This is a genomic window from Rahnella laticis, from assembly GCF_015644585.1.
Lineage (GTDB): Bacteria > Pseudomonadota > Gammaproteobacteria > Enterobacterales > Enterobacteriaceae > Rahnella > Rahnella laticis.
In genome coordinates this window covers 57,672-115,342 of the sequence record NZ_JADOBI010000001.1, presented here as the reverse complement: position 1 = coordinate 115,342, position 57,671 = coordinate 57,672, and the positions used below count along the sequence as shown (strand labels likewise).

The following is a 57,671-nucleotide window of genomic DNA, read 5'->3' as shown; positions in this document are numbered from 1 at the left end:
GTCAAGTGCTTGTAAAATTCCCTGATGCTCGTGCGATTCTGTAATTCTTTCAGAGACATCACTGGCAATTTTAATTATTTCAGTGACTTTGCCTTGTTTATTTTTAACAGGAACATAAGTGGCTTCGAGCCAGATTAATTTTCCACTTTTATGTACTCGTTTAATATTCCCGCTGATGGACTTTCCCTGCCGTAAACCTTCCCAATGCAAGCGATAGGCATCGCTGGCAACGAACTCTGGCGTGCAGAAAATCAGGTGAGGCTGACCAACGACTTCCTGCCTGTTGTAGCCCATGCCCTTAAGGAACAGGTCATTGACCTCAAGCACCACGCCGTCTGGCGTGAAGACAATCATCGGTACAGCGTCCTGAAGTGCTGCGAATTTATCACGCCATGCCGTACTAAACTGATGAGAAAATAATTGCATAGGACAGACACCCTGTGGCTGATAACGTGAATTAATGCGTGGTCGCAATTAATTTAAAAAATACACACGTGCTAATACCTGTGGGTTATTCGTCAAATAACGATAATCCACAGAACATTAGTCTGACCCCTGGGCGGGTTTTAGGCAGGTTTGCTGAAGCTAAACAAAACGCGTTTAAATAAAATCACGCGATAAATCATTATCAGGATAATTAATCAACTTTCTTATAGTGAATTAAGCATAATTTAATCCAATGAAAAAGAAAGGTCAGGCAGGAGTATTTTTTCCAGCCTGTTTGTCGTCAGAATAACAGGCTGGAATAAAGAAGATTACAACGTGATCAGACTGACCAGCGCTTAATCGCCCAACTTTTTTGCTGCGATGGCGTCAGGAAAGTCCAGGCGACGAAGCGGCTGATTTTATTCCCCTGCGTCATCTCGATGGTGCGGATATCCGTCACACCCTCTTCGTTGAGCGCGTCATACAGTAGCGGAAGTGTTGTTTTTTTAGATACCAGCACGGTGTACCAGAAACAGTTCTGTGCTTTACCGGCGCTCTCTTCCGCCATGCGGACAACAAACGCTTCTTCGCCGCCTTCACACCACAGTTCATTGTGCTGACCGCCGAAGTTCAGATCCGCCGTACCGGCACGGCGATCCAGCCCAAGATTCTGACGTTTACGCTGGCTGCCTGACGCCGCATCTGCCGCCGACGCATGGAAAGGCGGGTTGCACAGCACGGCATCATAACGCTCGTCGTGACGGATAATGGTATCGAGAATACGCGGCGGTTTCGCCTGCAAACGGAAACGTACCTGATTGGTCAGTTGCGGGTTGGTCGCGACAATTTTCTTCGCGGCAGCCATCGAAACCGGGTCAATCTCACTGGCGGTGAAACGCCAGCCGTATTCACGCAGGCCGATAATCGGATAAATACAGTTCGCACCCACACCGATATCCAGCACGGAAATGTCTTTACCCTGCGGGATATTGCCGTTGTTGCTGCTGGCCAGCAAATCAGCCAGATGGTGAACATAATCAGCGCGGCCCGGAATTGGCGGGCAAAGATAGTCTGCCGGAATGTCCCAGTTTTCAATCTGATAGCAGTCACGCAGCAAAGCACGGTTCAGCGCTTTTACAGCCTGCGGATTGGCGAAATCGACGGACAGATCGCCCCATTTATTTTCACTGACAAACGGCGCCAGTTCCGGGCTGCTGGCAATCAGGGCCGGGAAATCATAGCGGCTGCGATGACGATTTCGCGGGTGAAGACCGCTTTTTTCCTGAGGGAAGACTTTCTTTTTTTCCACCTGATTGACTCTCCGAAAGGTGTTGCGCGACGCACAAAGCATGCGATGGGGCGTTGATATTCATTAATGGCGCACAAGATAACACAAACCAGGGCGGCCTGCCGCGCGCATCCGGGCACATAAAAACGCTCAGTGCCTGTTTAAAACGGGTAATGTACGAATCAGTGTTTTGATGAATCTTTTAACTGAGGAATATCATGAGCGTTGATGATCGTTATTATTACGAACCTGCAAGCGGTCACGGCCTGCCGCATGACCCGTTAAACGCCATTGTCGGCCCGCGTCCGATTGGCTGGATCTCCTCGCGCAATGCCGCCGGTCAGCGAAATCTGGCGCCTTACAGCTTCTTCAACTGCTTCAATTATCGTCCACCGATCATTGGTTTCGCCAGCAGCGGCTGGAAAGACAGCGTGGCGAATATCGTCGAAACCGGCGAGTTTGTCTGGAATCTGACCACGCGCCCGCTGGCGGTCAAAATGAATGAAAGCTCGGCCACGCTGGAACGCGGCGAAGACGAATTTGCGTTTGCTGGCCTGACGCCGCAGCCGGGCAAGATTGTGGCGGCCGACCGCGTGCTGGAAAGCCCGGTAAACTTTGAATGCAAGCTGACGCAGTGCATTCAGTTAGAAACCGCCGCAGGCGGAAAAATCGATACCTGGCTGGTGCTCGGTGAAGTGGTGGCCGTGCATATCGCGCCGCACCTGCTGGTTGATGGTATTTATCAGACCGCCCTCGCCGAGCCGGTTTTGCGTGCTGGTGGCCCTTCGGCTTACTACGGTATTTCTGAAGATTTTCGGTTCGATTTAATACGCCCCGACGCCCGCCAATAACCGCGATTTAAGCCATCAAAAAACCGCCACCGGTTCAGCACCGGATGGCGGTTTTTTTTACGCTACGACGCGGTTATTTCGAACCGTAATTCTGATCGACAAAATCCGCGAAATCCTGACACATTGCCTCATCGCCGTCGGCGCTGTCAGCCAGGATGCGTTTCCCGTCTACCACACGAATATGCACGTTGAGATCGAAACTGGCTTCCGGCTGTTCACGCTCAGAAGCCTTCTCAATCGTGCGCTGCGCATCTTCCCACGCGGCGTCTACCGTCTGATTACACGCCTGCGCCAGATAATCCGGATTGAAGCCCTCGCCGGTCAGGCTGCGCAAGGTATCGTCGTGGCTGACGCTGTTGCCCGGCGTCCAGTAATGCTTCGCCAGATCCGGGCCAATCGCCGGGTTATCGGTCAGATAGCCGTCACGTTTGAGGAAGAACGCACGCGTTTGTTCGACGGCCATCAGCGCCAGCAGGTAGCCCTGATAAGAACAGGCGGATTCCATCGACAGTAAATGCGGGATCGCCAGCGTCGGACGCGGGCTGCCGGTCACGCCGAGAATATGCGTTTCGACGTCACGCGCCAGCGCAATCATGGCTTCCGGCGTGCGTTTTTCATCCGGCCACTGATAAAGCTGCCATTCGAAATACGGCACCAGCAGAATATGGCGCTCGTTAAAAGAGCGCATTGGCTGGCGGGCTTCGATACTGGCGCGGATCAGTTCATCCGGCACCGGCTCACCCGCCGTATTTTTCGCATAACGTTTCAGCCAGTCCGCGTCTTCCAGCAGGCTGTCGCAGAACATCGACTGCGTTTCGGCGTAAGCCATGGACGTTGGCGGAAATTCCTGCGAGAAGCATGGCGCATTCTGGCGGATATTGGCAAAGTGCGCCGCGTGGCCGCCTTCGTGGAACAACGTATTCAGCCCGCTTGCGCCGCTGCCAATCTGATCCGGCTTTGCCAGGCTGGTGAAGTTGATCACCGCAGGGATCCATTTACCGTTGTCATAAAACGGCGGCACCGGCCCGTGCATAAAACCATTCTCGTATTTGCCTTCACGCACCAGCAAATCCAGCTGCATTTCCGCGCCGTTGAAACCGATGTTCAGGCGCTTAAAGCTGTCAATCCAGCGACGCAGGGAATCGGCAAACGGGAAGTAAGGATCCAGCTGACGGGTCACGTCACCGGCGCTGGCGAAGCGGATATTCCACGGCAACAGCGCGGCGTCACCTTCGCGGGCAACCAGCTCATTCAGGCTGCGCGTGTTGCTCTCACGCGTCTGCTCTTCGAACCGGTCAAGGATGGCGAATAGCTGTTCCGGCGACATGCGCTCGGTTTTATTCACCTTGTAATCGAAGTAATTGCGATAACCCAGCTGACGCGCAAAGCGGTTACGCAGGCTGATCAGCTGCGGCAAGCCGTTATGCAGCAGCCACTCTTCCAGCTCACGTAAGGCGTTTTGCGAACTGCGGCGGTACGCTTCATTTTCGTTATTCGCCTGATTGGTCAGCAGCTCACCCAGCGAGGCATTGACGCGCTCACCTTTGCTGTTGATGTGCGTCATGCGGTACTGCTTACGTTTGCCAAACAGCGCAGATTCCGCCTGAATGATTTCATCGAGCAGCGCCAGCGCTTCAGGGTCTTCGATGACGTTGCAGTCGAAGAAACTCAGCCAGCCGCGAAGGCCGTGCAGCAGCGCATCACGTTCTGCATCCGGCGTTTGTTTTTCGAGACGTGAGATGGCCTCACGCAGCTGCGCGGGACGGGTCGGTTCGGAGATAAAGCGTTTATAAGCCGTTTCGGCAGCGGAGAAAGCACTGGAGACATTTTCATCGCCGGTGCCCATATAGTTTTGCCAGAACAGATTTTCTTTGTTCCGGTGGACTTCGAGGTAGTCGTGATTGAGGGCGTTAAAATAGTCCTGAGCCTGTTTCATGTAATCTTCTCTGCTGAATGTTAAAGAGATTTTACATTGAGTGTATGTTCAGTCAGCGGTTCTGTCGATACGGCAAAACCGCTGAATGCGGGCAGGCTTCAGAATTTGGGATTAGTTTTTCTTAACAAACTCAGATTTGAGTTTCATCTGCCCAAAACCGTCAATTTTGCAGTCGATATTGTGATCGCCTTCGACCAGACGGATGCCTTTCACTTTGGTGCCGATCTTCAGCATGGAAGAACTGCCCTTCACTTTCAGGTCTTTGATTACCGTGACGGAATCACCGTCCGCCAGCAGATTACCGTTAGCATCCACGACCTTCAGCGTATCGTCATCACCCGCCGCATCACCGGCCAGTGCCCAGACATGTCCACATTCAGGGCAATTGAGCATTTCACCGTCCTGCCAGGTGAATTCAGATTTACATGTCGGGCAACTTGGTAACGTTTCCATAACTAAAACCTCAGGTTATGCTTTTAAAAAAGCCATTAAAATCATGAAATAAATTTCACACATGCCCTATTTTAGCTTTTAACCACACATTTGAACAGGGTAAGAGGAGTTTCCGGGTATTAAACCGAATACCCTGTTCGGTTTTTGGCGCTTACAGCAGGCTTTCTAAGAACGAGTAAATTTCGGTTTTTCATGCGCGGAGCTCGCTTAGCTCAGGTCAAAACCTTGGGCTCGCCGCCCAAACTGGCCCAAAGGGTTTTAAACGAAACCCTTTGGAATCCTGCGTTTTTTTTAACTGCGCGCTGCCGCTCGCTGGCTATGTTTCAGGTGCCACAGCTATTGCCGCGAAAACTTGCCGCTGCGCGGTTCCCTTACTCGGTTTCGAGCCATTGGTCTCGAAACACTTCGCTCGGCAAGCTTTCTGAAAGCGGCCACTGGCTATGTAATTCAAAGGCAATTTTGTGAGGTCTTTCAAAATGGTGAGATGGCGCGCTCAAAATCCAGCTGAACGGAGCGGCTTCGAGACCTATGGCTCGAAGACCGAGTGAAGGCAGCACGAAGTGCCTGGATTTGCGCCACATGCTGGAGCAGCTGAACATGTCCATCGTCCCAGCGGCAGCGGCAGCGGCAGCGGCAGCGCGCAGTTTAAGAGCCCAGGATTCTCAAGGGGCGCGGCGATAGGCGTTCCTTGAGGCCAGTTTGGGCGGCTAGCCCAAGGTCTTGCCGGTTTGGGTGGCAACCCAAGGTTTTGACCTGAGCTGAGCGATCACCGCGCATGAAAAACCGAAACTATCTCGTTCTAATTTTAGCACCTGCTGTAAGCCCCTCCCTGCAAGGGAGAAAACCGCCTCTAATCCCCGGTCTGGGATTAAAACACCTGTTCTATGATCATCAGCGCTTCCGCTAAATCCCCCGAAACGCCACTCCCCACCAGACAACACGCGAGCTGAATCAGGATCGCCTGCGGGATATCACGTTCGCCATTCAGGCATCCCTGAATAAAGGCCACTGTCGCTGCGACGTCTTTTGAGGCCGGGATAACGGCATCCGTAAATTCCTGCTTTTCAGCCAGAACGCTTTGCTCGCCACCGGCGATAAAGTGCGTCTGCGGGAAGCGTTGCGGGTTAGCGTACACTTCGCCTTCGGTGCCTTGCGTGAGCAGGCCGCGGCCATCGATCTGGCGGAAAAATGAGGAAACGCGCTGCACGTATTCCGGGTGAGAAACGCTGGATAAACGCAGTGAATCCTGCCCGATAAATGGCGTGATGAGTTTTGCCAGTGTATGGCTGCTGTTTCGAACGCCCATCTGCCAGCGCAGGGCCAGCTGTTTTTCAATGGGCGGACACAAAACGGAAACCGGCACAAATACCGGCGCGTTGCCTGCGTCAAGTTGCTGCTGGGCTTGTTCCTGAGACCGGGCGGCTTCGATACCCAGCGCGCGGAAAATCTCGGCGCTGGTGATACGCGTCGGGTCTTCGCCTACACCGTGAACCAGCACCGGTAAACCCAGACGGCTGAGCAGAATCGCCAGCAGCGGCGTGAGGTTCGCCTGTTTGCGCGCACCGTTATAGGTCGGGATCACCACCGGCAGCGGGCGATTTTTCGGTGCCTGAAGGCGCATCACAAACTCTTCCATCGCGCTGTAAAAACCGAGCATTTCTTCTTCGGCTTCGCCTTTGATACGGAACGCAATCAGCAACGCGCCGAGCTGTAAATCAGGTACGTCACCGGCGAGGATTTCGCGATACAGCGCGTGCGACTGCTCCCGGTCCAGATCGCGGGCATGGTTTTTTCCGCGTCCGACTTCTTTGATGAGTTTGGTGTAATCCATCGTACCGTTACCTTATCAGTTCAACTGCTTATTCAGGGTAAACAAGACTCTGCGAGAAAAATCACCGGCGGCGCGTACGACGACGGGCGGGCTCTTTTTTCGCGGTTTTAAGGAGATCCGGACGTTTTACCGACCCCGGCGCGGGCATTTCAGGTTGCTCAATCGGGAACACCGGCAAAGCCGCCAGCAGGCGCGAACCGTAGCTTTTGGTCAGCAAGCGGCGGTCGTAAATCACGATTTCGCCGGTGCATTCATGGCTGCGGATCAATCGCCCGACCTGCTGGATCAGGTTGAAAGACGCGCTCGGCAGACTTTGCACTTCAAACGGGTAACGCTTCAGCGTTTTCAGCCATTCGCCTTCCGTCAGAATCACCGGGCTGTCCACCGGCGGGAACGCAATTTTATGAATATGCACCTGCGTCAGCAATTCGCCTTTCAGATCCAGCCCTTCGGCGAAGGATTGCAGACCAATCAGCACGCTGGTGGTACCCGCAGAAACACGTTTGCGGTGCTCCTCGACCAGACGATAGCGCGGCTGATCGCCCTGTACCAGCAGCATCAGACGCAGATCCGGCAGCAGTGAGACGAACTGTTGCAGGGCGCGGTTACTGGCGAACAACACCAGCTGACCGGTATGTTTTCCTTTCGCCAGCTCAGTGCGGAAGAAATCTGCCATCTCCTGCAAATGCGCCGCTTCGTTCGCCAGAACCGGCTCAAGCGTCATTTGCGGGATCACCAGTTTACCCTGCGTCACGTGATTAAACGGGGAATCGAGGCTGACAAAACGGTCGCCCGCTTTTTCGTTCAGCCCGCTCATTTCCTGAATGCGCGAGAAACTGTTGAGCGAACGCAGCGTCGCGGACGTCACCACCACGTGCGGCACTTTGCGCCACAGCATTTTTTCCAGCTGTTCGCTGACGCGGATACCCGCGCAGTGAAACACCAGATGCGTCTGGTTATCAAAATATGTACGCGTCACCCACTTGCCGATTGGCGCGTTTGACGCTTTATCCAGCGCCGCCAGCCGCCACAGTTTGCTCATGGTTTCGAGATAACCCTGCATGCGGCTCATGTGCAAAATCGCCCGGTGCAGACGCATGATGTCGTGCTTGCCGGTTTTTTCGCTGAGATCGTTCACCATGAATTCCGCCAGACTGCGCAGCCCGTCGGTCAGCTTAAACAGACGGCTGCATTGCTCCGTCAGTTCAGGCGGCAACGCGCCCAGCTCAAAACGGTACTCGGCTTCCGGCTGGTCCGGCGGCAGATACTGGCTCACCGATTGTTCAATAAGCAACAGCAGCTCGCGCATCTCCGCGCAGTGATTTTGCAGGCGCTCGGGATTGGTCAGCGGTGGCGGATTTTTCGGAGTAAACAGCGCCAGACACTGCTCAATCTGGCGCACAAAATTGTCCAGTTGCAGGTGGTTCCAGACGGCCGTAATTTCGGCGTCCACTTCCAGCGCATCGCGTGCGACTTCCGGCAGATGGTGGCCTTCGTCGAGCACCAGCAGCAAATCTTTGGCCGGCGGAAGCACGGATTCAGATTCCAGCGCCGCCATCACCAGCGCATGGTTGGTGACCACCACATCGGCGCTTTCAATCTCTTTTCGCGCCACAAAATACGGGCATTCGCGAAAATAGTGACAGTTACGGCTCAGGCAGTTGGCTTTGTCGGTGCTTATTTTTATCCACAACGGATCGTCGATGGTTTTCTGGTAGTGATCGCGCAAACCGTCCCACTCGTAGCGTGAGAGCGCAGTTTCCAGCGTTTTTGACAGTTTCTGTTCTTCACCGCTGGAAGGCGCAAGTTCATCGCCGAGAAATAATCCCAGATCGCCTTGCGCGTTTTCATTGCTCATCGCCGCCAGATTGCGCGGGCAAACATAGCGCCCGCGACCGAAAGCGCCGGTAAATTTCAGGTCGGGAATGATTTTTTTCAGCAGCGGTAAATCTTTACTGAAAATCTGATCCTGCAACGCCACGTTGGCCGTGCTGACAATCAGCGGCTTTTCTTCTTCGCGACTGACGGCAATGCCAGGGATGAGATAGGACAGCGTTTTCCCGACGCCGGTCGGCGCCTCGATGGCCAGATGCCGGGCAGAATCACCGGAGAAAACTTTCGCCACCTCCGCAATCATCTCGCGTTGCGGAGCACGGGGAATGAAATCCGGGATCTGCTGTTGCAGGGCTTTATACCACTGGCTTATCTGATTTTTTACTGCGGGGGAAAGCGCCATGCATCTCTTTTTTGTACGTCGGGACAGGAATGTTGGGGTCTATTGTCACACAGACCCGCCTGCGGCGCAGCCCGAAATCACGACCAAATTCGCCTTATAATTCGGCATAAAAAGTGGAGGACTTGTAAAAAAAAGAAAAGTTCATTTCTGATTGTCATAAATTGATCACAAATCTACGGTAAAAAATCCTCGCTAAGAAAATTCCCAGCCAATGCGGAATGAATAGCAAAAATGATGATTAGCGTCTTTCCACAAGACTTCATATAAAGCTTTCCAGAAAAGCTTTTAATAAAAAATGCAGGGTACAAATTCATGAAACGTAATATTCTGGCACTTTTAATTCCTGGTTTACTGATTGCATCAGGAGCTCACGCAGCGGAAGTTTATAATAAAGACGGTAATAAACTGGATCTGTACGGTAAAGTTAAAGGGCTGCATTATTTCTCTGATTCTGCCAGCAATGACGGTGACCAGAGTTACATTCGTTTCGGTTTTAAAGGCCAGACACAAATTAATGATCTGATCACCGGTTACGGCCAGTGGGAATACAACGTGATGGCGAACCACGCTGAATCTGACAGCAAAACGCCAAGCACGACCGGTACCAAAACCCGTCTGGGCTTTGCAGGTTTGAAATTCGGTCAATACGGTTCCATCGACTATGGCCGTAACTACGGCGCACTGTACGATGTTGAAGCCTGGACCGATATGTTCCCTGAGTTCGGCGGCGACGGTTACACCAAAGCTGACCGCTTCATGACTGGCCGCACCAACGGCGTGGCAACCTACCGTAACCGCGGCTTCTTCGGCCTGGTTGATGGTCTGAACGTTGCCGTTCAGTACCAGGGCAAAAACGAAAACGACGGCCGCAGCAGCAGCACCGCAAACGGTGACGGCTATGCCCTGTCGACCACTTACGCACTGGGTGATACCGGCGTGAGCTTCGGTGGCGCTTATGCTTCTTCTGACCGCACAACCGGCCAGAGCAATTCTACTTACGGTAAAGGCGATAAAGCAGACGCCTGGACCGGCGGCATGAAATACGATGCAAACGGTGTTTATTTAGCCGCTATGTATGCTGAAACTCGTAATATGATCGCTATTACCGTGCCTGGCGGTATTGCTGGCGCACCTGCTGGCAGCGGTTTCGCTAATAAAACACAAACTTTCGAAGCTGTTGCACAATATCAGTTTGAAAATGGCCTGCGTCCGTCACTGGGTTATGTTCAGACTAAAGCGAAAGATATTGAAAACATCGGTGATGCAGACCTGGTTAAATATGTTGACGTAGCGGCAACTTATTATTTCAACAAAAACATGTCCGCGTATGTTGATTATAAAATCAACCAACTGTCTGACGACAATAAACTGGCTCTGAATAACGACGACGTGACGGCTGTCGGTCTGGTTTATCAGTTCTGATTTAAGTCAAATATCCTCCCTCATTGTTATTTCTCTGTCTTTGATTTTTTTCGGCCGGACTCACCCTCCGGCTTTTTTCATTTCTGCCATTTTCCGGCACGCCTCGCGTTAATCGTCATAAACTCTTCCACACCCCGCTGAATCTGCTACAGTTTTAACGATTTTCATGAATGCGAATCTTTCTTAACAAGCATAGGGATGACTAATGAATAAAATTTCGCTTTGCACCACCAGTGCGTTGATCATGCTGGCTCTCACCGGCTGCGCGCAGCAAAAGCCGGATGCCCAGCAGAAACTGAACGATCAGTCGGTAATGGCGCTGAACTGGTTCCAGCAATCCGGTGAATATCAGGCGCTGGCTTATCAGGCGTTCAACACCGCAAAAATGGCGTATGACCAGGCCAAGCCACTGGCGGGACAAAAGAAAGCCGTCATCGTCGATCTTGATGAAACTATGCTTGATAACAGCGCTTACAGCGCGTGGCAGGTCAAAGCGAACAAACCGTTCGACAGTAAAACCTGGTCACAATGGACAGCAGCCCGTCAGGCAACCGCCGTTCCGGGCGCTGTTGAATTCGCCAACTACGTGAATACCCACGGCGGCACGATGTTCTATGTATCAAACCGCAAAACCAGCGAATACGCCGCGACCGTCGACAATATGAACCGCCTGGGCTTCACCGGCGCCAACGACAAAACCGTGCTGCTGAGTTCCGATACCTCCAACAAACAGGCTCGTTTTGACGCAGTTAAAGCCGCCGGTTATCACGTTGTCTTATACGTGGGCGATAATCTGAATGACTTCGGATCCGCCACTTATCATCAGAACAACGAACAGCGCCGCGCCTTCGTGAACCAGAACCATCAGCAGTTCGGCACCCAATATATCGTTCTGCCGAACCCGCTGTACGGCGACTGGGAGAGCGGTCTGGCGAAGGATTACAATAAGTTGTCGCCGGAAGCGAAATTATCTGTCAGAGAGCAGAATCTGAAGGCGTGGAGCGGGAAGTGATCGCTTTTAGAAAGCTGGCAAACTTTTCCGGTTCCACCGGAAGCTCAGATCGAAGATAACTTGGTTTATCGCTGACCGAGAAGGTTTCGGTTTCTCACGAGCAGTGATCACTTGAAGCACTGCACCGAAACCGCCAAAGAGGGAGGAAAGCGCCTCCCTCTTTGATCTCCCACGCTTTTTTTCAACAAGCGCTACCGCTCGCTGGCTATGTTTCAGAAAATCCTGCTATTGCCGCAAACGCCGCCGCTACGCGGTCCTTTCGCTTCGGGTTCGAACCTGCTCGGAAAAAGACTCTCGCTGTTTCTCACCTCTCACTCAACGTCGTTTTGAAAGCGGCCAATGACTAAGTAATTCGGGAGATAAATGCTGGTGTTTCTGATTTGCTCCTTCCCCTCTCACGGGGGGGAGGAGCAAACCAATCCACAGTGATAAAGTGAAAAAGCCTCCAGCCGCTTTCAAAAATGACGCCGAAGGAGTGGTGAAAAAACGAGCGTGTTTTTGCGAGGTTTGCAACCCGAACTGAGGGTACCGCGCAGCGGCGGGATTTTGCGGCAATAGATGTGGTACCTGAAACATAGCCAGCGAGCGGTAGCGCGCAGTTAAAGAGCCCGGGATTCTCAAGGGTGGTGGCGAAAGACCACCCTTGAGGCCGGTTTGGGTGGCAACCCAAGGTCTTGACCTGAGTTAAGCGATCACTGCAATTGAAAAACCGAAACCTTCTCGGTCAGAGCCTAAGAGTCTTCGCGGCCAGCGACATACCAAAAATATCCTCAATCCGAGCCCCTCGCTGCAAGCGAGAAAAAAGCCGCTTTTGCAGCGGCCTCCTGCAATCAGAAACTGTAGTCGATAGCCGCAAAGTACCGGCGTCCGTCCTCGTTATAACTGTAGTCATCCCGGTTCAGGTCTTTATCCGTCAGGTTCAGCACCCCGGCCCGCAGTTTCACGGCTTTATTCACCTGATACGAACCGCCGGTGTTCCAGACGGTGTATCCGCCCGGCGTGGCGTTACCGTCGGTGACAGTGCGGCTTTTGCCTTTGTAGTTGGCGGAAACGTAGAAACTCCAGGCATCCCACGGTTTCCAGTCCAGCGTGGCATTGCTGGTGTGGAATGGCAGTTCGGACAACGGTTTATTTCCGCCGTTGCTCAGGTCGCGCGCGTCGTTGTAGGTGTAGTTCAGCTTCAGGTTCAGCACGTCGGTAACCGGCAGGCTGACTTCGGTTTCCAGACCCCGGATGCGGGCTTTATTGACGTTGTAGTAACGGAAGATCGGATTACCGCTGGCATCAAAGCCGACAAAGTTCGCGTAGGTCGGCGCCAGATTGCGGTTGGCGGTGCGGATAACGGTGATCATGTCGTCGATATCGTTCTGGAAAACCGTGGCGCTGGCGCTCACATCTTCCAGCCAGCCTTCCTGACCGGCGTAGTACATGCCGAATTCCACGCTTTCGCTGGTTTCTGCTTTCAGGTCTTTGCTGCCCACCACATTACAACTGCCGCGGCAGGAAGCACTTTGCCAGTCCGGGCTGAGCTGTAACAGGGACGGCGCTTTGAAGGCCGATGCCCAGCCGCCTTTCAGCGTAACGGTGTCGGTGGCGTTGTAGACCAGATACGCACGCGGGCTCCAGTTGACGCCGTAGTTTTCATGGTCGTCCATCCGCACGCCGCCGGTCAGCGCAAGGCTTTCGAAAATACGCCATTCGTCTTCGAGGAACAGCGCGTACTGGTTGGCCTGCGTGCTGCCGCCGCTCTTCATGTTGACGCCATCTTCGAGTTTATCGTTACGGTATTCACCGCCGAACGTCAGGAACTGGTTGTAATCCCCCAGCGGGATCACCACTTTGCCGTCGAGGGAATTATTCTTCGAGGTGATGGTTTCAGCGTTTTTGTTCTCGATATTTTCACCGTAGAAACGCAGTTCAGTATTCGCCAGCCCCCAGCGCCCGTTATGGCCCAGCGAGTAGTTTTCGCGCTCAATGCGGTTTTTATCCAGCGTATCGGAATCTCTGTCCTGACGATCCATACCGTAGCCGAACGTCATATCCTGATCTTCGGTTGGCGTCAGTGAGAATTCCACATTGGCGTTGCGCGACGTGTAGCCTTCGATGCGTGGCTGGCCGGTGCTGCCGCTGGCGGAACTGGCCTGATCTTTCTCACGTTTACCCAGCGCGCCATAGACTTTTACGCCGAGCAGATCGTCAACCAGCGGGCCGCTGGCGAAGAAATTTCCGTTGCCGCTGTCGCCGCGATCGCGGTGTTCCTGAACCGTGGTGTCCGCGCTCAATGTGCCGTGCCACGCGGTGCCGACTTTGCGGGTGATGATGTTCACCACGCCGCCCAGCGCATCGGAACCATAAAGTGAGGACATCGGCCCGCGCACCACTTCGATACGTTCGATTGATTCCGCCGGGATCCAGCTTAAATCGAAATCGTTATGGCGGAATACGGCGTTGCGGGAATTCACGCGTTTGCCGTCAACCAGAATCAGGGTGTAACCGCTGCCCAGCCCGCGAATACTGACGCCCTGACGGTTGTCGCTTTCATTGGTGATTTGCACGCCCGGCACATCTTTCAGAACATCTTTCAGGTTCTGAACCGGTTTTTTTTGCAGGTCTTCGCGGGTGATGACGCTGATACTGGCTGGCGCATCTTTGAGGTTTTGCTGGATGGCGGAAGCCGTCACCACCATCTGGTCTTCTTTTTCTTTCACTTCAGAAACCTCTTCTGCCATCGCAGGACACGCGGCGGCAAACAACTGAGCGAGCAGCCCGGCTTTGATCGCCGGTGTAAATTTGACCTTAACCATTTCTTCTCTCCATGAGATAAAACAACCCCGCCGGTGCGGGACGTTGTAATTAAATTCCGTCAAACCGGTAAACGCGGCGCGAACAAACCCGCCCGGTTTATCAGGATGTTTTTATTAGTTTCAGGCTCACAATGTGAAAGTCGGACGCCGCTGCGTTGGCTGCGTCCGTTTTTATTTCGTCAGAACTTAAATCGAAGGGTCGCTGACCAGTCCGTCGATGAGGATCTGCGGCGTTCCCTGCGAGCAGCGTTCAATTCTCCCGCGCACGCCGTAAACGCGCGCAAGACTTTCCGGGGTGATCACCGCTTCCGGCTCGCCGTCAGCAATCAGATTACCGTCCTTGAGCATCAGCACGCGGTCGCCGTGGCGCAGCGCGATATTGATGTCATGCACCACCACCACGGTCACGATATTGCGTTTTTGCGTTTCCTTGCGCACCAGATCCATCACGTGAAACTGGTAGTTCAGATCGAGCGCGCTGAGCGGTTCATCAAGCAGCAGCAGCGATGGCTGGCGGATCAGCGATTGCGCCAGCCCGACCAGCTGTTTCTGCCCGCCGGAAAGCTGATCCAGATAACTCAGCGCCAGATGTTCAATACCAAGCTGACGCAGCAGCGCCATCACGCTGTCCGTGCCTTCAGAGGCTTTTCCTTTACCGCCGGAAGCACGCTGCGCCACGATAATGGATTCCAGCACATGCAGATGTACACCGGCTGGCAGCGTTTGCGGCAGATACACCACCTGCTCCGCACGGCGGGCAAACGGCATCGGCATTAAGTCGTGACCGTCGAGCAGCAACTGTCCTTCCGCCCGGTTAAGCCCGGCCAGCGAACGCAGCAAGGTGGATTTCCCGCTGCCGTTCGGCCCGAGCAGCACGGTGATTTTCCCACGCGGCAGCATAGGTACGTTCAGGTTGCGGATCACAGGGCGCTTCGGATAACCGGCGTTGAAATCGCGGATTTGCAGCCCCTGCGTGGCGGCATTGAGCAACGTTTGCGGATCGGTTTCGAGCATCGCTGACATCAGACGTTCCCCCTGTGGCGAAGAATAATGCTGAGGAAGAACGGCACGCCGACCAGCGAGGTCACGATACCGACAGGAATAATGACGCCCGGCACCAGATTTTTAGACGCGACCGACGCCATCGACAGCACCAGCGCACCAATCAGCGCGCTCGCCGGCAGATAGAAACGGTGATCTTCACCAAACATCAGGCGCGCAATGTGCGGCGCGACCAGCCCGATAAAACCAATCGGCCCGACAAACGCCACCGCCAGCGCGGAAAGAATACTGATACGCAGCAACGTGCCCAGACGTAAACGGCGCACGTCGATACCAAAACTCACCGCGCGATCTTCACCCAGACGCAGTGCGGTCAGCTTCCACGCGCTCATCATCGACCACGGCAGCAGAATCAGAAACGCCAGCAGCATCACGCCCAGTTTCATCCACGACGCACGCGCCAGGCTGCCCATCGTCCAGAAAACTAAGCCCTGTAAGGTGTCTTCGGTGGCGATGAACTGCATCAGGGAAACCAAGGCGTTGAAGGTAAAGACCAGCGCGATACCAAACAGCACCACGCCGGAGCTGGCGACGCGCGTCCAGCGGGTGATGCCGTCAAGCATCAGCGCGGCGAGCAGCGCAAAGATAAAGGCGTTCGCGGAGATAAACCATTGATCCGGGATCCCCGGAATGCCGATACCCAGCACGATAGCCAGTGCCGCGCCGAACGCCGCCGCAGAAGAAACCCCGAGCGTAAACGGGCTGGCCAGCGGGTTGTTCAGGATGGTTTGCATTTCTGCACCCGCCAGCCCCAGAGACATCCCCACCGCCACTGCCATCAGCGCGTAAGGCATGCGGATATCCCACACAATCACCCGCGTGCCCGGATCTGCCGCTGCCGCATCGAACAGCGTTTTCCACAGCGTACCGAGTGACAACCCCGACGGCCCCATAATGAAATCAATCACCAGTGAGACGATAATCGCCAGCACCAGGACCAGCATGATTAACAGACGGCGGCGGACGATATTCTGGTATCGCCCCATCACGCTGTTGTCGGTAATGGCTTTCACCGCCAGCGCGGGTTCGGTCGTTGTACTCATGATTCGCTTCTGTCTCTTTAACGTAAAAACTGACGGCGGGAATTACTTGCCGCTTTCCGGTTTAACCGCGTCCGTCCAGTAAGTGCCTGTCGGTTCCACGGCAAGGAACTGCTTATAGAGTTGTTTCTGCGTTTCCTGCGGATCCAAATCCGCAAATTTCTCCGGATAAAATGCTTTGGCAAAGACCTGCACGGCCAGCACGTTATACGGCGAATTGTAATAATTGTGCCAGATGCCAAAACTGCGGCCATCTTCCACGGCTTTCAGCGTGCTGATGCCTTTACGCTGCAAGAGCGGCGTCAGGCTGGCACGTGCTTCTTCCGGCGTGGTTTGTGCGCCGAGCACTAACCCGGTTGGCGCCGGATCACCCGCTTTCGCCGGTTTCCCGCCGCCGCTGACCAGATAAACATCCGGCTGCGCCGCAATCACTTTTTCGAGATTGACCAGACCCAGCGGCCCCGGCAGCAACGGTTTGGCAATATTAACCCCACCCGCCTGATCGATGAAATCACCCATGTTGCCTTTACCGGCAGAACGGCAACATTCATCCGCGGTTGAAGCGCGTAATTCGATAAAGACTTTCGGTTTATCCTGCTCAGGAATGTCTTTCGTCACATCCGTGACGCGTTTGATGTTGTCCTGATAAAAGCGGATATAGTCCTGCGCCTGTTTTTCGCGGTTCAGCACTTTGCCCAGCAATTCCATGCTCGGCAGCGTATTTTTCAGCGGCGACGAGCGGAAATCCACAAAGACCACCGGCACACCGGCTTTCTGCAACTGTGTCACCAGCGCACTTTCTTTGCCCGGCCCGTGGCCTGACAAACCAAAAATCGCTAACTGCGGATTCAGCGTCAGCACTTTTTCGGGACTGATGCTGTCGGCGCTGGTGTTACCAATCAGCGGGATTTTGTCGATCTGCGGAAATTTAGCCTGATACATCGCGTACGTTTGCGGATCCAGCTTACGGAAATCGCCCTGCCAGCCCGCAATGCGGTCAAACGGCTTCTGGCCTTCGAGCAGGGAAACGGCAAAGAACAACCGCCCTTCTCCCAGCACTACACGCTGGACGTCATCCGGCACCGTGACCGTTCTTCCGGCAATATCCGTGACCGTCACCGCCTGAGCGCTCAGGCTCAACATGCCAAGGGTGCATCCTAATAATCCGCCAGCAATTCGTTTGCTGAACAGCGTACTGATAAAATTCTGCTGATAATTCATCTTCTTCCGATTCCTTTACGTTTCCCTGAAGTGGGGCTAACAATAAAAGAAATGATAACGATTATCAATGCAGTTTACAGAACCTATCAAGGTTACAGAGAGATCGGGCGCGGGGAAACAGGGGTGAAGTAACAAAGCATTACGGAAAGAAAGGTATTAAAAAAGCGGAGCCTGAGCTCCGCCTTTGCAACAAAATAGCCGTTCCGGTCAGTTATTTCTCAACGTGTTCCGGGAATTCCATTTCGCTGTATTTCACCACTTTGGTGCCTTTGGTCAGCTTGTAGCCAAACCAGATGATCAGGAACAGTGGCAGACCAATGTACGTCGCCGCAACGCCGCCCCAGTCAATGGTATCTTTCAGGAACGCCTGATAGTTCTGGCCCAGCGTGATGATCAGACACAGCACAAAGGCAAAGACCGGGCCGAACGGGAAGAAACCGGACAGATAAGGCAGTTTCTTCAGGTCAAGACCTTGTGAAACATAGCCGCGACGGAAACGGTAATGGCTCACCGCGATGCCCAGCCAGGCAATAAAGCCCGTCATACCGGACGTGTTCAGCAGCCACAGGTAAACGGTCTGGTTACCAAACATTGAGCTCAGGAAGCACAGCGCGGCCACAATGGTGGTGGCGTAAAGTGCATTGCGCGGCACGCCGCCTTTCGACAGTTTGGCGAACATGCGCGGCGCTTTGCCTTCGCTGGCCAGCGTAAACAGCATACGGGTTGACGCGTACATGCCTGAGTTACCGGCAGACAATACGGCGGTCAGGATCACGGCGTTCATCACCGCAGCAGCAGACAGCAGACCGGCATTTCGGAACACCAGCGTGAACGGGCTGACGGAGATATCGCCGACTTCGTTACGCAGCAAGCTTGGATCGGTGTAAGGAATGATCAGGCTGATGACCAGAATCGCCAGAATATAGAACAGCAGGATACGCCAGAACACCTGACGCACTGCGCGCGGGATATTTTTGCCCGGGTTTTCAGATTCACCGGCGGCCACGCCAATCAGTTCGGTTCCCTGGAAGGAGAAACCGACGATCATCGCTACGCCTATCATCGAGGCAAATCCGCCTGCGAACGGCGCATCACCGATAGTCCAGTTATGCCAGCCCGCGGTTTCAGCACCGCGCATAATGCCGGTGATCATCAGCACGCCCACGGCGATGAAGATGATGACGGTGACCACTTTGATCAGCGAGAACCAGTATTCCGCTTCGCCGAAACCGCGTACGGAAATGTAGTTAAGCAGGAAGATCAGGCCGAGGAACAAGGCGCTCCAGATCCAGCCCGGCGTGTCTGGGAACCAATAGTTCATCACCAGCTGTGAGGCCACGAGGTCAACGGCGATAGTTACCGCCCAGTTGTACCAGTAGTTCCAGCCCAGTGCGAAACCGAAACCTTCTTCGACATAACGGGAGCCATACGTGGAGAATGAACCGGAAACAGGCATGAAGGCCGCGAGTTCACCGAGGCTGGTCATCAGGAAGTAAACCATAATGCCGATCAGTGCGTAGGACAGCAGTGCGCCGCCCGGGCCCGCCTGTGAAACTGTCGCGCCGGAGGCGACGAATAAACCCGTACCAATTGAACCGCCGATGGCGATCATCGTTAAGTGACGTGCCTTGAGCTCGCGACGCAGTGTGGGAGCCACCTGCGTATTTTTTGTAGGTTGTTGAGCCATTTTTACCCTATATCCGCTCGTCATTATAAAATTTAAGCGCGGATTGTAGCAAAACCTGCCGCTCTGAATAGCAGGAACGACCTGTTATAAGACACCTTCATAACAGGCCGTGGATCATTAGTGAAAGACCGTAATCAGGATTCGCGACAATAGGTTAAAAACCGCGATAAGGCGTTTGAGATGTGTTTCTGACGGTGATGAATGAGATAAAGCTTACGCACCAGCGGGGCAACCGGCAGGCGGATTTCCACCAGCGAGCCGCTGCTAAGCTGCTCGGCAATCACCCGGCGCGACAGACAGCTGATGCCAATTCCGTGACGCACCGCGTGCTTGATGGCCTCGGAATTTCCCAGTTCCATCACCAGATTGAAATCCGGCAACTGCGGCAGCAACATGTGATCTAACACTTCACGCGTACCCGAGCCACGTTCACGCAAAATCCACGGTTCCCGCGCCAGTGTTTCCAGTGAAACCGTCTGCCCTGCCAGCGGATTTTCCGGCGCGACAAATACCACCAGTTCGTCATCCAGCCACGGTTGCGTAATCAGCTCCGGCAACTGGCACGGCCCTTCGATAAGACCAAGATCCACCCGAAAATCAGAGACGGCGTTAATCACGTCATTGGTGTTGCCGACATTAAGCTCCATCGGCGTATGCGGGAAATCCAGCCGGTATTCCGCAATCATCGCCGGCAGCATGTAATTGCCGATGGTGCTGCTGGCACCGATGCGAAGCGAACCGTTATCGTGATTAAACAGGCGCTCGATTTCGCCCGCCTGCTCAAGCAGCGCCAGCGCTTTCGGGTATAACAGACGCCCATGCTCATTGATTACCAGCCGTTTACCGACACGGTCAAATAACTGCACGCCAAGCTGGCCTTCGATATCGGCCAGTGCGGCACTCACCGCGGATTGTGATAAGGAAAGCACAACCGACGCCTGCGTGGTCGACCCGCTTTTCAGCACCTCGGCGAAAACTTCAAGTTGTCGCAATGTTATGTGCATAAATGTCCCGCTATCCTTACAAGCCCTCAGGTCCGTTGATGGCTTGTTCAAAAATGTCTGCTCAGAAATCTGTTCAGAAGAAAAACCGCCGCGTATCGCACGCTTTCTCTTTCTTCAGTATAGACCCGTAGATCGGGGCGACCATTTTGCCCCCGGTTTTCAGCGCATTCTATACCAGTTTTTCAGATAGGTTATAAAGTTATAATCAATTTCATTTTTATATAAGCACGGCGTAGCCTTATCGCATCACTCCTTAGATGAGGAAACGACGATGAATACATTGCCGCTCAATAAACGCGACACGCTCAAAAATACCGTTCCGCAACCGCTGCGGATTAGCCGTGTCATTCCCGGCCTGGCGCTGACCGGCGTCATTACTGCTCTGGCTATCTGGCTGAGTGATTTTCCGGCGCTAAGTCAGCTCGGGCTGAGCGCACTGACGCTGGCGATCGTTATCGGCATGGTTATCGGCAACACGTTTTATCCTGCCGCCCGGCCATGGTGCGAGGAAGGCGTCACGCTGGCAAAGCAGCGCCTGTTACGGCTCGGCATCATTCTTTACGGCCTGCGCCTGACGTTCGCGCAAATCGCTGACGTCGGCGCAACCGGCATTCTGATTGACGCCATGATGCTGTGTTCCACCTTCGCGCTGGCCTGCTGGCTGGGACAACGCGTGTTTAAATTAGACCGCGATACCTCGATGCTCATCGGCGCAGGCAGCAGCATTTGTGGCGCGGCCGCCGTGATGGCTACAGAGCCGGTGCTTAACGCCAAAGCCGAAAAAGTTACCGTCGCGGTGGCTACGGTCGTTATTTTCGGCACCGCCGCCATCTTCCTGTATCCGTGGTTATGGCAGCTTAACGCGCATTATCACTGGGTGAACTTCACGGCTGAACAGTTCGGGATTTATACCGGCTCAACGGTGCATGAAGTGGCGCAGGTGGTTGCCGCCGGTCAGGGTGTCAGCCCGGACGCTGAAAACGCAGCGGTGATTGCCAAGATGATCCGCGTCATGATGCTGGCTCCGTTCCTGCTGCTGTTATCCGGCTGGATTGCCCGCGGCAAAAGTGTGAAAGAAGCCGGTGAGAAATCAGGTTTGCGTAACATCACCATCCCGTGGTTCGCGCTGATGTTCATTCTGGTGGCGGCGTTCAACTCGCTGGATATTCTGCCGCACAGCTGGATCCCACAGCTCATCACGCTCGACACCGTACTGCTTGCGATGGCGATGGCAGCGCTTGGCCTGACAACACACATCAGCGCGCTGCGTCAGGCGGGGCTGAAACCGATGTTGCTGGCGGCGATATTGTTTGTCTGGCTGATTGCTGGCGGCGCGGGGATCAACGAACTGGTTCAGCATCTTTTTGGCTAATGTTGCGGGTTTTAACACTTCTCTGCTGCGCCTGCCTTGTGCAGGCGCTATCATTCTCCCTTAGATGAAGAAGAAATGAGGAGCGGAAATGAAGTTTATAGGAGCACACGTGAGTGCTGCGGGCGGCGTCGATCAGGCCGTGCTGCGGGCACACGAGCTGGAAGCCACGGCTTTTGCGCTTTTCACCAAGAACCAGCGTCAGTGGAAAGCGGCACCGTTGCCGGAAGACGTCATCGAAAAATTCAAAATAGCCTGTGAAAAGTATGGCTATCAGAGCAACCAGATTTTGCCGCATGACAGCTATCTCATTAACCTCGGTCACCCGGTCACCGAAGCGCTGGAAAAATCCCGCGAAGCCTTTCTTGATGAACTGCAACGTTGCGAACAGCTCGGCCTTTCGCTGCTGAATTTTCATCCGGGCAGCCACCTGATGCAAATCGACGAAGACAAATGTCTCGAACGCATTTCTGAATCCCTGAACATCGCGCTGGCACAGACGCAGGGCGTCACCGCTGTCATCGAAAACACCGCCGGTCAGGGCAGCAATCTGGGTTTCCGCTTTGAGCATCTGGCGAAAATTATTGATGGCGTCGAAGACAAAAGCCGCGTCGGCGTCTGCATTGATACCTGCCACGCTTTCGCCGCCGGTTACGATCTGCGAACTGTCGAAGAGTGCGAGAAGACCTTCAAACATTTCGAAGACGTTGTCGGATTTAAGTACCTGCGCGGTATGCATCTCAACGATGCGAAGAGCGAATTCAACAGCCGCGTCGACCGCCACCACAGCCTCGGTCAGGGGAACATTGGCAACACGGTGTTCAGCTGGATGATGCGTGACGCGCGGTTTGACGGCATCCCGATGATCCTCGAGACGGTTGATCCGGAGATCTGGAAAGATGAGATCGCGTGGCTAAAAGGGGAAGCGGCGGCTGAAGTCGCGGCTTAAATTTGCAGATAGCCGCTGCAAGTGGCGGCCTTAAAGGCGTGGATCGAGACGATTTCGGTTTATCACTTGCAGTGATGCTAAAAACTCAGGTCAAAACCTTGGGCTGCCACTCAGACTGGCTTCAAGTTCAACACCTTGGGCTCGCCGCCCAAACTGGCCCAAAGGGCGCGTTAACGCGCGCGCCCTCTGGACACCCGCGCTTTTCAACTGCGCGCTGCCGCTCGCTGGCTATGTTTCAGCAGCCATAATTATTGCCGCGAAAACTTGCCGCTGCGCGGTTCCCTTACTCGGTTTCGAGCCATTGGTCTCGAAACACTTCGCTCGGCAAGCTTTCTGAAAGCGGCCACTGGCTATGTAATTCAGCATGCTTTTTGAAAGCGGCCGGAAGCTTATCTAAATTCAACGCCAGAGTGTTTGGTCTGAGAAGGGTGGGATGGCGCGCTCAGAAATTTTGCTGACCGAGGGTTCGAGACCGCAAGGCTCGAAGCCCGTAGGGAAGGCACCGCGCAGCGGCAAGATTTCGCGCCACACGCCGGAGTAACAGAACACGTCCGTCGACCCAGCGATAGCGCGCAGTTTAAGAGCCCGGGATTCTCAAGGGGCGCGGCGATAGGCGCTCCTTGAGGCCGGTTTGGGTGGCAACCCAAGGTTTTTACCTGAGCTGAGTGAGCACCGCACATGAAAAACCGAAACTTTCTCGATCGCGTTATCCATGCCGTCACTTGCAGCGGCCATCTGCAAAAAAAAAGCGCGACTCATTTTTAAGTCGCGCTTATCTCACCTGCTGAACAGCAATTATCAGGCTACTTTAGCCGCCAGCTGCGCATCTGAACGTTTCAGAACCGCATAAGCGCCACCCGCCAGAACGGTACCGGCGATAATCGCCACCAGGTAACCGAGCACCGGTGTGATTGCGCCAGGGATCAGCAGAACAAACAGACCACCGTGTGGTGCCATCAGTTGCGCATGGAATGCCATGGACAACGCACCGGTCAACGCACCACCGGCGATACAGCACGGCAGAACACGCATCGGGTCACGGGCAGCGAACGGAATCGCACCTTCGGAGATAAAGCACAGTCCCAGAACCAGCGCTGCTTTACCGCCTTCGCGTTCACTTTGCTCGAACTTGTTACGCGCCAGCAAGGTCGCCAGACCCATCGCCAGTGGTGGCACCATACCGGCAGCCATGATGGCGGCCATTGGTGCGTACACGGAAGAACTCAGCAACGCGACGCCGAATGCGTAAGCCGCTTTGTTTACCGGGCCACCCATGTCGGTACACATCATCGCACCGAGGATTGCGCCGAGCAGTACGGCGTTCGCAGTACCCAGAGATTGCAGCCATGCGGTCAGACCTGCCATGATTTTTGCCACCGGCGTACCGACAACATAAATCATCACCAGACCCGTAATCAGGCTCGCGACCAGCGGGATGATCAGGATAGGTTTCAGGGCTTCCATACTTTGCGGTAACTTCAGCTTGCCACTGATAGCTTTCGCCACGTAACCCGCGAGGAAACCGGCGATGATACCGCCAAGGAAACCGGCACCGGTGCTCACGGCTAACATACCGCCGATAAGACCCGGCGTCAGGCCAGGACGGTCAGCGATGGAGAAGGCAATAAAGCCCGCCAGAACCGGAACCATCAGCGCGAAGGCTGAAGCGCCACCGATTTGCATCAGCGCAGCCGCCAGCGTGCCTTTTACTTCAAAGGCTTTAATACCGAAAACGAAAGACAGCGCGATACACAAGCCACCCGCCACTACCATCGGCAGCATGTAAGACACGCCGGTCAGCAGGTGACGATATGGCCCGGAACCGCCCGCTTCTTTCTTCTTCGCCGTGGAAGTTGCGCCCTGTGCGTTAGGGGCAAACACTTCCGCTTCAACCAGTGCTTTATCCAGCTCCTGTTTGGTCTTTTTCAATGCCAGACCGGTAGAGGTACGGTACATCGGTTTACCGGCGAACTTCGCCAGATCCACTTCGATGTCAGCCGCAACGATGACCAGATCTGCCGCCGCCACTTCTTCAGGCGTGATGGCGTTACCGGCACCGACGGAACCGCGGGTTTCCACTTTCACCCACCAGCCGCGTTTTTTCGCTTCGCTTTCAATGGCTTCAGCCGCCATGAAAGTATGCGCCACGCCGGTCGGGCAGGCGGTGATAGCAACGATACGTTTTGGACCAGCCCCAGCGGCAGGTGCTGACACGGCAACAGCCGGTGCCACGTAAGGTTTGGCTTCTGTCAGTGCGCGAGCCAGAAATACCTGAGGATCGCGAACGGCATCCGCCACATCGCCGGTATAAATGTTTTTACCTGTCAGCGTCGCATCGTTGGGTACGGTTTCACCGGCCACGATCACAACTTCAGCGTCAGCGGCCTGATCGACCACCTGATGCCCTGCTTTCGCCGCAGCAGCAGCGAGCAAATTTTTCGCCAGATGGCTGCGAGCCTGTCCCAGCGAACTGTCTATCATCAGCAGCGTTTTCATTCTGCCTCCTGCGGATTAAAAGGGTTTCAGATCAACACGGGCCATCATCGCCGCGAGCTGCGGACGATCGGTGACACCGACATTACTCTGGCTGACAGCCAGTGCGGCAACAGCCGTTGCCAGGCGTAGCGTATGTTCGCTGGATTCGCGCATCAGCAAGCCGTAGATCAGGCCACCGACCATGGAATCACCGGCACCGACGGTGCTGACAACTTCACAGGCTGGCGGTTTGGCGATCCACGCGCCGGAGGCGTTAACCCACAATGCGCCTTCAGCACCCAGAGAAATCACCACGTGGGCAATTCCCTGATCACGCAAGGCGTGCGCAGCTTCTACCACGTCACTCAGTTCCGGCAATTTACGGCCAGCCCAGATTTCCAGTTCACGGCGGTTAGGTTTAACCAGCCACGGTGCAGCTTTCAGACCGGCCACCAGTGCTTCACGGCTGCTGTCGAAAATGATGCATGGACACTGCGCGCGCAGACGTTTCATCCAGTCAGTGAATGCGTCAGGATCAACGCCCGCTGGCAGGCTGCCGCTCACGGCGACCATGTCGAACTGGCCCAGCCAGGACAGGGAATCCGTCACGAAACGTTCCCAGTCAGCAGGCGTCACATTGAAGCCGGAGAAGTTGAAGTCGCTGACTTCGCCATCTTTTTCGGTCAGTTTGACGTTAATACGTGTACGGCCATTGACGACCTGGAAACGGTTAGCAATGCCCAGATCGCTGAACAGCAACTGGAAGCCGTCCTGATTTTCTTTGCCCAGGAAGCCGCCAACGGTGACGTCGATGCCGAGATCTTTCAGCACTTTCGCAACGTTGATGCCTTTACCGGCGGCGTGCAGACCGGTGGTCTGCACCAGATTGACTTCACCGCGTTCGATTTCAGGCACATAGCCCACTAAATCGTACGCAGGATTTAAGGTAATTGTGGCGACCCGACGGCTCATGCGCCCTCCCCAAGACCTTCGGCAATCGCTTCGCCGATGGTTTTTAATGCCAGTTCTGCATCTTCACCACTGGCGGTAAAGCGCAGGTGGTGACCTTTTTTCACGCCCAGCGCCACGACTTTCATCAGGCTGCGGCCGTTGGCAGGTTTACCGCTGCCATCAAGATTGGTTACGGTGATTTCACTGCTGAACTGTTTGATCACGTTCACTAATGCCGTGCCCGGACGCGCATGCAGGCCATGTTCGTTACGGATAACGAATTCAGCCGTCAGCACGTTGGCTTGTTCTTCGACTTCGCTGGTCAGCAATGCCAGCACGCCAACGGCATCTGCCGTCAGCAAGCGTTCAGCTTTATTGGCAATCAGCAGATCGCTCAGGTAATTCAGCACGTCCAGCGGCTGGTCATCTGCGACAGAAATCGTCAGCAGCATAGAAACCTTTTCACCGGCCAGATCAAACGCCTGCTGCGCACGGCTGACGGTGGCAGCACTTTTCAGGTTGCCTTCCGTGCTGTCGCTCAGCCAGATACCGTGCCCCAGATTCAGGGGTTTACGGCTGATAACATCGCTGACGAAAGCGGTATCAACGGCACCCACCTGTTGCAGACGGCCTGCGTTCAGCGCTTGCAATGTGATCAGGCTTTCCACCGCCACATCAACAGCAATCAGCTGGGTATCAAACAGGAATTCAGCGGCATTTTTCTCGCCCATCAGCAGGCTGCGCAGTTCTTCAGCTGAATCTGTTTTTGCCAGACGCTCAGCCACGCTGTCGTCACTTAAGACGTGCGTCAGCTGACGCAGCAAACCGAGGTGTTCATCAGAACGCGCTGCGATGCCGATAACGACATAAGCAGTCTGCCCTTCGCCCCACGCGATGCCCTGCGGAAACTGGAAAACCTGGACGCCGGTATCCAGCACCAGATCACGGGTATCGGTGGTACCGTGCGGGATAGCAATGCCGTTGCCAAGGTAGGTAGAAGTTTGCAGCTCACGCGCTAACATGCCGTCTACATAGCCTTCGCTGACACGGCCAGCCTGAGTCAGTGCTGCTGCGACCTGGCGAATTGCTTCCTGCTTATCGCTGGCAGCCGCACCGAGATGAATATCTTGCTGTGACAGTTGGAACATAATTCTCCTCTCCTGCTGAAATTGAATCGTTTCAGCTTTACTGAGAAAAAAGGAGCGCCATCAAATTTCAGAAGAGAAACTGACAACGCTGAAACGTTTCAAGGAGTCTCAATCCGGCCTGTTTTTAAATCAAGCTTTCCCTGATTTGGCGTAACAATTTTTTGATGCCACGCACAGTTTCCTTTTTTGCGACGCCCTGAAGCCCGTGACTTAACGCAAATGCTGAAGTCAGGCTGAAGCGGCCAAAAACAGTTTAGCTGAAGTCAGCTGACGGGTTTGAGTGGATGACCTCCTGTGACCGGACGGCTGCCGGTTTGGGTTATTTTTGACACAATGTGCGGTTTTATTATTCAGTATGGCAAATACACTCCGGTTTACATTTTTGATGATCAAAACCTGTTTTTGTTTTTTTTAAACTGTCGTAACATTCGCGCAAATTTCGTCCTCCTTCTCTTCACTCTGGTTCAGCTATCTAATGCGAATTTCTACAACGTCAGCCCGCCGCTTCCCCGACATGACGTCGACTGCTTTTTTGATCATCGCCTTTCTCACAGGAATTGCCGGTGCCCTTCAGACCCCGACGCTCAGCCTGTTTCTGACTTCTCAGGTGCACGTCAGCCCGTTCATGGTCGGCATCTTCTTTACCGGCAGTGCCGTGATTGGCATTTTCGTCAGCCAGCTGCTGGCGACCTGGTCGGATAAGCGCGGTGACCGCAAAACGCTGATCCTGTATTGCTGCATTCTGGGCGCGCTGGCGTGTGTGCTTTTCGCCTTCAACCGTAACTACTTTATTTTGCTGTTTATCGGCGTTTTATTGTCGAGTTTCGGCTCCACCGCCAACCCGCAAATGTTTGCCCTTGCGCGCGAGCATTCCGAAAAAACCGGGCGCGAAGCCGTGATGTTCAGCTCTATTTTGCGCGCACAGGTTTCTCTGGCCTGGGTTGTCGGGCCGCCGCTTGCTTTCGCCCTGTCGATGGGATTCGGATTTACCTTCATGTATTGCGCCGCCACGCTGGCATTTCTGCTGTGTGGCGCAATGGTCTGGATGTTCCTGCCTTCCATGCCTAAAGCACACATCAAAACGACCGCCACACTGGAAGCCCCGCGCCGCAACCGCCGCGATACGCTGATGTTGTTTATCGCCTGCTCCCTGATGTGGGCGGCCAACAGTATTTATCTGATCAATATGCCGCTGTACGTGGTGCGCGAGCTGGGCTTGCCTGAGAAGCTGGCCGGCGTGCTGATGGGCAGCGCCGCCTGTCTCGAAATCCCGACCATGCTGATTGCCGGATATCTGGCAAAACAGTTAGGTAAGCGTTTCCTGATGCGCTTTGCCGTGCTGGCGGGAGTGATTTTCTACACCTGTATTTTGTTTACGACCGGAGCCGCAGCGATGATTGCTTTACAGCTGCTGAACGCCATTTTCATCGGCATTCTGGCCGGTATCGGCATGCTGTATTTTCAGGATTTAATGCCGGGTCAGGCGGGAGCGGCAACAACGCTGTTCACCAATTCCACCCGTGCAGGCTGGATCCTCGCCGGTTCACTGGCGGGCGTGATTGCGCAGTTCTGGACGTATCACGCGGTGTTTTACGCCGCACTGGTGATGGTCGTGGGCGCGGTTGCGTGCATCTGGAATGTGAAAAACGTCGATAAGCCAGCGGAAGAAACGCCGGAAGCAGCAGTTTAAGGCGCGGTATCGGCTTCGAGTTTGATGAGATAAGTCAGCGCCTGGTCGCGGTGTGTGAAACACATTTCGCGGCTGGCCTGCAGGCTGCCGCAAACTTTTGGCCGCAGCGGCGAGGTGAAAATCTGGCACAGGAAGTTATCGGCCAGATGAATACAGCGGGTGTTGGCGGGTTTGCCGTCCGGCATTCCGGGGATCGGGCTGGAAATTGAAGGCGCTATGCAACAGGCTCCGCAATCGGTACGACAGTCCATTATCAGCCTCCTCAGGCCACATTTTGAGGCGCGACAATAGCAGGCGCGCAACACCGCCACCAGCGAAATATTTACTACTCTTTAACACTGTATATCGAACATTTTTAATGTCGGCAGGCAGACCACTAAAATTGCGTCAGAAAGCGGGTTTTCCCGACTCTTTTTACGCTATCTGCTTGCCTGAAATCAGCGGCGCGGGTAACGTGTCGCAAATTATTATTCTCTCTGCTGACAGGTTATTTATATGGCACGTGCTAACGAAATTAAACGCGGCTTCGTTGTGAACTACGACGGCAAATTGCTGCTGGTAAAAGACATTGATGTGCAGAGCCCGAGCGCCCGTGGTGCCAGCACCTTATACAAAATGCGTTTCGCCGATGTGCGTACCGGCGGCAAAGTGGAAGAACGCTTCAAGGGAGACGACATTCTCGACACCGTGACCCTGACCCGCCGTAAGGTGAATTTCTCCTACGTTGACGGCGATGAGTACATCTTTATGGATGACGAAGACTTCACACCTTACACCTTCAACAAAGCACAGATTGAAGAAGAGCTGCTGTTCATTCCTGAAGAAGGTTTACAGGGTATGCAGGTTCTGACGCTCGACAGCCAGCTGCTGGCGCTGGAAATGCCACAGACGGTAGATCTGGAAATCGTTGAAACCGCGCCGGGCATCAAAGGTGCGTCGGCAAGCTCACGTACTAAACCGGCTGTGATGGCTACCGGCCTGAATATTCAGGTGCCAGAATATCTGAGCTCCGGCGACAAAATCCGCATCCATATTGCTGAACGTCGTTATATGGGCCGCGCTGACTAAGGTCAGTTGCCCCGCTTTTTAAAGGGAACGCCACGGCGTTCCTTTTTTTTCACCCTGGTTTTCTCATCACAAATATCTCAGACACTCGATCTGCATCACAAAACGAGTGGCTGTCTGGACTTACCAATTCCCCTTTCTATCATATGACTTTACACTCTAAAGCCTGATTTCGGCTTAAATCGTCGCTTTATCCAGCATAATTTTCAGCTTACGGGTAAACTGCCCCAATTTGGCCTGACCAATTTCATTATTTCTGACTTGCCTGGAGTATTGCATGAAAACTATTGCCACAGCGTCCCTGCCAGCAGCAGTGTCATTACCTGGTTATGATCGTGACGCATTGAAAAGCCGCATTGTTCATCTCGGATTTGGTGCTTTCCATCGCGCCCATCAGGCATTGCTGACCAACCGGGTGTTAAATCAGCAAGGTGGCGACTGGGGGATCTGTGAAGTCAGCCTGTTTGGCAATGAGTCATTAATCAAAAGCTTACGCGGGCAGGATCATCTTTTTACCGTGCTGGAAAAAGGCGCCGAAGGGAATCAGGCCATTATCGTCGGCTCAGCGCATGAGTCGGTCCACGGCGGGATCGACGGGCTGGATGCCGTGCTGGCAAAACTGACCGAGCCGCAGGTAGCGATTGTTTCACTGACCATCACCGAAAAAGGCTATTGCATTGAACCCGGCTCCGGCGAGCTGGATCTGCAAAACCCAAAAATTCAGCAGGATCTGGCCGGTGGTCAGGCACCCTGCACAGCGCCCGGCGTGTTAGTGGAAGCCCTGCGTCTGCGCCATGAGCGCGGCCTGCCAGGCTTTACCGTACTGTGTTGCGACAATATTCCTGAAAATGGTCTGGTGGTCAAAAACGCCGTTCTGGGTATGGCGAAAGCCCGCTCAGCCGAACTGGCGAAGTGGATCACTGAGAACGTTTCTTTCCCAAGCACCATGGTTGACCGTATCGTTCCGGCGGCCACGGACACCACGCTGGAAGAAATCACCGAAGCGCTGGGCGGCGTGACTGACCCGTGCGGCATTGCCTGCGAACCGTTCATTCAGTGGGTGGTGGAAGATCACTTTGTTGCAGGCCGCCCGGACTGGGAAAAAGCCGGTGCGCAGATGGTTTCCGACGTTCTGCCGTTTGAACAGATGAAGTTGCGGATGCTGAACGGCAGCCACTCGTTCCTGGCCTATCTCGGTTATCTGGCCGGTTATCAGCACATCAACGATTGCATGGAAGATGCGAATTATAAAGCAGCAGCCCATCGCCTGATGCTGTCAGAACAGGCACCAACGCTGAGCGTAGAAGGTGTCGATCTCACCGCTTATGCCGACAGCCTGATTGCCCGTTACTGCAACACGGCGCTGAAACACCGCACCTGGCAAATCGCCATGGACGGAACGATGAAGCTTCCGCAACGTATGCTCGACTCCATCCGCTGGCATGTGAAAAACGGCGGTTCTTACGAGTTACTGGCGCTCGGCGTTGCGGGCTGGATGCGTTATATCGGCGGAACGGATGATGCGGGTCAGCCTATCGAGATTAAAGATCCGATGGCTGAAACCTTAGCTGAAATCGTGGCATCTACCGCTGATGGCGAACCCCGTGTGAAAGCGCTGCTTGCGCTGACGGGCGTATTCGGTGAGCAATTGCCGCAGGAAGAAAAAGTGGTGCAGGCTATTCTGAATGCTTATGCCGACCTGCAAAGGGTTGGCGCGAAGAAAACCGTCGCGAAATACGTGGGCTGAAAATCCATCGTATAAAGAAACGGCTGCTCCGGCAGCCGTTTCTTATTGTGGAGCAGGATCAGTCATTCAGTTCCGAAGGCACTGACGAAAACAGGAAGCCGTCAAAAGACGGGTCATCGGCATCCGAGACTTTCAGCAGCATATCTTTTACGTTTTCCAGATGCTGCCACATGGCCTGTTTCGCGGCTTTGGCATCACGGCGTAAAACCGCCTGAAGGATCGCCTGATGGTCCAGCAGCCATATCTGGCTGTAGTTTTTATCCCCGACGTGCTGGTGGATCCCTTCCCACATCGAGCTGCGCTGGCGAATCTGCCATAAATCGTCCACCAGTTTTACCAGTACGCTGTTTTGAGATGCCTGCGCCAGCAGGGCGTGGAAACGCTGATCTTCCACGTCATCCGAAACACCGCGCGCAATGCAGCTTCGCTGCGCTTCAATCGCATCACGCATTTGCAGAATGTCGGTTTTGGTGGCCTGCATGGCCGCAAATGCCGCCACTTCGCTTTCCAGCAACTGCCGCGCCTGCAACAGTTCAAACGGCCCATAACCTCTGTCCGCGTCTTCCTGCGGCAACACATCAGGCTGGTGCAGCACGTAAACACCGGAACCTTTGCGGACTTCAACGACCTTCTCAAGTTCGAGCATAATCAGTGCCTCACGCACCACACTGCGGCTCACCGAGTAAGATTCAGCAATATCACGTTCCGGAGGAAGGCGGTCGCCAGGGGCGTATTTTCCGGCATGGATATCACGGCGCAGATGGCCGCCAATCTCCTGATAAAGTCGCATAATGTCGCCCCGCTGGTGATGCTATGAAATTGGTCCTACACCTGAAACGGCTTTTTCAGCGTTCCGGATGCCTGATACAGGAGGGGAAATTATAACATGTGGGCACAAAGGGGAAGAACCAGAGAGGAAAACTGACGACCCGATCAAAATTGGGTCAGCCAGTTTTCTAAGTTGTCGGGCCACTTTACCCTGACACTGTCCGGGCAAAAATGACCGGTGATGAACTAATCAGAAATGCTCATCGTTTTTTTGCGGCTTTAATTGTACGACACCGTCATCAGCGCCAGATGTGGATTCTTGTTCACCTGTTGCGTCGTGACGTGACCTAAAGACAGTGGAAGGCTGAAAGAAAGTGGATTCGTCGCGCTGATCTGACGCGCCTGCGTGACTTTCGCAGCGCCCCGCTCACAGCTGCTGACAAGCTGACTTCCACCGGTTTTGAAGTTACATCCACCTTCAACAATTGCGCCATAAAAATGGATAGTACCGGTTGATCCCGCGCTGGCATACTGCATCATCCCTGAGGCCAAAACTCCCAAAAACAGTACCCATTTGATTCTGTTCATGGCAACACCTCATTTGAATTTACATTTTTAAAATTCACGATACATCCATTTAACATTAATACATCTAAACCAATTAGCACCTGTCCGCTCAAAATAATTGGGTGCCGCGACGTTAAAACTAAGCAATCCATGTTATCCATCGGCACAGCGCTGGATTTTCTTAAGTCGGCATTGCACATTGACGTGTAAATTTATGAAAAGGACCTATGAAAATGACCAAAACCAACCTGATTACCGGCTTTCTGGGCAGCGGTAAAACGACGACGCTGCGCCATCTGCTGGCTCAGAAGCCAGAGGGAGAAAAATGGGCTGTATTGGTCAATGAATTTGGGGAAGTCGGGATTGACGGGGCATTGCTGGCCGACAGCGGTGCAGTGCTGAAAGAAATTCCCGGCGGATGTATGTGTTGCGTGAATGGCCTCCCGATGCAGGTGGGCCTCAATATGTTATTGCAGCAGGCAAAACCTGACCGTCTGCTGATTGAACCTACCGGGCTGGGCCATCCGAAGCAGATCCTTTCTTTATTAACGTCTGAAGTTTACAAAGACTGGCTGACGCTCAACGCGACGTTATGCCTGATGGATCCCCGCCAGTTGAGCGATCAGCGCGTCATCGATAATGAAAACTTCCGCGATCAGCTTGCTGCGGCAGACGTCATTGTCGCCAATAAATCCGATGTGGCGCAGACGCAGGACAATCAGGCACTGGAAGCCTGGTTCAGCCTGAACGGCGGCGGACGTCAGCTGGTGATTGCCTCTCAGGGTGAGATTGACCCGGTGTTGCTCGATTTACCCCGTCTGAATCTGGCCGAATTGCCCTCGGGTAAGCATCATCATGCGCACGCCCCGGTGCGCGGGCTGGCCGCTCTGAGCCTGCCGGAAACACAGCGCTGGCGTCGTGCGTTGAACGAAGCCGACGGTTACACCAGCTGCGGGTGGATTTTTGATGCTGAAACCGTATTTGATACCGCGGGTATTCTCGACTGGGCACGTCTGGCACCGGTCGACCGCGTGAAAGGCATTCTGCGTATTAAAGAAGGGACGTTGCTGGTAAATCGTCAGGGTAATGACCTGAGTATTGAAACCAAACCAATGGCGCCCTCAGACAGCAGAATTGAGCTGATTACTCGCGATAAAGCACAATGGAACACATTACAATCCACTTTGTTGAAGGTTCGTTTAAGTTAAACCGATTAAGTTAACGCTGACTAAATTAATACTTATCCTGCTAACAATAGGGCTTCCTGCTATGTGGCGCCGAAATATTCCAGCAATCCTGATACTCAACGTATTAGGCGTTGCTCTTTTCTTATCTTTCTACTTACCTGCAAACCACGGTTTCTGGTTCCCAATTGATAAATCGATTTTCTTCTTCTTTAACCGTCATCTGACGACGGACGCCTGGTTCCTGCATCTGGTCGCGGTGACCAATAACCGTGCTTTCGACGTGATTTCCCTGCTGGCAATGGGAGTGCTTTATCTGAGCTACTTCCTGAAACAAGATAACGCCGGCCGCCGTCGTTACGTCATTATTGGCTTTGTGATGCTGCTCACCGCCGTGGTGCTCAATCAGCTCGGGCATTTGCTGCCGGTAAGCCATAAGAGCCCGTCGCTGAGTTTTGAGGGCGTTAACCGCGTCAGCCAGCTGACCGGGATCCCGACCAAAGATTCGTCCGCAGACAGCTTCCCGGGCGACCACGGTATGATGCTGATTATTTTCTCCTGCTTCATGCTGCGCTATCTGAGCAAGACGGCATTTGTGATTGCGCTGGTGATTACCGCCATCTTCTCGCTGCCGCGCGTAATGATCGGGGCGCACTGGTTTACGGATATCGTGGTGGGTTCGCTGTCTGTGGTGCTGGTCGGGGCAAGCTGGTGGCTGATGACGCCCGCCAGTGATTTGCTGATTAACTGGCTGGAGAGAAAACTCCCCGGTAAAAAAAATCCTATTAAGCCAGCCTGATTTTTCCATACATATAATTTAATTATGATCAGGCAGAACGTTTTGTTCTGCCTGAACTTTTTTCCAGACAATTCCCAGATATACTTTGCTAAATTATTGCTTGAAAACCCGCTTGCGATGCGGCTTTAACCCAAATTAGTATAAAAATCGCCCATCCTTTTTAACATCTTTACTTACATCAGCTTACATCACAATTTCTTATAAAAAATCCCGTAAAACCTCTCGCAATCCCTTATTCATTACGGTAATCTCCAAAACGCTTGAACAGAAATGTGGCAAAAACACCCGGTTTGAAGGAAAAAACGTGCTCTGACGCACATTTTGCCCGTTAGGTGTTTGTCCCATCTGATCGCGGCAGGTAGTCTCGCTTGGTTTGGTAATTTTAATAACGATTTCATCGTTAAGGACAGCAAGGGATAACAACAATAATGGTCAAGTCTCAACCGTTTCTGAGATATATCACGCGGTTAATTCCCGCGATTGGCGCAGCAATTATTCTTTCTGCGTGTAGTGGTACACATTCTTCGAACACAGAAAACGCACAAACTGATATGCGTGCAGTAAATGACAAAGACGGTCTTCTACTGCAAGCCTCTCAGGATGAATTCGAAGCAATGGTTCGTAACGTCAACGTTAAATCCAAAATTATGGATCAGTACGCTGGCTGGAAAGGCGTTCGTTATCGGTTAGGCGGTGACAGCAAGCGTGGTATCGATTGCTCAGCGTTCGTCCAGGTAACATTCCGCGAACAATTTGGTATGGACCTTCCGCGTTCGACGTATGAACAGGAAGAAAAAGGTAAGAAAATCCAGCGTTCTAAACTGCGCCCGGGTGATCTGGTATTGTTCGGTGCGGGCTCAACAGGGCGCCATGTCGGAATTTATTTAGGTAATGATCAGTTCGTTCATGCTTCCACCAGCGCTGGTGTGATGATTTCGAACCTGAACGAGACTTACTGGAATAAACGGTACCGCGAAGCAAGACGAGTTCTGGCTAACGGCTGATTCCGTTACCGCATGATTTAATTCTTGTTGTCCTATACCAAGCGAATAAAAAAACGTCATCTCCGGATGGCGTTTTTTTATGCCTGTAATAAAGTGTATTAAGGGTCTGGTGTTTTTTATCTACGTTATACTTTTATTTCTTTCGCGAGAAAAAGGGCAAAACACATGGGTTTACGAACGGCGCTGACACACACCGTATTGCCCAAGCGCCGTTATTTGATACGAAGCCTCCTTTTTTCAGTGCTGTTCTTTATTCTGTTTATTATTGTCACGCTGACCGTGATCAAAGCCAACAATGCCCGCGAGCAGGGGCAGATTGCAGAAAGAACCTCACAGTTCAGCTCCCGTTATTTTCATCAGCTCACCGACACAATGCGCAGGATTGGTCTGCTGACGTCGGAATCCTGCCCTTCCGTTGCCAGTGAAATTAACCGCGATGCCGCGTTCAGCATCGGTGTCCGCGATTTCCAGCTGGTGCGCAACGGCATGGTTTTCTGTTCTTCCGCTTCCGGTAACCAGAACATTTCGGCCACAAGCTCACTTCACGATATTGATTTCGATAAAATGATGAGCATTGATTTACAAATGGGCACCCCGGCAGTGCCCAATCGCCCGGTGATTATTGTCTGGCAGCGTAATCCCGGCGCATCGAACGATGGCGTGATCGCCACGCTGGAACTGACTCTCTCGCCATATATGCTTTTTGCACTGCCCGGCACTGGCTATCGCGGTTTTGCATTGCTAATCGGTGACAGCGCGCTGATCTCTTCCGAAGAAGGACTGATTCCGGTCAGCAAGCTACCGCACAGCCATTTCACCGAAGTGAACCCCGGCGATCTCCCGTTCACGCTGCGCCTGTACTCCCCTTCCCTGACCGGCGACAACATTCGTTTCACCCTGCTCGGCGGATTGCTGCTCAGCCTGCTGGTGTGTGCGCTGATCTATTTCAGCCTGCTCAACCGGCACAACGTCGAACGTGAAATTCTTCGTGGCCTTAAAAACAAAGAATTTTTCGTGGAATACCAGCCGGTCATTGAATCCAGAAGTTTGAAAGTCACCGGTCTGGAAGCCCTGCTGCGCTGGCAACATCCGATTGAAGGGCGCATTCCGCCGGATATCTTTATCGGTTACGCCGAAACGCAGGGTCTGATTGTCGAACTGACCCAGCATATGATGTCGATGGTCGCCGCAGACGCGCACCAGCTGCAACACGCGTTACCTGAAAAATCTAAACTCAGCATCAATATTTCCCCGCACCACATGAGCAGGGTCAGCTTTCATGACGACGTGCTGAATTTTATCGAGGCGTTACCGGAGAACGCGTTTCAGGTGATTTTCGAAATTACCGAACGTGGAATGATCGATACTGAAGGCGCGCTGCGGGAATTCAACTGGCTGCGCCACCACAATATTGAGATTGCCATTGATGATTTCGGTACCGGGCACAGCGCGCTGATTTATCTGGAAAAGTTCACGCTTGATTACCTGAAAATTGATCGCGGATTCGTGATGTCCATTGACCAGAAAACGCTGATTGCGCCGGTGCTGGATACCGTCCTTAAGCTCACCGAAGAGCTGAAACTCAAGACCGTGGCAGAAGGTGTTGAAACCGAGTTGCAGTCGCAATATCTGCGTAATCACGGCGTCACCTATCTTCAGGGTTATCTGTACAGCAAACCGCTGGGCATCGGTGAACTGATGAATTTCATCCGCGATTTCAATGAGAAAGAAGCGACTTACCAGATTTAATCTGTATCAGTGCTATACCTTTTGTTCCATTTTTCTCTTCGCCGTCTGCCCCTGAGTGTGATAAAAAGGCCGAAATCAGGGATGAAACCTGAGGCTGGTGTGTTACAAGGTCTTAGCGATCAATTGATTACCACTGAACAATAGCCTGCGGCAATCATGTCCGCGCCATGCTGTCGTCATCACAGGAGTGCAGATCCAGGATGTTTTCTCGCGTGCTTGCCGTTGCGCTGTGCCTGCTGAGTCTCAGCGCACAGGCCGAGGTCATACAAGACAGCTACGCGTTCGCTATTTTAGGCGAACCGAAATATGTCTCAAACTTCACCAGTTTTGACTACGTCAATCCCGCCGCGCCGAAGGGCGGGCAGATCACGCTGGCTGCCATCGGCACTTATGACAATTTCAACCGCTTCGCTTCCCGCGGCAATCCGGCGGTGCGCAGCGGTTCGCTGTATGACCCGCTTTTCACGACATCAAGTGATGAAATCGGCAGCTACTATCCGCTGATTGCCGATTCCGCCCGTTACGACAGCCAGTACCGCTGGGTGGAAGTGGATATCAATCCCCGCGCCCGTTTCAATGACAACACGCCGATCACCGCCAGCGACGTCGAATTCACGTTCAAGAAATTCATGACGGAAGGCGTTCCGCAGTTCCGCGTGGTTTATAAAGGTGTGGAAGTAAAAGCCATCTCACGGCTGACGGTACGCATGGTGCTGCCGAAAGCCGACAAGGACATGATGCTGGGGCTGCTCGGCCTGCCGATCCTGCCCAAAGCATTCTGGGAAAAACATAAATTCAATGAGCCGCTGAGCACACCACCGCCGGGCAGCGGCCCTTATCGCATCAGCGATTACAAGCTCGGCCAGTACATCACTTACTCGCGCGTGCCGGATTACTGGGCCGCCAACCTGCCGGTGAACCGGGGTCGTTATAATTTCGATACGATCCGCTACGACTACTATCTTGACGATAATGTTGCCCTTGAAGCTTTTAAATCCGGCGCATTTGATTTCCGAATGGAAACCTCGCCGAAGAACTGGTCAACGCAATATCAGGGCGGGAATTTCAGCAAAAACTTTATCGTGAAGGCCGATGAGGAAAATCAGGCCGCGCAGGATACGCGCTGGCTGGCGTTCAACATTCACCGCCCTCAGTTTGCCGACCGCAAGGTGCGCGAAGCCCTGACGCTGGCCTTTGATTTCGACTGGATGAACCGGGCGCTTTACTTCGATGCCTATCAGCGCGTTGACAGTTATTTCCAGAATACGGAGTACGCTGCGAAAGATTACCCGAACGTAGCAGAACTGGCGTGGCTCGGGCCGCTCAAGAAACAGGTTCCGGCTGAAGTGTTCAGCGCGCTGTATAAACCACCGCGTACGGACGGCTCCGGCAATGACCGGGAAAATCTGCTGAAGGCGACTGCGCTGCTTAAAGAAGCCGGCTGGGAAGTCAGAAATCAGGTGCTGGTCAACAGCAAAACCGGCAAGCCGTTTACCTTTGAACTCCTGCTGCCCGGCGGCGGTAACTCGCAGTATGTCCTGCCGTTCCAGCATAATTTGCAGCGTCTGGGCATCAAAATGTCGATTCGTGAAGTCGACAATTCTCAGTTTGTCCGCCGCATGCGCCAGCGCGATTACGACATGATCCCGACGGTTTATCCGGCGATGTCTTACCCGAGCAGCGATTTACAGATTTACTGGAACACCAAATATCTGGATTCCACCTACAACAAACCGGGCGTGAGCGATCCGGCCATCGACAAACTCACCGATGAGATTGCCGCTAACCAGGGCAAACCGGACGCGCTGCTGTCGCTCGGCCATGCTTTGGATCGGGTGCTGACATGGAATATGTATATGATCCCGATGTGGTACACCCATCACGAACGCTATGCCTATTGGGATAAATTTTCGATGCCTGCGATCGCTCCGGCCAACGGACTGGAGCTGGATACGTGGTGGTATGACATGAACCGTGCAGCGCGTCTGCCTGCACAACGCCGTTGAGGAGCACAATGTGGCCGCTTATCTTTTAAGACGACTGCTTCTGGTGATCCCAACGCTTTGGGCCATCATCACCATTAACTTTTTTATCGTGCAGATTGCGCCCGGCGGCCCGGTAGATCAGGCCATAGCGGCGATAGAAATGGGGCAATCCAGCGGGTTACCGAATTCTGCCGGTTACAGCGGTAACGGAAAAGCGTCACCCGGCGTGGCCCAGTTTGGTGAAGGCCAGTACCGCGGTGCACGCGGGCTGGATCCTGAAGTTATCGCAGAAATTACCCATCGCTTTGGGTTTGATAAACCGCTGCACGTCCGCTATTTCGAAATGCTCTCCAGCTATGTGCGCTTTGATTTTGGCGACAGTCTGTTTCGCGGTTCAACCGTCATGGGGCTGGTGAAAAGCGCGTTGCCGGTGTCTGTCAGCATCGGTTTGTGGAGCACGCTGATTATTTATCTGGTGTCGATCCCTCTGGGCATCCGCAAAGCGGTGCGCAACGGTTCACGGTTTGATACCTGGAGCAGCTCATTCATTATTATCGGCTACGCCGTACCGTCGTTTTTGTTTGCCATCCTGCTGATTGTTCTGTTTACCGGCGGCAGTTATCTCGACTGGTTCCCGCTGCGCGGCCTGACGTCTCCTGACTTCGACACGCTGCCGTGGTACGGGAAAATCACCGACTATCTCTGGCATGTCACATTACCGGTGCTGGCGACGGTCATTGGCGGGTTCGCGACGCTGACCATGCTGACCAAGAACTCTTTTATGGATGAAGTGAGCAAACAGTACGTCGTGACCGCGCGGGCGAAAGGGCTGAATGAAAAGCAGATCTTGTACCGCCATGTCTTTCGCAACGCCATGCTGCTGGTGATTGCCGGTTTCCCGGCCACGTTCATCAGCATGTTTTTCACCGGGTCCCTGCTGATTGAAGTGATGTTTTCCCTGCAAGGCTTAGGATTGCTGGGCTATGACGCTATCGTCCAGCGCGACTTCCCGGTGATTTTTGGCACGCTTTACGTTTTCACGCTGATTGGCTTGCTGCTCAATATCGTCAGCGACATCACTTACACGCTGGTTGACCCGCGTATCGACTTCGAGGGCCGTCACTGATGACCGTGAGACTCTTCAAACTCAGCACTGTCACTCAGGCGCGCTGGGCACGTTTTTGCCAGAACCGTCGCGGATTCTGGTCCCTGTGGATCTTTATGGTTCTGCTGGTTCTGGTGCTGCTGTCCAACGTTCTCGCCAACGACAAGCCGCTGCTGGCGCGTTATCAGGGGCACTGGTATGTGCCTTTTATGGTGAATTACAGCGAAACCACGTTTGGCGGTGAGCTGGAAACGCCCGCGGATTATCAGGATCCGTTTGTGCTTAAACAGCTGGAAGATCACGGCTGGGCCATCTGGGCGCCGGTACGCAGCAGCTATAACTCGATTAATTTCTCGACCACGCAGCCCTTCCCTTCCCCGCCCTCGGCGAAAAACTGGCTGGGCACCGACAGCAACGGGCACGACGTGCTGGCGCAGATCCTTTATGGCTTACGGATCTCGCTGTTCTTCGGCATTTTCCTCACCGTCCTGACCTCTGTCATCGGCATTATTGCCGGTGCCACGCAGGGTTATTACGGCGGGCTTATCGACCTGCTCGGGCAGCGTTTTATCGAAGTGTGGTCCAGCATTCCGACGCTGTTCCTGATCATTATTCTGGCCAGCGTGGTGCAGCCCAATTTCTGGTGGCTGTTGCTGATTACCGTGCTTTCGGGCTGGATGACGCTGGTGAGCGTCGTGCGCGCCGAATTCCTGCGCACCCGTAATTTTGATTACATCCGCGCCGCACAGGCGATGGGCGTCAGCGACCGGGCTATTATGTGGCGTCATATGCTGCCCAATGCGATGGTTGCCACACTGACGTATTTGCCGTTTATTCTTTGCGGCTCCATCACCACGCTGACGTCGCTGGATTTCCTCGGTTTCGGCTTGCCGCTGGGTTCGCCTTCGCTGGGCACATTGCTGATGGAAGGCAAAAACAATTTGCAGGCACCGTGGCTGGGTATCAGTGCGTTTGTCGTGCTGGCGTCCCTGTTGTCCTTGCTGATTTTCATCGGTGAAGCGGTCCGCGACGCCTTCAACCCTTCGGCACATCACGGCGAGGCGCTCTGAGATGACGGACTCTTTACTGCAAATCCGCAACCTGAGCGTGGCTTTCCGTCAGGGAAATCAGCAGCGTGAAGTGGTCAGCGACGTGTCCCTGAATATTCACGCGGGCGAAACGCTCGCGCTGGTGGGCGAATCCGGTTCCGGCAAAAGTGTGACCGCGCTGTCCGTGCTGCGCCTGTTGCCTTCCGTCGCCGTCTATCCGCAAGGAGATATTCTCTTTGAAGGCCGGTCGCTGCTCAAAGCCGACGGCACGGCCCTGCGCCAGATCCGCGGTAACCAGATTTCGATGATTTTTCAGGAGCCGATGGTTTCACTGAATCCGCTGCATACGCTTGAAAAGCAGCTGACCGAGGTGCTGACGCTGCATCGTGGTCTGCGGGGGGATGCCGCGCGGAGCGAAATCCTAAGCTGCCTTGATCGTGTGGGTATCCGTCAGGCGGCTTCCCGTCTGCGGGATTTCCCGCATCAGCTTTCCGGCGGCGAACGCCAGCGCGTCATGATTGCCATGGCGGTGCTGACAAAGCCAAAACTGCTGATTGCCGATGAACCGACAACGGCGCTGGACGTGTCCGTTCAGGCGCAGATTTTATCCCTGCTCGACGAACTGAAGCAGGAAATGGGCATGGCGATGCTGTTTATCACCCACAACCTGCGCATCGTGCGACGTCTGGCGGATAACGTTGCCGTGATGCAACAAGGGCGTCTGGTTGAGCAGCAGCCGCGTGCCACCCTTTTCAGCCAGCCTCAGCATCCTTACACGCAACACCTGTTGCAGGCCGAACCGCAGGGGCGCCCGCAGCCGCTGAAAGGGGAACCTGCCGTTTTGCTGGACGTGAAAAACCTGGATGTGGGCTTTCCCGTCAAGCGCGGCCTCCTGCGCCGAACCGTCGGCGTTAAACACGCCGTAAATCAGGTGAGTTTTCAGCTGCGGCGTGGCGAAAGCCTCGGCGTGGTGGGCGAATCAGGTTCAGGAAAGAGCACGACCGGGCTGGCGCTTTTACGCCTGATGAAATCTCAGGGCGAAATCTGGTTTGACGGCCAGCCGCTGCACACGTTTTCGCGCAAGCAAATGCTGCCCTTCCGCAGCCGGATACAGGTCGTGTTTCAGGATCCTTTCTCAGCGCTGAACCCGCGGTTTACCGTGGAGCAGATTATTGCGGAAGGTTTGCTGGTTCACCGGAAAGTAAGTGCGCAGGAGCGCGAACAGGAAGTGATACGGGCAATGCAGGAAGTCGGGCTGGATCCGCAGAGCCGTCACCGTTATCCGACTGAATTCTCCGGCGGTCAGCGCCAGCGTATTGCTATCGCCCGCGCCCTGATTTTACAGCCTGAAATGCTGATTCTGGATGAACCGACATCGTCTCTGGATAAATCGGTGCAGGCGCAGATTCTGGCGATCCTGAGCGAACTTCAGCAACGTCACGGCCTGACTTATCTGTTTATCAGCCATGATTTGCATGTCGTCCGGTCTTTGTGTCACCAGCTTTTGGTGCTCAGGAACGGGGAAGTGGTCGAACAGGGAGATTGCGAGCAGATTTTTACCGCGCCGCAGCAGCCTTACACCCGTGAATTGCTGAGTGCGTCAGATGCGTTCGATTCGCAGGAGCAAATCGCCTGACGTTGTGATCAGGCGGTTCAGAATGGATAAAGTGCGGTGACAGATTCCGCGATCGCCGCGCCGATATTTTTCAGGCAGCAAAGGGTCGCGCTTTCATCTTCACGGTGGACGAATAAACACGGTTCGCCGTCGATTTCAACAATCGCCGCTTTAACCTGAATATCTTCTAAGGCATCAGTTAACTGGTGCATCACCTGCCAGGCAAATTCGCCCTCATGGCTCAGCAGTTTCAGGCCGATCAGATTGTTATCTTCATCGTTACCAGGAAGCGGAATCGGTTCAACTTTGATACCGGCAAAACCTGACAACCAGCGATAACTTTGCGGCAAACGATGTACTACCGAAAGTTGGATATTATTCACGTGGTTCCCCAGACAATGATGTTAACCAATTATCTACACGATATTTTTACAAAATAGCTACAACTGCACTGATTAAGTTATAGCCGACAGACTTTGCTTTGCCCACTTCTCGCTCAAATAATTAACATTAAATTAACGTCATTCCAGCGCAAGCTCACAGACCCAGCTATTTTTATGTCTGCTCCCGATGAATCTGAGAGGCAGATCTCATTTTGGCTTATTTGTAACCTTTTTAGTCTTGATTCACAACCATTTTAATCAAATGACGCTACTTTTCATTGCATTTTTATTTACATTTAATATACAAATTGAGGATATGAAATGTCTCATAAACGTGAATAAAAAGCATAAAATCAGACAGTTAAAATCAATCCTGACTTTTCACACCGCGCTTCATGGTGTTAATTTCATTTTGAAATGAACCAGTTGGTTACAAAATTCACGGCGTCGCATCATACGTTAAAATCTGGATCTAATGTTAATAAATCCGCACAATTTGTTTGCACAATTTCTTCTTCTTTGGCTTATCATCCGCATCGTTATTACTGGTATACCCTATCGCAGAGACCCCAGGACATCATCAACCTGCTGATAAGTCTCGACATTAGCGACATATAATAAGAATCAGATAAGCAAATCCTGAGTTATTTAGCTCACACCCAATCCCAGCGAGAAATGAGATGGAAAACGATCCTTCAATCATGGCAAGCAATAACACCGAAAATGGAACCGGTTTCAGTCGTCGCGAACTGCTGAAAGGACTGACTTCCGCGATGGTCGCAACGACCCTTCTCGGCTTTCCCTTCCTGAGCCAGGCTGAGAAAGAAACAGCCACGCAGTCACCGGTCATCTTCGGTCAGTTCTATCTGGTATCACAGGCCATTACCGAGCATAAAAATATCAGTGAAGGAACTTCTGCCCAGATTTTCAATGCCTTCTTCCGCTCTCAGCCTGACTTCCCGGCTCAGGTCAGCAAACTGCATGCACTGGTTAAACCGGGGCAGGCTGCGAAAGATTTGCAGAAAGCCGCGCAGCAGAACGGTCTGGCCGAACTGGTGACGAGCATCGTCACAGCCTGGTATACCGGCACGGTCGGACATGGAACCGATTCCATTTTGGTTTCTTATAAAGATGCGCTGATGTATCGCCCGGTCAGCGACGGCCTGATTGTGCCGACCTACTGCGGTAACGGCCCGCTGTACTTCACCGCCGCGCCGCCTGATGCCGCGATGCCTGAGTCCATGAATGCCGATCGTTTTACCCGTACTTCTGAATCTGATGTGAGCAAAGCCTGATGAAAAAACCCGTATTTACCGCAGACGGCGATGCGTCTGCTGATGTGATTGTTGTCGGTTCCGGCGTCGTGGGCGGCATGATTGCCGATCAGCTGGTCAGCGAAGGTTATTCCGTTCTGGTGCTGGAAGCCGGTTTACGCATCGAACGTGCGCAGGCCGTCGAAAACTGGCGCAACATGCCGTTCGATAACCGCGCAGGTTCTGATTTCCAGGGGCTGTATCCGCAGTCAGAAAACGCCCCGGCCCCGCTGTACTTCCCGGAAAATAACTACGTTCATCTGACCGGCCCCAGTGCGGGCAGCTTTAAACAAGGTTATCTGCGCACCGTCGGCGGCACGACCTGGCACTGGGCGGCGTCCTGCTGGCGTCACGTCCCAAACGATTTCAAAATGAAAACGCTGTACGGCGTGGGCCGCGACTGGCCGATTTCGTATGACGAACTCGAACCTTATTACTGCCGTGCAGAAGAAGAAATCGGCGTTGCAGGCCCGAACGATCCTGAGCTGCAATCCCCTTCAGAGCGCAGCAAGCCATACCCGATGGAACAGGTTCCTTACGGCTATGGCGACACGCGTTTTGCAGAGATTGTGAACCCGCACGGTTACCGCTCGGTGCCGATCCCGCAAGGGCGCAGCACCCGTCCGTGGAACGGCCGCCCGACCTGTTGCGGCAATAACAACTGCCAGCCAATCTGCCCGATTGGCGCGATGTACAACGGTATCGCACACGTCGAACGCGCTGAAAACAAAGGCGCCGTGGTGCTGGCCGAGGCGGTGGTTTACAAGATTGATACCGACGAAAACAACAATGTGACGGCGGTTCACTGGCTGGATAACCAGAAAAAATCCCACAAAGCGACCGGCAAAGTGTTCGCGCTGGCCTGTAACGGCATCGAGACTCCGCGTCTGCTGCTGATGGCGGCCAACGATAAAAACCCGAACGGCATCGCCAACTCCTCTGATCACGTGGGCCGTAACATGATGGACCACTCCGGTTTCCACTGTACGTTCATCGCCAAAGAGCCGCTGTGGATTGGCCGTGGCCCGGCGCAGAGCAGCTGTCTGGTCGGCCCGCGCGACGGTGATTTCCGCAAAGACTATTCCGCCAACAAAATGATCCTCAACAACATCAGCCGCGTGATCCCGGCAACCTCCAAAGCGTTGCAGATGGGGCTGGTGGGTCAGGAGCTGGACGAAGAAATCCGCCGCCGTTCCATCTTCGGCGTGGACTTGTCCATCAGCCTGGAGCCGTTGCCGGACCCGGATAACCGCCTGACGCTGAGCAAAACCCGTAAAGATCCGCACGGTTTGCCATGCCCGGACATTCATTACGACGTCGGCGATTACGTGCGTAAAGGCGCGGAAGCGGCGCATAAACAACTTGAGCACATCGGCTCGCTGTTTATGGCGGAAGAATTCAACATCACCACCAGCCTGAACGCCAACAACCATATTATGGGCGGCACGATTATGGGCAACGATCCGAAGGATTCCGTGGTGAACGGCGATTGCCGGACTCACGATCATGCCAACCTGTGGTTACCGGGCGGCGGCGCGATCCCGTCCTCCAGCGTGGTGAACAGTACGCTGACCATGGCAGCGCTGGCGCTGAAAGCTGCAGACGACATGTCGAAAAAACTGGCAGGTGCAGCATGAAAAAACTTCTCACCGCCTGCCTGTTAAGTGCGTCCCTGAGCGGTTTTGCCGTCGCACAGGATAATCAGGCTGAACTCGTCCGTCAGGGCCAGGAAGTGGCGACCGCCGCAGACTGTCAGGCCTGCCATACGGCACCTGAGGGTGGAAAACCGTTCGCGGGCGGATATGAAATCCATTCGCCGATGGGCACGATTTACACCACCAACATCACGCCGTCGAAGCAGTTTGGTATCGGGAATTACACCGAAGAGCAGTTCACCCGCGCCGTGCGCGAAGGGGTGCGTCCGGACGGTGCAAATCTCTATCCGGCCATGCCTTACACCTCTTACAGCCATATGAGCGATGCCGATATGCACGCGCTGTATGTCTATTTCCAGCAGGGTGTGAAGCCGGTCGAACAGCCAAATACCGAAACTGCCCTGCCGTTCCCGTTCAACATGCGTATTGCGATGGCGGGCTGGAACCTGATGTATCTCGACAGCACGCCGTTTAAGCCGGAGCCGACCAAAAGTGAGCAATGGAACCGGGGTGCGTATCTGGTGAACGGTGCCGGGCACTGCGATACGTGCCATACGCCGCGTAACCTGATGATGGGTTCGGTGACGGACAAACCGCTGGCGGGCGGCATGGTCGGCCCGTGGTACGCGCCGAACATCAGTTCTGATCCGGTCAGCGGCATTGGCAACTGGTCGCAGGCTCAGCTGGTGGAATACCTGAAAACAGGCCGGACCGCCGGGAAAAATCAGGCCGCAGGCGGTATGGCGGAAGCGGTGCAAAACAGTCTGCAATACATGTCTGACACCGATCTGAACGCGATTGCCTTCTACCTGAAAAACAGCACGCCGGTTCGCGATCAGCGCGATACACAGGCGGCAGATACCTTCGGTAAGCCGGTGAATGTGGAAGATGGCCTGCGCGGCGCGCATCCGTTTAACGCGAACAAAACTATCGACAACGGCGCAGCACTGTTCAGCGGATATTGCGCCAGCTGCCACCAGCCGGACGGCTCAGGCAGCAAGAATCAGGCGTATCCGTCGCTGTTTAACAACACCGCGACCGGCCTCGGGAATGCGTCGAACCTGATCTCCGCCATTCTTTACGGCGTCGATCGCCAGGTGGGCGACCATCATGTTCTGATGCCGAAATTTGGCGTGGGTTCGTATGTTGGTCAGCTCGACGATCAGCAGATTGCGGATATTTCCAACTATGTGCTGAAAAACTACGGCAACGCGGGCGTTCAGGTCAGCGCGCAGGATGTGGCGGTATTACGCGCAGGCGGCCCGGTGACACTTCTGGCGAAACTGCAACCGTTCATGGCGCCGGCGATGGTCATCGGCGTGATCATTCTGCTGGTGCTGATTTTCTGGCTCGGCAGAAAGCGTAAAGTCAGAAAAGCATAATCACGAAAGATGAAATGCAAAACGGCCCGGTTCGGGCCGTTTTTTTAATGCGAAAAGCGTTATCCCCGCCCGACCAGCGGCATGGCGCTGGCCATCACCGTCATGGTCAGAACGTTGGTGCCCGGCGGTAATCCGGCCATAAAAGCCACGGCTTCACCGACGCGCTCCACCGCAATGACCGGCTCTTCGGCAATATGTCCGTCGGCCTGCATCCTGCCTGCCAGCGCTTTATTGCCCATATCCGTGGCGGCGTTGCCGACGTCAATCTGTCCGCACGCAATATTGAATGCCCTGCCATCAAGTGCCGTTGATTTGGTCAGACCGGTAATCGCATGCTTGCTGGCGGTGTAAGGCGCAGAATTCGGACGCGGCGACTGCGCGGAAACCGAGCCGTTATTAATAATGCGGCCGCCCTGCGGAGACTGCTGTTTCATCAGTTTTACCGCCGCCTGCGTACACAAAAATGCGCCGGTCAGATTGGTGTTGATCACCGAAAGCCAGTCTTCTAGCGCAAGCTCATCAATGGGCACCTCTTTCACGTTGTTTCCGGCGTTATTGAACAGTAAATCCAGCCGCCCGAAGGTTTCCTGAATATCCGCAAATAGCGCGGAGACCGACTGCGGGCTGGTCACATCCAGCTGACGCGCCACCGCTTGTCCCGGTGCAAACTGTGCCACGGCCTGCGCCAGTTTTTGTGTATTGCGCCCCGCCAGAATGACCGTAAACCCAATACCCGCCAGCGACTTCGCGGCGCTCAGCCCGATACCGCTGCCACCGCCGGTGACCAGTGCAATTTTGCTCATAATTTTCCTTTACTAAACTGCGGCCAGCATTCCGCCGTCGATGAACAAAAGATGCCCGTTAACAAAGTCAGATGCTTTCGATGACAGATAAACCGCACCGCCGACCAGCTCTTCCGGGTTGCCCCAGCGCGCGGCTGGGGTGCGTTTGCACAGCCATTCGGAAAACTCTTTGTTATCGACCAGCGCCTGCGTCATGTCGGTTTTGAAATAGCCCGGCGCAATGCCGTTCACCTGAATATTGTAGCGCGCCAGTTCGACACACATCCCGCGCGTCAGCATTTTCACCGCGCCTTTGGAGGCGGCGTACGGCGTAATGGTGTCGCGGCCCAGCTCACTTTGCATCGAACCGATATTGATAATCTTGCCGCGCTCGCGCTGGATCATGTAACGCGCGACTGCCTGCGACACCAGGAAAACAGACTTCTGATTCACCGCAATCACGTCGTCCCAGTCTTTTTCCGGGAAATCGGTAAATTTGTGGCGGCGCTGGATCCCCGCGTTATTCACCAGCACATCAATCGGGCCAATGGCCTTTTCGATATGGTCAATCGCCTGATTCACCGCCTGGCTGTTCGTGACATCAAATGACACGGCGTGCGCGATAAACCCTTCCGCACGCAGCGCTTCAGCGGCCTTTTGTGTCGAATCCTGCTGCGTGCCGTTGACGATAATTTCCGCCCCGTGCTGCGCCAGCCCTTTCGCCAGCAGGAAACCCAGACCGCGCGTGGAACCGGTGACCAGAATCTTTTTATTATCCAGGGAGAAGAGATTTGTCATGACGTTGGCCTTATTAAAAAGCTGCTTATGGAAAGTTAGCCCCACTACAACGGTTTACCGGCAGCCAAACTGTGATGCAGATCACTTTGAAGAATGTTAAAAAACCCTGTTACTCCCGATGTGATCATCATCATTTTGATAACAATCTCCGGCGCTTTCTGTTTCAATAATCGGATATATTTTGGGAAATAATCAGGGAAACCCGCATGAGAAACCAGCGCGTGACATTACAGGACATCGCCCAACTGGCGGATGTTACCAAGATGACGGTCAGCCGTTTTCTGCGCACGCCGGAAAAAGTCTCTCCTGAAACCCGCGAGCGCATCACCAAAGTCATGGAAGAAGTCGGTTATCCGCTGGAAGAAGCCCGCGGACCGGCCAAAGCGCCGCGCATCGGCATTCTGGTGCCCTCTTTTAACAACCAGATTTTCTCCGATTTGCTGGCCGGTATTGAGTCCGTGACGTCCGCGCAGGGCTACCAGACGCTGGTGGTGAATTACGATTACAGCAAGGACCGCGAAGAAGAGCACATTATCAACCTGCTTGGTTATCAGCTGGCAGGGCTGATCCTCACGGATTCAGTGCATACGCTCAAAGCCGATAAGTATCTGAATGCGGCTGAAATTCCGGTCGCTCAGGTGATGGATCTCGACGATCAGAATGGCCGTATTGCGGTTGGTTTTGATAATCAGCAGGCCGGATATGACATGGCGAATACGCTCCTCGCCAGCGGTAAAGAGCATGTGGTTTATTTCGGTTCGATGTCAGACGCGCGTGACCAGAAACGCTATCAGGGCTACAGCCGGGCAATGACTGAACGCGGGCTGACGCCGGTGCATATCACGCCGAATAAGGTTTCATCGGTGTCTATCGGTGCCGGAATGTTATCGATGGCGCGCCAGCTGTATCCGCATACCAATGCAATTTTGTGTACCAACGACGATATTGCCGTCGGTGTGTTACAGGAATGTCTGAAACTGGGCATCCGCGTCCCGCATGACATGGCAATTTCAGGTTTTCACGGGCTGGATATCGGGCTGGCTACCACGCCGTTGCTGGCCAGCGTTATTACGCCGCGCTTTGAAATGGGCAAGGTTGTTGCCGAAATATTGCTTAAAAAAATCAAAAACCTGCCAACCATTGAGCGCGTCGATTTGCACTACCGGATTTCCCTCGGCGGCACGATTTAACGTGCCCTTTTCTGCAATTCCCCTCCTTTCGTCCTGCACGCGAACTGCGGTGCAGGATCACGTTGCAGGTAACACCTTTTCTTAACATAATTCAACGTGACTCCTGTCACGAAATACTTTCCTCAAAATGCTTTTATTAGCTCATCGCCGGATACAAGCACACAGAGGAAAGACGATGAATAATAAAATTCCTAAGGCCCGCTGGTTACGTGTAATAGCCCCAATACTTATCGCCTGTATTATTTCCTTCATGGACAGGGTCAATATTAGTTTTGCCATGCCCGGCGGAATGGATGCCGAATTAGGCATCACCGCATCAATGGCCGGTCTGGCTGCCGGTATCTTCTTCATCGGGTATCTGTTTTTACAGGTGCCCGGCGGAAGCCTGGCGGTTCACGGCAGTGGCCGTAAATTCATTGCCTGCTCGCTGATTGCATGGGCGGTGATTTCCATTCTGACCGGCTTTATCACTAACCAGTATCAGCTGCTGTTCCTGCGTTTTGCGCTGGGTGTGGCGGAAGGCGGGATGTTGCCGGTGGTGCTGACGATGGTCAGCAACTGGTTCCCGGATAAAGAACGTGGCCGCGCCAATGCGTATGTGCTGATGTTCGCGCCGCTCGGCGGGATGATTACCGCGCCGCTGTCTGGCCTGATCCTGGATACGCTCGACTGGCGCTGGTTGTTCATCATCGAAGGGGCATTATCTTTCGTGGTGATGCTGTTCTGGTGGTTCACCATCAGCGACCGTCCGGAAGAAGCGAAATGGCTGTCTGAGCGCGAACGCGATTATCTGGTCACCGAATTAAACCGTGAACGCGAAGCACTGCGGGCGCTGGCACCGGTCAATAACGCGCCGCTCAAAGAGGTCTTTCGCAATAAATCTATCGTCAAACTGATTATCATTAACTTCTTCTATCAGACCGGGATTTACGGCTACACGCTGTGGCTGCCCACTATCCTGAAAAACCTCACCGGCGGCGACATGAGTTCAGTCGGCATGCTGGCGATTATCCCTTACGTCGGCACCATGCTGGGGATCCTGGCGATGTCCGTGCTGTCCGATAAAACCGGCAAACGCCGCATGTTTATCGCCTTGCCATTGTGCGGTTTCGCCGCCTGTCTGGCTGCGTCCGTGGCGTTTGGTCACAATATTATGGCGGCCTACGGTTTTCTGGTCGGTGCCGGGTTCTTCCTGCAAGCCGCGACCAGCGCCTTCTGGACCATTCCGGGTAAAGTCACCACGCCGGAAGTGGCAGGCAGCGCACGCGGTGTGATTAACGGTCTGGGGAATCTCGGTGGCTTCTGCGGCCCGTATCTGGTCGGTGTGTTAGTCAGCCTGTACGGTCAGAGCACGGCGATTTATGCGCTGGTCGCATCCCTGCTGATTGCCGCGCTGGTAACCACGCTGTTGCCGAAAGAGTGCGATATGGCGCTGATCCCGGGCGCAAAAGCCAAGGCTATGGCGGATGAATATGCCCGCGCCAAAAAAGCCCGCAAACTCCAGCAAATGGAAGCGCAGGGCGTGAACTGAGTACTTTTGAATATGCTGATGCCCGTCATGTCGTGACGGGCATTATTATTTCAGGCTTCTTCCCGCGTAATAATCCCGTAGTGATGGAATTTGTTCAGTACCGCTTCCATCGCTTCACCGGACAGAACCGGTACTTCCGGCGTCACCGGCAACAGCAACAGATAAAGCCTCGCCAGCACTTCAACTTCCTGCGCCAGCCAGAGCGCTTTCTGCAAATTACTGCCGCAGGCAATCATTCCGTGGTGTTGCAGAAGAATCGCTTTGGATTGTCTGATCGCCGCTTCGGTATGATCAGACAACGCCTGCGACCCGAAAATCGCGTACGGTGCGCACGGGATCACCGTGCTGCCGGTCGCCGCAATCATGTAATGAATGGCCGGAATGGGCCGGTTAAGAATGGAAACCGCCGTGCAATGCACTGCGTGGTTGTGAACAACGGCCTGTGCGTCGGGTCGCGCGCGATAAATGGCCTGATGGAAACGCCATTCGCTGGACGGCGTTTTGGCCGGATCGTGTCTGCCATCCTCGCTGACCTCGACGATCTGCCGCGGCGTCAGCTCTTCATACGGGATCCCGGTTGGCGTAATCAGCATTCCGTCGCCATAACGCACGCTGACATTGCCGGACGTTCCCTGATTCAGCCCCATGCGCGTCATTTGCAGGCAGGTTTCTATAATTTGTTCGGCCAGCTGTTCTCTTTTCATGTTTACCCTGTCGGTTTTGGTCTGCGTATTGTTGGTTTCTGTCACCTTATTTTGTAACGCAGGCGGCGCTGACCGGTGGCCGGGCGGTAAAAATGTGACTGGCTTCTGATTATCCCGCATTCAGGGAACGATTCGCGCAAACCGCCACGCATTGGCGTGTCCGTTTCAGCGCAAAATGTTAAAAACGGTCATTCGGGATTGCCGTCGTTGCCGGGAGAAAAATAAAAAATGAAAGCAGTGCGTCATCAGGCCATCCTGCAACTGATCCGCGAAACGGGCAGCCAGAGCACGGAAAATCTGGCCAGCCATTTACAGGTCAGCAAGGAAACCATCCGCCGCGACTTGCAGGAATTACAAACGCAGGGCCAGCTGATCCGCCGCCACGGCTGGGCGAAGATCGTTAAGCGGGAAACGCAGGACAGCGGGGATTCTTTCCGCGCCCGGCAAAAAAGCCATCAGAACCGGAAAACGGACATTGCCCGGCAGGCGCTGTCGTGGATTGATGAAGGAATGGTGATTGCGCTGGATGCCAGCTCGACCTGCTGGTCGCTGGCGCGGCAGCTGCCGGATATCGGCATCACGGTGTTTACCAACAGCGCCCGCGTGTGCCGGGAACTGTCCAGACGCCAGAATATTCAGCTCATCAGCTCCGGCGGCCGGCTTCTGCGCAAATACGACTGTTACGTTAATCCGGCGCTGTTCTCACAGCTGAAAACGCTGGAAATTGATCTGTTTCTGTTTTCCTGCGAGGCGGTGGACGCCGCTGGCGCAATCTGGGATTCCAACGACAGCAATGCGGAATACAAAATCGCCCTGCTCCGGCGCGCGGCGCAGAGCCTTTTATTACTAGATAAAAGTAAACTGAACCGGACCAGTGAAGTGCAGATTGGGCATCTTGACGATGTCACTCAGGTCATTTACGACCTGAGTGATGCAGAGCAGCAAAGCGAAAAACCTTAGTCGGCCAGCGCCTGCGCCGTGACTTTCGCCGGACGGCTGGCGTAGAGATACAGCAACGTGGCGGCAATGACGCAAAACGCCATCGATCCGACCATCGGCCAGGCGCTTTTGGCGGTAAACAGCGAAAGCACGGAACCAATGGCCGCACCGGTGCCAAAACGAATCGTGCCGGCCAGAGAGGCCGCGGTGCCCGCCATGTGCGGGAAGTCATCCATGATGACCGCCATCGCGTTGGAGGTCACCATCGCAATCACGCCGACATAGCCCGCCACGCCAATCACCATCGCCCAGAACGGCAGCCCGAATGCGCAGACCACCAGCAGCCAGATGCCCATCGTCAGCTGAACAAACAGGCCGAAACGGAACATTTTCACCGCGCCCGCACGGCGCACGTTGCGGCTGTTAATCAGCGTCAGGATCACCAGCGCCACGATGTTCAGGGCAAAGTAGAAACCGAAATGCTGCGGCGAAACGTGATTGAGTTCGATGTAAACAAACGGTCCGGCGCTGAGGAAAGAGAACATCCCGGCAAACGAGAAACCGCTCGCCAGCATGTAGCTCAGCACGCGCTTGTGGCGGAACAGGGAGACAAAATTGCCAACGGTGGTGCGCAGATGGAATTTTTGCCGCCGCTCTTTGGGCAGCGTTTCCTTGATGTAAACGCCCACCAGCGTGGCGGCAATCAACGCCGCAATCGCCATCGCCCAGAAAATCGCGTGCCAGCTGAAAATCGCCATCAGCAGACCGCCGAGCATTGGCGCGAGCAGCGGCGCAACGGTCATCACCAGCACCACAAAAGACATCATTCGCGAGAATTCGTCTTTGGTGAACATGTCACGCATCAGCGCGTTGATGACCACACTGGCCGCTGCCGCCGCTAAACCGTGCAAGAAACGCATCCACACCAGCTGTTCGACGGACTGCGCAAGCGCACACGCACCGGCCGCCACAGCAAAGATCAGTACGCCCCAGAAGATAACCGGCTTACGCCCGAGGCTGTCGGCCATCGGTCCGTAAAACAGCTGCCCGATAGCAAAACCCAGCACATACGCGCTGAGGGTCATTTGCACGCTGCCCGCCTCCACACCATATTCCTCGGCGATAACGGGCATGCTTGGCAGATACATATCGATAGCCAAAGGCATCAGCATCGATATCAATCCCAGGATGAAAATCAGTCCGATGTGGGATACCGGTTTTTCTTGCACTTTCAGCTGCTCCAGTTAACAGAAAACTATCGCGAGGGAACGCCAACGCTGGCAATTTCCTGCTCAGTTAAAGGCCGGTACTGGCCCGGTTCTAAATCTTCATCCATCACGATTTCGCCGATCCGCTCACGGTGCAGCGCGACCACGCGGTTACCGACTGCCGCAAACATACGTTTCACCTGATGGTAACGGCCTTCGCTGATGGTCAGACGCACCAGGTTCTCTTCGATTTGCGCGAGTTTCGCCGGTTTGGTCAGGGAATCTTCATTATGCAGCTGTACGCCCGCTTCAAACTGCGCGGCGGTGTCGTCAGCCAGCGGATTTTCGAGCGTAACCAGATAGGTTTTCTCGCAATGATGGCGCGGTGAAGTGATGCGGTGCGACCACTGGCCGTCGTCGGTCATTAACACCAGACCGGTGGTGTCGATGTCCAGACGCCCTGCGGCATGCAGCTTGTAGGCCACCGGCTCTTCGAGGAAGTACAGCACGGTCGGATGATCCGGGTCATCGGTGGAACACACATAACCCTGCGGCTTGTTAAGCATGAAATAACGCGGGCCGGTGATGAGATCCAGCACATTGCCGTCGAACTCGACGCGCTGTTCAGGGCTGATTTTCATCGAGCCGGTTTTGACGATTTCGCCGTCAACGGTGACACGTTTGTTGCGCAGCTCACGTAAAACGAGCGCGCGGCTTACACCTAATTGCTGAGATAGAAACTTGTCCAGACGCATTGGATAGTCTTGCCTTCGTGGCGATCTGAGTGATCGCGTTACTGATAAAACACAAGACCCCGCCGCTGCAACAGGGCAACTGACAGGGTTCAGGGTTGTTCGATTCGTAATACTTTCAGTTCGTATAGCTGCAACGAGTGATTATTACTTCGAGGGGGCAGATTCACTGCCGCATTGAGCGGAAGAGTATAGCCGTGCTTGGCGGCGCATCCTAGGAGGAAGAGGAAAAATAAGCAGGCTAAACATTCACGGAAGGTGATTTGATTGCAGATCGCCATTGGGCAGATTTCTTGGCATACTTCACCACTGTAGTTATTAACAGTGATCGCTATTAACAGTAATCGTTATTAACAATGATCGTAAATAACAGGCTTTTTTAATAAGTCAGTCTGAGGTGATTCTCCCTGTGACCGCTTTTACCCTTCGTCCCTATCAGCAGGATGCCGTTGACGCCACGCTGCGTCATTTCCGCCAGCACGATGAACCGGCTGTGATCGTATTGCCTACCGGTGCCGGAAAAAGCCTGGTGATTGCCGAGCTGGCAAGGGTGGCGCGCGGGCGCGTGCTGGTTCTGGCGCACGTCAAAGAACTGGTCGCGCAGAATCACAGTAAATACCTTTCTTACGGGCTGGAAGCGGATATCTTCGCGGCGGGCCTGAATCTCAAACAAAGCAGCGGCAAAGTGGTGTTCGGCAGCGTGCAGTCCGTTGCGCCCAATCTGGCAGAATTCAGCGGTGAGTTTTCCCTGCTGATTGTCGACGAGTGCCACCGAATTTCCGACTACGATAACAGCCAGTACCAGCAAATTATCGGCCATCTTAAAGCGCAAAACCCGCGGCTGCGACTGCTCGGGCTGACGGCAACGCCCTATCGTCTGGGTAAAGGCTGGATTTATCAGTATCATCATCAGGGCATTGTGCGCGGCGATTCCAACAGCCTGTTCCGCGATTGTATTTATGAACTGCCGCTGCGTTACATGATTAAAAACGGCTTTCTGGTGCCGCCGGAACGGCTCGATATGCCGGTCGTCAGCTACGATTTCAGCCGGTTGCAGGCCAACAGCAACGGGCTGTTCAGCGAGGCAGATCTTAACGATGAGTTGCGTCAGCAAAAACGCATCACGCCGCACATCATCAGCCAGATTATTGAGTTCGCGCACGACCGCAAAGGCGTGATGATTTTTGCTTCAACGGTGGAACACGCCGGTGAAATTTTCGGTTTGCTGCCCAAAGGCGAAGCGGCGCTGATCAGCGCACAAACCCACGCCGTCGAACGCGACCGGATGATCACCGCCTTTAAGCAGCAGGAACTGCGCTATCTGGTAAACGTCTCGGTGCTGACCACCGGCTTTGATGCGCCGCATGTCGATCTGATTGCGATCCTGCGCCCGACCGAATCCGTCAGCCTTTATCAGCAGATTGTCGGGCGCGGGCTGCGTCTGTCGCCGGGCAAAACGGATTGCCTGATCCTCGATTACGCCGGAAATCCACATGACCTGTTTACGCCGGAAGTGGGCAGTCACAAACCGGCGGGCGACAA

47 protein-coding genes (2 of these 47 cut by a window edge) are annotated in these 57,671 nt (G+C 54.1%); 23 read left to right on the top strand and 24 right to left on the bottom strand.

The features are described from left to right. On the bottom strand, positions 1-426 hold the beginning of the coding sequence (locus IV433_RS00385; protein WP_195812887.1) for a methyl-accepting chemotaxis protein. It extends 885 nt beyond the left edge of the window; only the first 426 of its 1,311 coding nucleotides appear in the window; it begins with the start codon at positions 424-426; the stop codon falls past the left edge of the window. 340 nt (positions 427-766) lie between these two features. Then, positions 767-1,735, bottom strand: a complete 969-nt coding sequence (gene rlmF, locus IV433_RS00380; protein ID WP_195812888.1) for a 23S rRNA (adenine(1618)-N(6))-methyltransferase RlmF — start codon at positions 1,733-1,735, stop codon at positions 767-769. 197 nt (positions 1,736-1,932) lie between these two features. On the opposite strand from rlmF, the gene IV433_RS00375 reads away from it, so the two are divergent. After that, positions 1,933-2,565 carry a flavin reductase family protein gene (locus IV433_RS00375; RefSeq protein WP_195812889.1) on the top strand — a complete coding sequence of 211 codons (633 nt, stop codon included), beginning with the start codon at positions 1,933-1,935 and terminating at the stop codon, positions 2,563-2,565. Between the two features lie 73 nt (positions 2,566-2,638). On the opposite strand, the gene IV433_RS00370 is transcribed toward IV433_RS00375, so the two are convergent. From IV433_RS00370 to dinG, 4 genes are all read right to left on the bottom strand, one after another. Next, the gene (locus IV433_RS00370) at positions 2,639-4,501 is read right to left on the bottom strand and encodes a M3 family metallopeptidase (RefSeq protein ID WP_195812890.1); all 1,863 of its coding nucleotides are present in this window, start codon (positions 4,499-4,501) and stop codon (positions 2,639-2,641) included. A 111-nt stretch (positions 4,502-4,612) separates the two neighbouring features. After that, positions 4,613-4,954 carry a zinc ribbon domain-containing protein YjdM gene (locus IV433_RS00365; RefSeq protein WP_104921359.1) on the bottom strand — a complete coding sequence of 114 codons (342 nt, stop codon included), beginning with the start codon at positions 4,952-4,954 and terminating at the stop codon, positions 4,613-4,615. A gap of 868 nt (positions 4,955-5,822) precedes the next feature. Next, positions 5,823-6,785: a DNA-binding protein YbiB gene (ybiB, locus tag IV433_RS00360; RefSeq protein WP_195812891.1), complete on the bottom strand. Its 963-nt coding sequence runs from the start codon at positions 6,783-6,785 to the stop codon at positions 5,823-5,825. A gap of 61 nt (positions 6,786-6,846) precedes the next feature. Next, a complete protein-coding gene (gene dinG, locus IV433_RS00355) occupies positions 6,847-9,021 on the bottom strand; it encodes an ATP-dependent DNA helicase DinG (RefSeq protein WP_195812892.1) in 2,175 nt (724 codons plus the stop codon). 312 nt (positions 9,022-9,333) lie between these two features. Between dinG and ompC the strand changes: the two genes are divergently transcribed. After that, positions 9,334-10,443, top strand: a complete 1,110-nt coding sequence (ompC, locus tag IV433_RS00350; protein WP_195812893.1) for a porin OmpC — start codon at positions 9,334-9,336, stop codon at positions 10,441-10,443. 205 nt (positions 10,444-10,648) lie between these two features. Next, positions 10,649-11,455, top strand: coding sequence for a 5'-nucleotidase, lipoprotein e(P4) family (locus IV433_RS00345; protein WP_195812894.1), 807 nt, complete (start codon positions 10,649-10,651; stop codon positions 11,453-11,455). 830 nt (positions 11,456-12,285) lie between these two features. Here the strand turns inward: IV433_RS00345 and cirA are convergent. From cirA to yieE, 6 genes are all read right to left on the bottom strand, one after another. Beyond that, on the bottom strand, positions 12,286-14,259 hold the full coding sequence (cirA, locus tag IV433_RS00340; RefSeq protein ID WP_195812895.1) for a catecholate siderophore receptor CirA: 1,974 nt from the start codon (positions 14,257-14,259) through the stop codon (positions 12,286-12,288). A gap of 186 nt (positions 14,260-14,445) precedes the next feature. Continuing rightward, on the bottom strand, positions 14,446-15,282 hold the full coding sequence (locus IV433_RS00335; protein WP_104921353.1) for an ABC transporter ATP-binding protein: 837 nt from the start codon (positions 15,280-15,282) through the stop codon (positions 14,446-14,448). After that, complete coding sequence (locus IV433_RS00330) at positions 15,282-16,364, bottom strand: FecCD family ABC transporter permease (protein ID WP_195812896.1); 1,083 nt, start codon at positions 16,362-16,364, stop codon at positions 15,282-15,284. The genes IV433_RS00335 and IV433_RS00330 overlap by 1 nt, the downstream gene beginning before the upstream one ends. Before the next feature lie 42 nt (positions 16,365-16,406). Continuing rightward, entirely contained in the window at positions 16,407-17,582 is a 1,176-nt protein-coding gene (locus IV433_RS00325) for an ABC transporter substrate-binding protein (protein WP_195812897.1), read from the bottom strand. A gap of 211 nt (positions 17,583-17,793) precedes the next feature. Continuing rightward, the gene (locus IV433_RS00320) at positions 17,794-19,269 is read right to left on the bottom strand and encodes an amino acid permease (protein ID WP_195812898.1); all 1,476 of its coding nucleotides are present in this window, start codon (positions 19,267-19,269) and stop codon (positions 17,794-17,796) included. A 134-nt stretch (positions 19,270-19,403) separates the two neighbouring features. Next, positions 19,404-20,273, bottom strand: a complete 870-nt coding sequence (yieE, locus tag IV433_RS00315) for a DNA-binding transcriptional regulator YeiE (RefSeq protein WP_195812899.1) — start codon at positions 20,271-20,273, stop codon at positions 19,404-19,406. A 271-nt stretch (positions 20,274-20,544) separates the two neighbouring features. Between yieE and IV433_RS00310 the strand changes: the two genes are divergently transcribed. Both IV433_RS00310 and nfo read left to right on the top strand, forming a co-directional pair. Then, positions 20,545-21,645 carry a YeiH family protein gene (locus tag IV433_RS00310; protein ID WP_195812900.1) on the top strand — a complete coding sequence of 367 codons (1,101 nt, stop codon included), beginning with the start codon at positions 20,545-20,547 and terminating at the stop codon, positions 21,643-21,645. A gap of 88 nt (positions 21,646-21,733) precedes the next feature. Beyond that, the gene (nfo, locus tag IV433_RS00305; protein WP_165058213.1) at positions 21,734-22,591 is read left to right on the top strand and encodes a deoxyribonuclease IV; all 858 of its coding nucleotides are present in this window, start codon (positions 21,734-21,736) and stop codon (positions 22,589-22,591) included. Positions 22,592-23,389: 798 nt separating this feature from the next. Here the strand turns inward: nfo and fruA are convergent. From fruA to fruB, 3 genes are read right to left on the bottom strand one after another with little or no spacing between them, the layout of a single operon-like run. Then, the gene (gene fruA, locus IV433_RS00300; protein ID WP_195812901.1) at positions 23,390-25,087 is read right to left on the bottom strand and encodes a PTS fructose transporter subunit IIBC; all 1,698 of its coding nucleotides are present in this window, start codon (positions 25,085-25,087) and stop codon (positions 23,390-23,392) included. Between the two features lie 15 nt (positions 25,088-25,102). Next, on the bottom strand, positions 25,103-26,038 hold the full coding sequence (gene fruK, locus IV433_RS00295; protein WP_056778537.1) for a 1-phosphofructokinase: 936 nt from the start codon (positions 26,036-26,038) through the stop codon (positions 25,103-25,105). Beyond that, a complete protein-coding gene (gene fruB / locus IV433_RS00290) occupies positions 26,035-27,165 on the bottom strand; it encodes a fused PTS fructose transporter subunit IIA/HPr protein (RefSeq protein WP_195812902.1) in 1,131 nt (376 codons plus the stop codon). Before fruB ends, fruK begins: the two co-directional genes overlap by 4 nt. 475 nt (positions 27,166-27,640) lie before the next feature. On the opposite strand from fruB, the gene IV433_RS00285 reads away from it, so the two are divergent. Then, on the top strand, positions 27,641-28,855 hold the full coding sequence (locus IV433_RS00285; protein WP_195812903.1) for a sugar efflux transporter: 1,215 nt from the start codon (positions 27,641-27,643) through the stop codon (positions 28,853-28,855). On the opposite strand, the gene IV433_RS00280 is transcribed toward IV433_RS00285, so the two are convergent. After that, on the bottom strand, positions 28,852-29,106 hold the full coding sequence (locus IV433_RS00280) for a YkgJ family cysteine cluster protein (protein WP_101076044.1): 255 nt from the start codon (positions 29,104-29,106) through the stop codon (positions 28,852-28,854). The two genes, IV433_RS00285 and IV433_RS00280, sit on opposite strands and share 4 nt — an antisense overlap. 244 nt (positions 29,107-29,350) lie before the next feature. Between IV433_RS00280 and yeiP the strand changes: the two genes are divergently transcribed. Together yeiP and IV433_RS00270 are read left to right on the top strand one after the other, a co-directional pair. Beyond that, on the top strand, positions 29,351-29,923 hold the full coding sequence (gene yeiP / locus IV433_RS00275; RefSeq protein WP_152324310.1) for an elongation factor P-like protein YeiP: 573 nt from the start codon (positions 29,351-29,353) through the stop codon (positions 29,921-29,923). Positions 29,924-30,197: 274 nt separating this feature from the next. Continuing rightward, on the top strand, positions 30,198-31,667 hold the full coding sequence (locus tag IV433_RS00270; RefSeq protein ID WP_195812904.1) for a mannitol dehydrogenase family protein: 1,470 nt from the start codon (positions 30,198-30,200) through the stop codon (positions 31,665-31,667). Positions 31,668-31,725: 58 nt separating this feature from the next. Here IV433_RS00270 and IV433_RS00265 read toward each other — a convergent pair whose 3' ends face one another. Together IV433_RS00265 and IV433_RS00260 are read right to left on the bottom strand one after the other, a co-directional pair. After that, complete coding sequence (locus IV433_RS00265) at positions 31,726-32,457, bottom strand: GntR family transcriptional regulator (RefSeq protein WP_195812905.1); 732 nt, start codon at positions 32,455-32,457, stop codon at positions 31,726-31,728. A 257-nt stretch (positions 32,458-32,714) separates the two neighbouring features. After that, positions 32,715-33,023 carry a hypothetical protein gene (locus IV433_RS00260; RefSeq protein ID WP_195812906.1) on the bottom strand — a complete coding sequence of 103 codons (309 nt, stop codon included), beginning with the start codon at positions 33,021-33,023 and terminating at the stop codon, positions 32,715-32,717. A 212-nt stretch (positions 33,024-33,235) separates the two neighbouring features. Between IV433_RS00260 and IV433_RS00255 the strand changes: the two genes are divergently transcribed. From IV433_RS00255 to yejF, 8 genes are all read left to right on the top strand, one after another. Beyond that, a complete protein-coding gene (locus tag IV433_RS00255) occupies positions 33,236-34,210 on the top strand; it encodes a CobW family GTP-binding protein (protein WP_195812907.1) in 975 nt (324 codons plus the stop codon). A gap of 61 nt (positions 34,211-34,271) precedes the next feature. Then, positions 34,272-34,985 (top strand): phosphatase PAP2 family protein, encoded by a 714-nt coding sequence (locus IV433_RS00250; protein WP_195812908.1) that lies wholly within the window; start codon positions 34,272-34,274, stop codon positions 34,983-34,985. Between the two features lie 428 nt (positions 34,986-35,413). After that, complete coding sequence (gene mepS, locus IV433_RS00245) at positions 35,414-35,989, top strand: bifunctional murein DD-endopeptidase/murein LD-carboxypeptidase (RefSeq protein WP_152324316.1); 576 nt, start codon at positions 35,414-35,416, stop codon at positions 35,987-35,989. A gap of 165 nt (positions 35,990-36,154) precedes the next feature. Then, positions 36,155-37,738 carry a cyclic di-GMP phosphodiesterase gene (locus tag IV433_RS00240; RefSeq protein ID WP_229893148.1) on the top strand — a complete coding sequence of 528 codons (1,584 nt, stop codon included), beginning with the start codon at positions 36,155-36,157 and terminating at the stop codon, positions 37,736-37,738. Positions 37,739-37,938: 200 nt separating this feature from the next. Next, positions 37,939-39,744, top strand: a complete 1,806-nt coding sequence (locus IV433_RS00235) for an extracellular solute-binding protein (RefSeq protein WP_195812909.1) — start codon at positions 37,939-37,941, stop codon at positions 39,742-39,744. A 10-nt stretch (positions 39,745-39,754) separates the two neighbouring features. Next, positions 39,755-40,849, top strand: a complete 1,095-nt coding sequence (gene yejB / locus IV433_RS00230; protein WP_195812910.1) for a microcin C ABC transporter permease YejB — start codon at positions 39,755-39,757, stop codon at positions 40,847-40,849. Next, a complete protein-coding gene (locus tag IV433_RS00225; RefSeq protein WP_195812911.1) occupies positions 40,849-41,898 on the top strand; it encodes an ABC transporter permease in 1,050 nt (349 codons plus the stop codon). The genes yejB and IV433_RS00225 overlap by 1 nt, the downstream gene beginning before the upstream one ends. Before the next feature lies 1 nt (position 41,899). After that, positions 41,900-43,513, top strand: coding sequence for a microcin C ABC transporter ATP-binding protein YejF (gene yejF / locus IV433_RS00220; protein WP_195812912.1), 1,614 nt, complete (start codon positions 41,900-41,902; stop codon positions 43,511-43,513). A gap of 17 nt (positions 43,514-43,530) precedes the next feature. On the opposite strand, the gene IV433_RS00215 is transcribed toward yejF, so the two are convergent. Next, positions 43,531-43,875 carry a YejG family protein gene (locus tag IV433_RS00215; RefSeq protein ID WP_015689537.1) on the bottom strand — a complete coding sequence of 115 codons (345 nt, stop codon included), beginning with the start codon at positions 43,873-43,875 and terminating at the stop codon, positions 43,531-43,533. A 680-nt stretch (positions 43,876-44,555) separates the two neighbouring features. Between IV433_RS00215 and IV433_RS00210 the strand changes: the two genes are divergently transcribed. Genes IV433_RS00210 through IV433_RS00200 form a run of 3 tightly spaced genes read left to right on the top strand, consistent with a single transcriptional unit; the run spans position 44,556 to position 48,225 of the window. Beyond that, positions 44,556-45,170 carry a sorbitol dehydrogenase family protein gene (locus IV433_RS00210; protein ID WP_195812913.1) on the top strand — a complete coding sequence of 205 codons (615 nt, stop codon included), beginning with the start codon at positions 44,556-44,558 and terminating at the stop codon, positions 45,168-45,170. Next, a complete protein-coding gene (locus IV433_RS00205) occupies positions 45,170-46,825 on the top strand; it encodes a GMC family oxidoreductase (protein ID WP_195812914.1) in 1,656 nt (551 codons plus the stop codon). Before IV433_RS00210 ends, IV433_RS00205 begins: the two co-directional genes overlap by 1 nt. Continuing rightward, entirely contained in the window at positions 46,822-48,225 is a 1,404-nt protein-coding gene (locus IV433_RS00200) for a cytochrome c (RefSeq protein ID WP_195812915.1), read from the top strand. Before IV433_RS00205 ends, IV433_RS00200 begins: the two co-directional genes overlap by 4 nt. A gap of 59 nt (positions 48,226-48,284) precedes the next feature. Here IV433_RS00200 and IV433_RS00195 read toward each other — a convergent pair whose 3' ends face one another. Further along, on the bottom strand, positions 48,285-49,028 hold the full coding sequence (locus IV433_RS00195) for an SDR family oxidoreductase (protein ID WP_195812916.1): 744 nt from the start codon (positions 49,026-49,028) through the stop codon (positions 48,285-48,287). A 12-nt stretch (positions 49,029-49,040) separates the two neighbouring features. Then, positions 49,041-49,805 (bottom strand): gluconate 5-dehydrogenase, encoded by a 765-nt coding sequence (idnO, locus tag IV433_RS00190; RefSeq protein WP_195812917.1) that lies wholly within the window; start codon positions 49,803-49,805, stop codon positions 49,041-49,043. 206 nt (positions 49,806-50,011) lie between these two features. Here idnO and IV433_RS00185 point away from each other — a divergent pair, with 206 nt between their 5' ends. Further along, entirely contained in the window at positions 50,012-50,995 is a 984-nt protein-coding gene (locus tag IV433_RS00185; protein ID WP_195812918.1) for a LacI family DNA-binding transcriptional regulator, read from the top strand. Between the two features lie 175 nt (positions 50,996-51,170). After that, a complete protein-coding gene (locus tag IV433_RS00180) occupies positions 51,171-52,526 on the top strand; it encodes an MFS transporter (RefSeq protein WP_195812919.1) in 1,356 nt (451 codons plus the stop codon). A gap of 50 nt (positions 52,527-52,576) precedes the next feature. Here the strand turns inward: IV433_RS00180 and IV433_RS00175 are convergent, their stop codons facing one another. Beyond that, positions 52,577-53,230: an L-fuculose-phosphate aldolase gene (locus IV433_RS00175; protein ID WP_195812920.1), complete on the bottom strand. Its 654-nt coding sequence runs from the start codon at positions 53,228-53,230 to the stop codon at positions 52,577-52,579. A gap of 228 nt (positions 53,231-53,458) precedes the next feature. Between IV433_RS00175 and fucR the strand changes: the two genes are divergently transcribed. After that, positions 53,459-54,190, top strand: coding sequence for an L-fucose operon activator (fucR, locus tag IV433_RS00170; protein WP_195812921.1), 732 nt, complete (start codon positions 53,459-53,461; stop codon positions 54,188-54,190). Here the strand turns inward: fucR and IV433_RS00165 are convergent. After that, complete coding sequence (locus IV433_RS00165; RefSeq protein ID WP_195812922.1) at positions 54,187-55,398, bottom strand: Bcr/CflA family multidrug efflux MFS transporter; 1,212 nt, start codon at positions 55,396-55,398, stop codon at positions 54,187-54,189. The genes fucR and IV433_RS00165 overlap by 4 nt on opposite strands. Before the next feature lie 26 nt (positions 55,399-55,424). Then, the gene (gene rsuA, locus IV433_RS00160) at positions 55,425-56,132 is read right to left on the bottom strand and encodes a 16S rRNA pseudouridine(516) synthase RsuA (RefSeq protein ID WP_195812923.1); all 708 of its coding nucleotides are present in this window, start codon (positions 56,130-56,132) and stop codon (positions 55,425-55,427) included. 406 nt (positions 56,133-56,538) lie between these two features. Here rsuA and IV433_RS00155 point away from each other — a divergent pair, with 406 nt between their 5' ends. After that, on the top strand, positions 56,539-57,671 hold the 5' portion of the coding sequence (locus IV433_RS00155; protein ID WP_195812924.1) for a DEAD/DEAH box helicase. The gene runs 631 nt beyond the window's last position; only the first 1,133 of its 1,764 coding nucleotides appear in the window; it begins with the start codon at positions 56,539-56,541; the stop codon falls past the right edge of the window.

Excerpts from the sequence above, each read along its gene's own strand:
- IV433_RS00335 (WP_104921353.1), bottom strand. The coding sequence starts at position 15,282 with ATGTCAGCGATGCTCGAAACCGATCCGCAAACGTTGCTCAATGCCGCC.
- ybiB (WP_195812891.1), bottom strand. The coding sequence starts at position 6,785 with ATGGATTACACCAAACTCATCAAAGAAGTCGGACGCGGAAAAAACCAT.
- fruK (WP_056778537.1), bottom strand. The coding sequence starts at position 26,038 with ATGAGCCGTCGGGTCGCCACAATTACCTTAAATCCTGCGTACGATTTA.
- IV433_RS00210 (WP_195812913.1), top strand. The coding sequence starts at position 44,556 with ATGGAAAACGATCCTTCAATCATGGCAAGCAATAACACCGAAAATGGA.
- idnO (WP_195812917.1), bottom strand. The coding sequence starts at position 49,805 with ATGACAAATCTCTTCTCCCTGGATAATAAAAAGATTCTGGTCACCGGT.
- dinG (WP_195812892.1), bottom strand. The coding sequence starts at position 9,021 with ATGGCGCTTTCCCCCGCAGTAAAAAATCAGATAAGCCAGTGGTATAAA.
- fucR (WP_195812921.1), top strand. The coding sequence starts at position 53,459 with ATGAAAGCAGTGCGTCATCAGGCCATCCTGCAACTGATCCGCGAAACG.
- IV433_RS00310 (WP_195812900.1), top strand. The coding sequence starts at position 20,545 with ATGAATACATTGCCGCTCAATAAACGCGACACGCTCAAAAATACCGTT.
- IV433_RS00195 (WP_195812916.1), bottom strand. The coding sequence starts at position 49,028 with ATGAGCAAAATTGCACTGGTCACCGGCGGTGGCAGCGGTATCGGGCTG.
- IV433_RS00320 (WP_195812898.1), bottom strand. The coding sequence starts at position 19,269 with ATGGCTCAACAACCTACAAAAAATACGCAGGTGGCTCCCACACTGCGT.
- fruB (WP_195812902.1), bottom strand. The coding sequence starts at position 27,165 with ATGTTCCAACTGTCACAGCAAGATATTCATCTCGGTGCGGCTGCCAGC.
- IV433_RS00285 (WP_195812903.1), top strand. The coding sequence starts at position 27,641 with ATGCGAATTTCTACAACGTCAGCCCGCCGCTTCCCCGACATGACGTCG.
- IV433_RS00255 (WP_195812907.1), top strand. The coding sequence starts at position 33,236 with ATGACCAAAACCAACCTGATTACCGGCTTTCTGGGCAGCGGTAAAACG.
- yejF (WP_195812912.1), top strand. The coding sequence starts at position 41,900 with ATGACGGACTCTTTACTGCAAATCCGCAACCTGAGCGTGGCTTTCCGT.
- cirA (WP_195812895.1), bottom strand. The coding sequence starts at position 14,259 with ATGGTTAAGGTCAAATTTACACCGGCGATCAAAGCCGGGCTGCTCGCT.
- yeiP (WP_152324310.1), top strand. The coding sequence starts at position 29,351 with ATGGCACGTGCTAACGAAATTAAACGCGGCTTCGTTGTGAACTACGAC.
- rsuA (WP_195812923.1), bottom strand. The coding sequence starts at position 56,132 with ATGCGTCTGGACAAGTTTCTATCTCAGCAATTAGGTGTAAGCCGCGCG.
- yieE (WP_195812899.1), bottom strand. The coding sequence starts at position 20,273 with ATGCACATAACATTGCGACAACTTGAAGTTTTCGCCGAGGTGCTGAAA.
- nfo (WP_165058213.1), top strand. The coding sequence starts at position 21,734 with ATGAAGTTTATAGGAGCACACGTGAGTGCTGCGGGCGGCGTCGATCAG.
- IV433_RS00205 (WP_195812914.1), top strand. The coding sequence starts at position 45,170 with ATGAAAAAACCCGTATTTACCGCAGACGGCGATGCGTCTGCTGATGTG.
- fruA (WP_195812901.1), bottom strand. The coding sequence starts at position 25,087 with ATGAAAACGCTGCTGATGATAGACAGTTCGCTGGGACAGGCTCGCAGC.
- IV433_RS00175 (WP_195812920.1), bottom strand. The coding sequence starts at position 53,230 with ATGAAAAGAGAACAGCTGGCCGAACAAATTATAGAAACCTGCCTGCAA.
- ompC (WP_195812893.1), top strand. The coding sequence starts at position 9,334 with ATGAAACGTAATATTCTGGCACTTTTAATTCCTGGTTTACTGATTGCA.
- IV433_RS00180 (WP_195812919.1), top strand. The coding sequence starts at position 51,171 with ATGAATAATAAAATTCCTAAGGCCCGCTGGTTACGTGTAATAGCCCCA.
- IV433_RS00270 (WP_195812904.1), top strand. The coding sequence starts at position 30,198 with ATGAAAACTATTGCCACAGCGTCCCTGCCAGCAGCAGTGTCATTACCT.
- IV433_RS00265 (WP_195812905.1), bottom strand. The coding sequence starts at position 32,457 with ATGCGACTTTATCAGGAGATTGGCGGCCATCTGCGCCGTGATATCCAT.
- IV433_RS00375 (WP_195812889.1), top strand. The coding sequence starts at position 1,933 with ATGAGCGTTGATGATCGTTATTATTACGAACCTGCAAGCGGTCACGGC.
- IV433_RS00345 (WP_195812894.1), top strand. The coding sequence starts at position 10,649 with ATGAATAAAATTTCGCTTTGCACCACCAGTGCGTTGATCATGCTGGCT.
- IV433_RS00260 (WP_195812906.1), bottom strand. The coding sequence starts at position 33,023 with ATGAACAGAATCAAATGGGTACTGTTTTTGGGAGTTTTGGCCTCAGGG.
- IV433_RS00370 (WP_195812890.1), bottom strand. The coding sequence starts at position 4,501 with ATGAAACAGGCTCAGGACTATTTTAACGCCCTCAATCACGACTACCTC.
- IV433_RS00330 (WP_195812896.1), bottom strand. The coding sequence starts at position 16,364 with ATGAGTACAACGACCGAACCCGCGCTGGCGGTGAAAGCCATTACCGAC.
- IV433_RS00185 (WP_195812918.1), top strand. The coding sequence starts at position 50,012 with ATGAGAAACCAGCGCGTGACATTACAGGACATCGCCCAACTGGCGGAT.
- IV433_RS00200 (WP_195812915.1), top strand. The coding sequence starts at position 46,822 with ATGAAAAAACTTCTCACCGCCTGCCTGTTAAGTGCGTCCCTGAGCGGT.
- IV433_RS00325 (WP_195812897.1), bottom strand. The coding sequence starts at position 17,582 with ATGAATTATCAGCAGAATTTTATCAGTACGCTGTTCAGCAAACGAATT.
- IV433_RS00235 (WP_195812909.1), top strand. The coding sequence starts at position 37,939 with ATGTTTTCTCGCGTGCTTGCCGTTGCGCTGTGCCTGCTGAGTCTCAGC.
- IV433_RS00240 (WP_229893148.1), top strand. The coding sequence starts at position 36,155 with ATGGGTTTACGAACGGCGCTGACACACACCGTATTGCCCAAGCGCCGT.
- IV433_RS00225 (WP_195812911.1), top strand. The coding sequence starts at position 40,849 with ATGACCGTGAGACTCTTCAAACTCAGCACTGTCACTCAGGCGCGCTGG.
- IV433_RS00365 (WP_104921359.1), bottom strand. The coding sequence starts at position 4,954 with ATGGAAACGTTACCAAGTTGCCCGACATGTAAATCTGAATTCACCTGG.
- IV433_RS00250 (WP_195812908.1), top strand. The coding sequence starts at position 34,272 with ATGTGGCGCCGAAATATTCCAGCAATCCTGATACTCAACGTATTAGGC.
- mepS (WP_152324316.1), top strand. The coding sequence starts at position 35,414 with ATGGTCAAGTCTCAACCGTTTCTGAGATATATCACGCGGTTAATTCCC.
- IV433_RS00280 (WP_101076044.1), bottom strand. The coding sequence starts at position 29,106 with ATGGACTGTCGTACCGATTGCGGAGCCTGTTGCATAGCGCCTTCAATT.